We start from the raw sequence: 55,881 nt of genomic DNA on the forward strand, positions 1-55,881 counted from the left end.
AAAAACAAAAAATCGGGGCAGCGCCGTTCCGCTGCATGAATAGGGTGCCCTCTTAAATTCAATCTATTATTGTCTTGACTGCGGGGTCCACTTTAATCACATGAACTATTGACGTGATGTCGCAATATATCTTTTACTATTTTATTAGATGGCTTGCTATAACCAAATAAGCTAAACATACTGCGAAATCCATTTTGGATTATTCACGAGAACATTAGATGTTATAGGGTATCTATGAATCCAACAAATTTCTACCCCACGCTACTAGCGCATCCAATATCCGCCCAGCACTCCCATCCGCTTTAAGCGTCTCTCGCAATAACGAAATCTGCCCCGAAAATTCGGAAAAAGTAATGCTTCCGCCGCCATCGCCTTGTGTCAATCGCTGCAGGCGCATTTGTTCCCAGCGTTCAACTTCAACTGGTATCAAGGTTTCCGGCCAATTGCGGGCACGGTAGCGGAACAGCAGTTCGGGCAGTCGCTGATCATGCAAATCAAACCGCATTTTCGCCAGTTCTTTCGGTGAAGCACGCCGTATTTGCGCTAGTGATGCAGCATCCGCGTTGTCCAGAAAACCATCATACAGCGCCATATCCACATCGCCAGAAGGCTCGAACGCACGGCTGGTGTATGCGGTCGCCACACGTTGAAAAAAATCCGGTTGTGCGCATAGTTTCTGCCAATGCTGGTAACACGCATCCAAATCGAGCGCGATGCGCTCAGTAGCCTCATTATCCAACGTATTCCTTGGTGCCAACGCTGGGCATTTGTTAATCTTTATCGATTTGACCGGTAACCGTTGCATGCCTTCGGGCAATTCGTCGTTGCGGGTGAATAGCAATTGACTCAGCTCATCAGCATCCAGCGGCAGAAACAGCTCTGGATCTTGGCGCAAGTCATAAACCAGCACGCTGTTGTTGTTCCCCGGTTCGGTGATCAATGGCATTACCAGCGACGTGCAGCCGGTTTTGGCCGGGTACATGCGTGTTGTGTGCAAGACCGGATTGTGGGTGGCTAAATCAAGCTGGGCTGCGGCTTTACGTTTATCGCGCAGTTGAAAAAGCCAATCGTAGAGACGCGGTTGCTGCGTGCGTAGCAGTCGCGCCAAGGCAATGGTGGCACGCACATCGGACAAGGCATCATGCGCGGATTCATGCAGAATACCGTTGGCCGCCACCAGATCTCCCAGTTTGAAACTGGGCTGGCCTTCTTCATGCTGCGGCCAGACAATACCGGCGGGGCGCAAGGCGTAGGTCATGCGCACCAGATCAATGATGTCCCAGCGCGAATTGCCTTGTTGCCATTCGCGCGCATACGGATCGTAAAAATTACGATACAGCGTAAAACGCGTGACTTCATCGTCGAAACGCAACGAGTTGTAGCCGACACCGCAAGTGTTCGGTCGCACAAACTTTGCATGAATACGCGCAATAAATTCCGATTCAGGTAAGCCTTTCTCATCGGCTAGCTGCGGTGTAATTCCGGTCAGCAAGCAGGCTTCCGGATGCGGCAGGAAATCCCGAGCCGGTTTACAATAAATAACCAGCGGCTCGCCAATCTCGTTCAGCGCTTCATCAGTGCGTACCCCGGCAAATTGCGCAGGCCGGTCTCGCCGTGGATCGGCGCCGAAGGTTTCGTAGTCATGCCAATAAAGTGTGAGTGACATTGTTGTTTACAGATTTGGAAGCGCCGGTTAAAAACTTGCTTTGCAACTGACTCGTTGCGCAATTATAGTGATATCTTACGCAAAATTTTTTAAATCAAGTAGAGGGATAAAACAGTATGACACGTAAACTCATCAGCTCGGGCTCCACATTTGAACACGAAATCGGCTACTCGCGCGCAGTGGTTGAGGATAACTGGGTTCTGGTTTCCGGCACAACAGGCTTTGATTACAGCAAGATGACCATTTCTGATGATTTGTTAGAGCAGGCAGAACAGTGTTTTAAAAATATCGAGGCAGCATTACAACAAGCCGGCGCGAGCATGAAAGATGTGGTGCGTGTCACGTATGTGTTTCCCAAAGCCGAGGATTTCGAAAAATGCTGGCCGGTTATGCGCAAGTATCTGGGCGAGGTCCGGCCGTCGGCCATGATGCTGGCTGCGGGATTATCCGATCCACGCATGAAAATTGAAATTCAGGTGACGGCTTATCGCAGCGAAGTAGCGTAGCGGAGCAAGCAATCTTTCCCAATCAAAATAAAAGAAGCCCTGCCACATAACGCGGCTAATAGTATGTGAATTGAATGGGCAGTTTCCAGGGCTAATCGGCGCGGCTCATTAATGCTCTGCTGAGAGGGTCCGGATGACGGTGGCTATGGATTAGCCGGTGCTGATGATTGCGGTGCGAAGGGTGAAGCAGTTCCCGACGATGAAGTTTGCCCAGAAGAAGGCGAAGGATTTGTCTTCGATGAAGATTGGGGTGCAAAGGGCGATGCGGCTGGTGAAGCTGTATTGGGTTTTGCTGGAGTCGATGCTGGTTTTGTCGAGCCGCTGGTATCGCCCGGCTTATAAACAAACTTCCAATCCTGGTAGGTTAGTGCTTCCGAGAATTTCGCAATATGCTCAGGAAATTTATCTTTCTTAATCGGCTTTTTTTCAGAGAGGCTATATACCCCAATAATTCGCTTACTAATATTGGAGGTTGTTACCGAGCTACTATTTGGCACTGCACTGCTGGGTGCCGGGGTATTATTAGCTGTCGGATTATTACCGGATGCCGGATTATTAGGCACCAGGCTATTACTGGATGCCGGATTATTGTTGGGCGCTGCGCTAGTACCGGATGCTGGGTTCTTATTGGGTACCGGGCTATTACCAGGCGCTGCGTTCTTATTGGCAGCTGCGTTATTGCTGGGTGGCGGCTCCTCAACAATACCCCACTCAGCTACGTTCATTACCGGATCCGTATAGATTTTACGCAAATGGCGTTTCATAGCCGGTGTGCGTTTGTCCTGAAGCAAATCTTCTAGTGATTCCGGATATTGTTTAGTGCCTGTATTGTAATAAGACATGATTGCTTTACGGAATTCTTCGCCAATGTATAACAATTCAGCTTCTTTTTCCCGCTGCGATTTGGCTTGCCATACCTGTCCCGTTCCTGCCATTACAATCCCAGCTAAAGCAACTGCAAACAAAGCCCAAAGATAAACAAAACCATTTTCTAGTGGCAGCATGCTACTTCTGATATGAAAAGTCGAACAAATTTGGTATCGCTTACCATTCTTCATAAAACGTGCCGTCCGATGCGCGCCCTGAATAGCCGCTGTGAACATCATAGACGCCTGTTTCAGTAGGATTCTTGGGAGGTACTTCAATCCAGGTTTTGTTATTCTCAGTGAATGGATCTATAGGGACGCTGCGCATGTATCTCTTGTCGACCAACTCTTGCAGATCAATGGGATACTTCCCAAAGTCGGAATAAAACTGATCAATCGCGTTACGCATGATACCAAGATCCTGCCGTAGAACGGCTTCTTTGGCCTTATCGAGTGAATTGAAATAGCGCGGCGCGACAATACTCAATAAAGTGGCGATGATTGCCATGACCACCAGTAGTTCGATCAGTGTAAATCCTTTGTACTTCGACTTGCCAGACAGCATAACAATCACCAATCCCGATATGGAATGCCGTTAAGACCAATGCCTTCTGAACGTGAGTGAACATCAAAAACATCATCACCTTCTTTGGGACTATCCCATGGACTCTCATAACTACGCCTTCCCCAGGTGTCTACAGCTGGAGTTGCTGTTATCCCGGCGACATCCAGCTCAATAAACATAGGGTCCCTGGGTAAGCGGCGCAGAAAATAAATTATCTTCTTATCCGGACTCTTAATGTCTGGCACCCCCATGAATAATTCTTCTAGCCGGGGCGGATAACCGGATTCATCGGCTTTCTTAGCGACACGTCCTTCGTCAACTGCCTGTTTATAGGCATCAATCGCCGAGCGTATCTGTCGTAGTACAACGCGCAACTCCTGTTCTTTTTCGCGCTTTACCATGAGTTCGCGCAACGGCATTGCTGCTGTGGCCAGAATGGCCATGATCGCCACAACAATCATTAGCTCAATCAGCGTAAAACCCCTGTGTTTGTCAGAGATTCCGAGTAAATGCTTCATGCCCCGCTTATTTGACATTAATACTGGCGGGTGGTGGCAGCATTACTTCAACTGAGGTGCCATTTTCTAGGTCTTCTGCGACTGCATTCTGGATATTAATTTCTGTTGCGCCTGGGTTTGCAGCAATCACCTTAAAGCGTATTTGTGTCGCCAAACCAGACGTTTGATCTTTACCTAACTTGATTGTGCGTGTTCCGGATTTATCTCCGCCATCCAGCGCCTCCAACATACTGGCCTCGTAAGTTAATTGCAAGTCCGTATTAACCATAGCTTTTGCACCAACCAGCCGGACATTAACCGAAAATTCTTTATCCAAGCCAACATTGGCTGGTGCTTGCAGCGTAAGTGTCGGCGTAGTAGCCGATGCAGCATTGGCAAAAGGATTAGGGGGAGCTTGTTGATCATCCGATGGCGCGAAAGCATCAGCTATGCTTTTTGCACCTCCACGGCCCGATCCAGCCGGAGCAATGGACAGTGATTGCGCTGCAGTCTTTTTAATGGTGACCGGCAATTTACCCGCCTCGCTGGCAGTGCCAAAATGATATTCACTTTCCTGGTTGGTGGGTTTTGCTATATTCCGTACAATACGTGGCGTGATTAACAGCACAACTTCCGTTTTAGTGCGGACTATTTCCTGACTTGAGAACAATCTGTCCAGCCCGGGGATATTTAACAGTCCTGCAAGACCTTTTACTCCTCTCGTGTCCCTGTTATCAATGAGTCCGGCCAATACCTGCGTTTCTCCATCTTTCAATGTCAACAGGGTTTCAGCAGTCCGAGTTCCGACAATGGGAGCTGTCGCTCCACCCGGGCCTGTCGCAGTCCCCGTTTTATTACTCACTTCGAGCGTAATCTTCATCGTAACATCATCATTTAAACCAATACGTGGCTCAACATCCAGCTTGATCCCTAAATCGATAAAAGTCGGCGTGGACGTGATGATAGAGTTAATACCGGGTTGGACATTAGCTGAGAAGAAAGGCTCTTTGGTACCAATATGGATCTTTGCTTTTTCTTTATTACTCACCCGAATACGGGGATTCGCCAGTATGTCGGCATTCGAGAGGCCTTGTTTAAAATCTATTACGGCTTGACTATTCATGCCAAAACTTTTAAAACCATCAAAACCAATCTGATTGAGCAGAACCGCGCCTGGGCCAGCGGCAGCGGCAGCGGTTGCTGTAGCAGCCTTTGCGCCAAACCCGCTAAATGTAACTGACGTTGGAATTTTAGGACCCAGCAAGAAATCATTGTTACGCGCGATCTCAAGGATTGCAACATCCAACATCACTTCCGGCTCAGCCAAATCGTTCAGAGACACCAATCGTTCCGTTAGCCGGATGGCCTCAAGCGTATCGCGCATGATAAATAGATTGAGTTGCTCATTCACATAGATGTCTTTCGCTTTGACGATACCCCTGACCATGGCAACCATTTGTTTCACATCGGTATAGGCAACATGAAAGCTGCGCACGACCAATTCCTGATAATCTTTCTGTTTCGCCGGTGTACCCGGGTATATCAATAACGAGTTACTATTGAGCACCTTATAAGCCAGTTGATTGGTGATCAATAATAGTTTGAGAATATCTTCAATCGTATTATTGCGAACAAAAATAGAAATTTTTGTTTCTTGCCGGATATCCTTATCAAAAACAAAATTAATACCGGCTGTCCGCGACATGATTTCAAATACCGATTTCAAGTCGGTATCTTTAAACTCCATGGTCAAAGCCTTCTTAAAAGCAGACTCCAGCGCCAGATCAGTTACTTCAGGACGTGTCATGCGTGAATTAATTTGAGAAATCAATTCACGGGCATGTGATTGTTGAGGATTTTCCTGCAACACAGCGCGCACAACAATTTCTGCTCCAGTTACATTATTGCGTATCAGTAGCGCCTTCGCAGAATCGACGGCAGCAATATGACGGCGCTCTAATTTCAGTGCTTCGATACCTTCCTTAGCCCGTTCATGAAGTGGATATATGTTCAGAATGCGTTGATAACCTTGTTCAGCTTGTTCTAAATTACCTGAAAACCGCAAGCTATCCGCTTCGAAAAATAATTTGCCAAGAACTTCCTCACGCGACCGTATCAGTACAGTACGAATTTCTCTATTTTCGGGTTCTTCGCGTGCTGCTTGCTCGAGTTTTTGCAATCCACTTTCAAACTTACCTTCAGTAATGAGTTTCTGCCCATCATCAAATCCAATATTCCGGGTACCGAATGTTTTGTTATTGATGGCACATCCTGCTGTAATAACAAGCAGTATGCTAAGAATTAAAAGTCTCCAGCTTCTCATCGAAAATTTCCTGCTAATTTATTATTGATCGTGAGTGTCTGCTTTATATTCAGCGGCAAATAAGTCATTGTAATCGCATCATCATTGATTGAGTCCAATCGATATTTATCATTGATTTTCCCACCCAGTTTAGCAATAAGATTTTCCCCTGCCTGAGAGAGGAAAATCCATGTTTCATTATCTGCAACTGCTTTTCCAGCATATTTAAATTGTAAGGGCGGCGCTGTTGGTGCTGGCGGGGGGGCAGATGCTTTTGCTGTCTGTGCTGCGATTGCAGCTTGTTCTTGCAGATTAGCTTGTGGCTTCTTGGGTGCCCAGGTAGTGGATACAAACAGCTCTCCAGCCAAGGCGCTGAATTTTCTTTGGCCCAATTTACTAACATCCAGTTGCTCAACATTATTTTCCTGATTCTTTACTCGATCACCGGATGGTTTGACCGGTTGTATGGTATCTACTGTATCGACTACTGTTTTTTCCTCTTCAACCAGCACAGCAGCGATCAATGTTGCAACCAATGCACCGCCTACAATCAATTTTCGTTTTTTTTCAGATTGATCCATCTTGTTTATTTATTCAAGTAAAGATTAATTTCAAGACGTGCTTCGAGTTTTTCAGAGGTGGCGTTCTCACGTTTAATGGCGATAGCAGAAATCGCCATGGCAGGAACAGCTTCAAGCGTATCAGCCATAAAAGCGCGTATTTGAGGATACCTTCCTTTTATCGGCAATATCATCTCATAACGGGCTAAACGCGCGTCATTTTCATTAACCAGGCGATATTCACTGCTGCTGAGTTCCACGCCTTGTTTTTTAGCCAGCTGCACCAATTCACGAATCCAGAATGGTGATGAATCAATACGCGGGAAAAACTCATAAAATGCTTGCAGTGCTTGTTCACCGCTCATTGGTTTGCCGCTTTCCGTTTCGCCAGGAGTTTGTTTGGATAATGCCTGCATCTGAAGCAGATCAGCGCGTTCTTTCAGTTTCAGCAGAGTGGATTCTTGCGGCAAAACCGCTGAGAAAAAATAGATGCCGCTCGCTACAATTAAGCCTAGGCCGATCTTACCAATATTACCGAGGCGGCCTACCTGCCAACGCAGTAGCAATGCCAGTTGATTTATTTGTGTTTGGAGTGTTTCAGTTTTCAAGAGGCCTGAATCCATGCTGCAGTCAGAAGAAAAATAATCGGACGATGTGGATTATCTTGTTTAATCTTGTAATTTAACAAATGCACATTTTCAAAAGTCAATTCAAGTTCCAATGCTTCTACAAAATCAAGTAACTCAGACATATTCTTAGCTTCACCGCTGATACGTAATGTCCGGTTAGACACGGTCGGCTGCAAAGATAATAACGCGATTTCTTCAGTAGCCGCATTTTCGATTGAATCAAATAACGTTTCCCAGGGTAAATTAATTTGGTCCAAAATCGCATTGGCCTGGATGATTTCTTTGCGAATTTCCTGACTAAATTCTTTGACCCGCGGTGTTCCACGGGTACGCGGTGCAGTCTTTTTTTGTTGTTGCTGTTTTTCCAAACGTTCGACGCGATTAGTCCAGTAATTGACTTCTTCAGTAATTTTCTGGAATTGCAAAAGTACGCCGGTAAGAACCAACAATCCTATGAACAGTATTGAATAATCAATATGCGAAACGGATTGCCCATGATCGGGAAATTTTAATCTTAAGCGAGGCATTGATTTATCCCGGCATAGTCGGCCGGCACAGTTGGATAATGCGCCAGTACAGTTATTTGCCCAGTTTGTATCGGCACAATACGCCATCCACAGTTCTCAGGCAGCGTTAAATCCGGATGCTCTGGTGCAAACAAATGAACCAGCTCAACAGCTTCTTTATTTCCGGATAGCACTGCTTCCTGGTCCAGCGCAGCGAGAAGCTCATCCGCCACATTTTGCAGGATTCGCTGATTACGTATACTGTACCAAATTCCGTTTATCAATAGGGCAACACAAATTCGCCCAGTTTCTATCACAACAAAGTATATTTTATTGCCACGTAACAACTTTTGCCACCGATCATAAGTGGATGCCAAATAAGGCTCGATTTCTTTCAGTTTAAATTGATAGCGTACAGCCATTTCTTCCACCCGCGCCATCAATTCACGAGGTATTGCCGCACAAACAGCACCATTCACCGGATTCCATTCGCTAACACTGAGTATCCAAGAATCAACACGCTCAGCATAAACTTCTCGCATACGAAAAGTGGCGTAGGACATCACTTCCTCTGGTGATGTTATTTCTGCTTGCGGCGGCAGTGCAACATAGCGGACAAAGTGATTTGACAGCGTTATCCCCAGTTCCGTACTAGCCGCATCTCCCAGTTTTTCTTCCAATTGTCGCAAAGCGGATTCCCAAATAGGCGCACCTTGAACACGTTCGCATAATACCGTCACTTTAGCCGATTGCACCGGCTTAAGGCCCCGCGCTGAACGAACCAAATCTACTCGTTCAGGTGCCAGAAAAACTTCAATCTGATCACGCCACAATCGTGACACGGTTTGCCTCCTCTAAGCTGGTTAATCCTTGCTTGACCATATCTAAAGCACCTTCCCGGAGAAAATGTGTGCCATTATTTCGTGCCGCTTCTTTGATACGCCGTATCGGTTCTTGCGCAACAATGAGTTCGCGGATTTCATCATTCAGAATCAGAATCTCGGCAATCGCATTTCTCCCCCGATACCCACTTCCCCGGCATTGGCCGCAACCTTTTCCACTCCGAAACTTAAATTGACTCGCTTCGTCGGCAGAAATTCTGGATTCTGCAATCAGTATATCATCCGGACGTTCATCCACTGCGCAGTGTACACATAACAAACGTACTAATCTCTGCGCTACAATCCCATTTAAGGCCGACACAAAGCTGTAAGGATCCACACCCATATGAGAAAAGCGTCCAATGACATCAAACACATTATTGGCATGTACTGTTGTAAATACAAGATGCCCGGTCAGCGCAGCCTGTATGGCAATTTGCGCTGTTTCAGCGTCACGAATCTCGCCCACCATAATCTTGTCAGGATCATGCCTCAGGATTGAGCGAAGTCCCCGTGCGAAGGTCAATCCTTTTTTCTCATTAACCGGTATTTGCAAAACACCAGGTAACTGATATTCAATCGGATCTTCAATGGTAACGATCTTGTCATGACCATGATTCACTTCCGAAATTGCAGCATACAGCGAGGTTGTCTTACCACTGCCGGTTGGACCAGTCACCAGTAACATCCCATAGGGTTCCGAGCTAAGGCGGCGAATAATCGCAATGGCTGCTTGATTAAAACCCAGTTGGTTTAATGTCAATCCTTCAATATGATCGGACAGTGCCTGCCGGTCAAGAATACGCAAGACAGCGTCTTCGCCAAAAATACTCGGCATGATGGAAACACGAAAATCAATTTCCCGCCCCTGGATAGAAATCTTAAATCGGCCATCTTGCGGCACCCGGCGCTCAGCGATATCCAATTCTGACATCACTTTGATCCGGGAAATGACTTGCTCAGCCAAGTCTGCGCCCTGCATCACACCAATGGATGTTAATACACCATCGATGCGGTATTTGATAGAGAGCGCGCCGGTTGTCATTTCCAGATGAATATCACTGGCCTGGGATTTGTGCGCGTCATACAAAGTAGAATGCACTAGCCGAACAACCTGGCTGGTACCCGCATTGATACTCTTTAACGACAAATCTTCGATGCCGCTCTGTATATTGTCTAACTCAGTAGAAGGTAATACTTGATCCATAGCACGCATGGTTTTTTCCTGCTGAGCAAAAAAAGCCGTCAGGTCAGCCGGATGTACCAAATACCATTCAATCGCCATATCAAAACGTTCTTCTGCCCATGCGCGTAATTTGCTTGAAAATGGATTACTGACAGCGAGAAAATAGTTCTGGTCTCGCCGAAATAAAGCACATTCATGCATGATTGCTTCCGCGAAAGGTAGCCGGTCAAATGCCGGAATTAAGGCATGGATTGCTTTCATTTCCAGCACCGGCATATGCATTAGTTTTCCTAACTGTTGTACCAGCTCATCGGGCGTATAACCACCGGTTTCCTCCAATATCTGGATGACAGAAATACCTTGTTCGAACGCTCTTCGCCGGATATCAGCCAGACGATTGATATCAATCGGTTGCTTGTTCCCGGATTGTATTGATGCATCAATCAATTGATGCTTCCTGCCAATTCAAATATTGGCATATACATAAGAATAATAATACCGCCAATCACGATGCCGATGACCGCCATCAGTAGAGGCTCAATCAGTTTGGTTGTCCACTCAACCCAGCGGGCAATTTCCTCATCGTGAAAATTACCGATTCGCTCCATCATATCTCCCATCAAACCTGTTCTCTCGCCAACGCGAAGCATACGGTTCCCCACAGCGGTTGTTAGACCCTCGAGTTCCATAGCGCTGGAAATCGTTTTACCTTCACGAATATGCTTGGCCGCTGCCTGAACATTTGGCCGGAAATGCGGTTGCAGCAATCCACTGACCATTTCCAGCGCTTGTGTAATCGGAATTCCGCCACGTAACAGCATTCCCAGTGTTTTGTAGAAACGCGCCAGTTGATAAACACGCATGTGTTCTCCAATCGCGGGAATGCGCCACAATAATCGCATGACATTGGCGCGAAAGGCTGGCCGGCTTACTGTGTAAACTATCATGGCAAGCAGGATCACCGTTGCTATCGCCAATTCCAAACCACGTTCATGAACAAAATTCCCCCACTTAATCAATAATAAAGAAAGCCAGGGCAAATCACTGCCCATATCGTCATAAATGGCGCTGAATTTTGGAACAACAAATACCAGCAAGAAGATAGAAACCAGAAAACCGATAGCCAGTAACAGCACAGGATAGATTGACGCACCGACCAGTTTTTTGCGTACAAAATCCATCTGTGTTTGGTAAGTAATAAATCGTGTTAAAGCTTCCGCAAGATCCCCCGTTCGTTCACTGGCACGCACTGTTGCAATATACAAAGGCGGAAATGCTTGGGGATACTCTCCCAGTGCCTGCGAGAAGGTTACGCCTTCATAAAGTCTTGCAAGGATATTCTCGATAATTTTTCGATTACCGGTGTCTTGTTCTTTCTCGAGTAAGGTTTCAATACTTTCTACCAGACTGAGCCCTGCGGTTTGCAGTGAAAGCAATTCCTGGCTGAAATGTACTAATGGAAAATGGCTTTTCGATTTCAGTGAAAAACCGGAAAAGCTTCGCCGTATACTTAAAACCATTCCACCTTGCTCAACAACCTGGAGACGAGCTTCCTCCTCACTGTTAGCCTCCAGCTCAAGGTGTACAGTACCTTGCCCGGACAAAACTGCTTTCACTTCATATCGCATTACTCGGACTTACCAATTTGTTATATCAGCTGCCTCACCCTCACCGCCCTGTTGCCCATCCTTGCCGAAGGAGAGTAAATCGAATTCCGCGCGTTCGCCAGGATATTTGTAGACATAAGCGCGCCCCCAAGGATCCGCTGGCGGCAATTTTGCAAGATAAGGCCCTTGCCATCTTGGTTCATTATTGGGGCGCGCGACCAGTGCAGTTAATCCCAGCTCGGTTGCTGGATAACTTCCCACATCTAAACGATATTGATGCAATGCTTTTTCCAACGCATCGATTTGCGCTTGAGCCATTTTAATTTCCGATTTGCCGACTTGTGAAAAGTATTTTGGCCCGACATAAGCAGCCAGCAAGCCAATGATGACCATCACAACGAGCAATTCAAGAAGTGTAAACCCACGTACGGCTTTTGCCTTTTGTCGTTTAACCAGATGCATCATATTTGTCCTTTAACTTAAGTGATTGCCGATTATTTTACTTGTGTTTAAATAGATATTTACCATCAAATGCTCACATGGTAAGTCGCTTATATGACAGGGTCAAGACTGCATATGGCATAAAACACTGGATCTCTACAAATTCAAAACAGCTAGCGTCGAAGAATTGCCCACCACCGGCCGATATTGAGCAATGTCATGAGCGAGGCTGAAACATACGTCCAAGCTGCTGCGCGCAGGATTTTACGTGCATGTGGCTCATCCCCTTGAATCAGGTATTTACCGTGCTCCAGCATCGGCAGTGCGCGCGCAAAACTCGCGTGCATTTCCATCGGAAGGGTAACCAAATGCACGACTGTCACAGTACCCAGCGTTAACAAGCCACCGGCAAAAAACAATGCGCCCGCGACCGGTGCCCGGGTAATCACTGTAATGGCAGGGGCCATCATCAAAATAGCCGCACCCAGTTTCTCAGCCGGAGCAGCGATTTGTATCAACCGCGTACGTAATTTTAGCGGCAAATAACCATCCCGGTCTTGGATTGCATGCCCCACTTCATGGGCAGCCACGGTAATTGCTGTCAACGATTTGCCGTTAAATTTATCCGCTGTCAGACGAACCGCTTTCTCTAGTGGATCATAATGATCACCTTGCTCCGTCACTTCCACCTTGACTGCTTGTAAGTTGGCCCAATCCAATAAAATTCGCGCCAGCTCCCCACCAGTACCTGGATATCGATCTTCAGGATAACTGTACTTCTTAAGGGTATGTTTGACCCAGTAAGACGGCCCGACAATGAGTGCCGTCATTGCAATAACAAATATTAAGTACAGCATAATCTACTCGACTGCTTCATCAGTGCAAGAAGAAACCGCATAAAAATAGATATCCCGAAAAATTTCACTGTTAATTCAGATACAAACTCGAATTATTGGTTCCGCAAGAAAATCATATGCTATTAAGTATATAGTCCGGAAATATTTTTAGAGGCGGCCATTATTGAATCAATCATCAAAAACATCACAAAATGATGCCTTTCGATTCATATCTAAATAAGCCTGAAGCACGGCACTACACAGCACTAAAATTATATGATTACTCATAATACATCCGTTTGATTGATCGATCAGACCAATCAAATGGCACTATTTATCTACTCAATTGAGTATTTTACCTGTTGAGCTCGGATATAACTTGATAAAAAAGTACCTTGAAACAATTAACACCGGCACCCAATGAATACCGGAAAACACAAACCACAAATAATCATATAGATATCACCATTAGTCACACAGAAGCAGCAACCTTATAAAAGCGAGATGATCGCAGATTCGGAAGAAGACCAACTATTATCAACGAAATTCCTGTTTGATTTTGAGCACTCGCATATAACTATGCGGATAGAACATGAAATCATCTACAAATGAAAACACCCAGATACTGATCAGCTCTACCGAACATTTTGTTTTCATCATTGCCGTGATAATCTCTACCCCTACAGCTTTACTACTCAAATTATCCCACTCAAATCGGCTTTAACTGCTTATTCAATTACTTTAAGCCATTACTCATGTCAAGTAACGATCAACCAGCTTCATACCGTCATTATATATTTCAGTTGCTGGTATTAGCTGCTTTGTACTTTACCTTTGGGCATATTAGTTTCTTAATTACTGTCTCGCATTTCATTGCCATCCCGGTTTTCTTTGTGGCTGAAGGTCTTGCACTGGCCGCTATCATCCTGTTGGGGCGCAGGGTTTGGCCAGGTATTTTTTTGGGACAGCTCGCGCTCGCTTTAAGCGCCGGCCTTGAGTTTTTGCCATCCCTGACTATTTCTGCCATTAACAGCATTGAAGCAGTGATTGGGGCAACCTTGTTTAAACACTGGAAGCTTGATCCGGCGCTTAGCAGCGTACATGACTTCAGTCACCTGGCTACCTTGATTTTTTTAATTCTCCAGCCATTTAGCGCCACCTTTGGCACTGCAACACTGCTATTCTTTAATGTCATTCCAGAATCACAGAGCTACTTACAAGCCTGGGCTTACTGGTGGTTTGGGAACTGCTTGGGGCAACTCCTGGTTACCCCATTTTTACTGATTCTTTTTTCCTCGTTCGCCCGTATCAAAAGTATCCTGCTATCCACTCAAAGCGCGACCGTGCCGATTGTTCTGATGCTGCCTTCAACCTGGCTGGTTTTCGGCGACACTCCTATCGGCGGCATTGCCCTGGCGCTAGTCATCTATGTTCCCCTTTTGCTATGGGTTGCGATCAAAAGCGGACTAGCCATCGTATCCCTTATTTGCAGCGGAATTACCGTACTGGCATTGTTTGAGACATCACGCGGATTCGGCCCCTTTGTCGTGAATGAGAATCCGCAGATTTTCGACATGAATATCTTTGTCCTCGGCATCTCGCTCACAGCACAGTTTGTCAGTGTGCTATTTGCTGAGCGCAACCAGGTTGAAGCAGAGTTGCGAAAAAGTGAAGCCAAGCTTTACGCGATCATTGATTCATCCCCTATACCCAAGGCAGTTAATGATGAACACCAAAATATCATCTTTTTAAACAAATCATTTGTTCAATTATTTGGGTATACATTGAAAGATATACCCACATTGGCTGATTGGTGGCCGAAAGCTTACCCGGATAGCGCATATCGCCAATGGGTGGCGGAAGCATGGGCCAGGAATCTGGAAAAGGCATCAAGGGAAAATACGGATTTCGAGCCTATTGACGTCGTAATCCGCTGTAAAGATGGCTCGCTACGTAATGTCATTGCAATGGCCTCGCCGCTTGAATCTCCGGCATCCCCCAAAAATTATCTAGTCACCCTGATTGATATCACATTACGCAAGAATCTGGAAAACCAGCTCATCAAGAGTCATAAATTTCTCGAAGATTTATCCAATAATATTCCTGGCTTTATTTACCAGTTCCAGCTTTTCCCCGATGGGAGAAGTCGCTTACCTTATGTCAGCAGAGGAATAATCGACGTTCTGGGCATTCACCCTGAAAAAGTGATCTCAGATGCTTCTCCTGTATTTTCACTCATTCATTCCGAGGATTCTGAAACACTGAAGCTGTCGATCCAGGAATCTTCAAATACACTGAATGATTGGCACTCCGAGTTCCGGATCATTACCGCACAGAATGAAATCAGGTGGATACACGCACAATCAAAACCTGAAAAACAGACTGATGGAAGTATCATCTGGAATGGCTATGCTACAGATATCACGGAACAAAAAAATATATCCCTAAAATTTGGAGCTTTACTAGACATTGCCAGTGATGGCGTCCATATTCTGGATGAAGATGGAAATATTTTGGAATTTAGCCGTTCATTCGCCACGATGCTCGGATATACCAACGAAGAAACTGCCCGGCTCAATGTGATGGACTTGGATGCCATGATTCCGAAAGAAAAACTGATCAGCGCGGTGCGTGAAGTCTCGAAAACGCCGCGCGTTTTTGAAACGCTTCACCGGCGTAAGGACGGCACTATTTTTGATGTTGAAATCAACGCCAGAAGGCTGGAGATTTCAGGAAAAAACTGATTTATGCCTCTTCACGCGATATTACCAGTCGCAAACAACATAGTAAGGAGCTGGAATACCAGCGCCTACGCTTATCCAATATCATTGAAGGGACGCATATCGGCACCTGGGAATGGAATGTGCAAACCGGCAAGGTTATTTTCAATCAGCGCTGGGCCGAAATGATTGGTTACACCCTCGATGAACTTGCACCCGCATCCATTGAAACCTGGCTCAAGTTTGCTCACCCGGATGATTTAAAGCAATCCGAAGCGCTCCTTAACGATCATTTTTCCGGCAAGATTCCCTATTACGAATGTGAGGCCCGAATGCGTCATAAAGCGGGGCATTGGATCTGGGTACTGGATCGTGGCAGAGTATCGAGTTTGACAGATGACGGCAAACCGTTAATGATGTTTGGAACCCATCAGGACATTACTGAACTGAAAGATCGTGAAGCCATGCTGATACAAGCACGCCAGCAAGCAGAAGCAGCCAGCATTGCCAAAACCCGTTTCTTAGCTATGATGTCACATGAAATCCGCACACCGATGAATTCCGTACTGGGAATAGCATATTTATTAAGCAAAACTTCGCTTGACTCCCAGCAAAACGCCTATTTACGAAACATTAAAGGGTCTTCGAATATTCTGTTAGGCGTCATTAACGACATTTTGGATTATTCCAAAATCGAGGCAGAAAAAATCGAATTGGATAACATTCCCTTCGATTTGAATAGTATCCTGGAAAACCTGTCGGCAATGGCTTCAATAGCAGCAAAAGACAAAGCTGTCGATGTGCTTTTTTATGTAGCGCCCAATGTCCCCAGGAATTTTACCGGCGACCCGTTACGGCTGAGTCAGATATTCGTCAACCTCACTAACAATGCGATTAAGTTCACCGACCAAGGTGAAGTGATTATCCGCATCACGATTGAGAACACCAAAGATTCTGAAACGGTCACCCTTGCTTTCAGTGTAACTGACAGCGGCATCGGCATAACCAGTGAACAGATGGCGGATCTTTTCAAAGCTTTTTCGCAAGCCGATAGTTCCATTACACGCCGTTTCGGCGGTACCGGCTTAGGCTTGTCCATCTCACATCGGCTGGCTCAGCAAATGAACGGCGATATCGTGGCCGAAAGTCACTATGGCCAAGGCAGCCGGTTTCATTGTACGGTTAAACTGCATCAGATAGACCATCACCAGGAGCCATGGGTATCCCTCCCCGACCATCTTCGGTCGCTTAAGGTGATGATTATTGATGATCATGCAACCACCCGCGCAGTACTCTCGGAAATAGTGCAATCTCTGGGCTGGAACACTGTTGCTATCAGCAGTAATGCTGAAGCCATTAAACAGCTTGCTGAACCCGCTCCCATTCCATTCGACTTGCTGCTGCTCACCACACGTTTGGCCAATACAGAATATCTCGAAACCCTCCACGCGATTGAGGTTGCGCTACCTGATTCATATCGGCTTAGGATCATACTGATCACCAGCAATTTAGAGAATTCTCTATTTTCAAAAGAGATCGAAACTCAAGGGATGATCAGCGTCCTGATCAAACCGTTCACGCCATTAAGCCTGGTTGATACCGTCGTAGCGCTTTTTAGCGAAACCGCTGGCAAGGCCGGCCAAAAGCAAACAGCCGGCGTTGCTCAAAAGCAATTCGCCGGTGCGCATATCCTGGTTACCGAAGACAATGAAGTCAATCAATTATTGATGTCTGAGTTGTTAAGTGACTTGGGGGTAACCGTGAGTCTTGCGAAAAATGGCGTTGAATGCCTGGATTTACTCAAAACATCAGAATCTCACCCGTTCGATTTAATTTTTATGGATATACAGATGCCGGAAATGGATGGATTGGAAGCAACCCAGCACATTCGACAAGATTTACACCTGACTGATATGCCAATTATCGCGCTGACCGCTAACACTATGAAACATGACCAACAAGAATTCCTCAGAGTGGGAATGAACGCTTTCCTGCCTAAACCTTTTAACCCGGATCAACTCCATCAAATTCTTGATCGCTTCTTGAAGAAGGAAAGTAACAACGATCAGAAAGAGATTCTTTAGAATCTGATACCAGCCAATTTACTTTACCGGAAAATGCAGAAAATAGACAAAGAACTGGACGCGCGCGGCTTGGTTTGCCCATTACCCATCTTACGCACCAAACAATCGCTGGCCGGAATGACCAGCGGGCAAACCTTGAAAATTGTTGCCACTGATCCGGGTTCCGTGATTGATTTCCAGGTTTTTGCCGAGCAGACGGGGAATGAATTATTGTCTTTGTCGCAAACCGCGGATGAATTTATTTTTATACTCAAAAAACGCTAAGTGAAGGTGCGTATTGTTATGGACATTATGCATGACAATCTCCGATGCTCAGCCGTGCCGCGCCATCCGGTCGTCCCTCCCTGCTTGCTTGCACTGCTGTTGTTCTCTTCCCTCCGGGTTTTTTGCTCACGGGAAAGCCAGATGGCTATCCACTGACTGAAGAAGAAAAACACAACCGGAAATCGAGGGGGTTAAGGCGATTGTCCGGGTGATTCGCATTCCGGTACGCGACACGGCAGTTCAGCGGTTGATTGAAATAGCTGCCGCCGCGCAGCACGCGGAGGGCGTCTGTTTTTTCTCCTGCGCGGCACTGAACCTTATAAACAAACACTGTGGCACTGTGCTAAAACTTGATCCTTCCACTCAAATCAGCAAACAGACATTCAATACTTTCAACCACCGGCTATGGTCATGTGATCAATCAGAACTGATCCGCACTGTTTCGATCCGCGGACTATGACGTCGTCACCAATCGCCAGAATTCCCTGAAACATATTCATCAAATTACCAGCGATGGTGATTTCTTCTACCGGGTAACTGATTGCGCCGTTTTCAACCCAGAAGCCGGAAGCGCCGCGCGAATAATCACCCGTCACCGCATTGATGCCATGCCCCATTAATTCCGTTACCAGCAGGCCGGTACCCATTTTCTTTAATAGCGCATCAAAATGCATCGGCGCCGCATTCTGCATAATCAGATTATGCGTGCCACCGGCGTTTCCAGTTGTGCGCAACCCCAGTTTCCGGGCCGAATAACTACTCAGAAAATAACCCTGCACGATGCCATTTTCCACCACCTTGCGTTCGACTGTCGCCACGCCGTCATCGTCAAATGCGCCGCTGGCCAGCCCTTTGTGCAGATGCGGCAATTCAAGAATCTGAATATCGGGTGTAAAAACCTGTTGTCCGATGCTATCCAGCAAAAAGGAAGATTTCCGGTAAAGATTGCCGCCGCTCACCGCCGATGCGAAATGTCCGATCAGACCGGAAGCGATTGGCGCTTCAAACAATACCGGCACTTCACAGGTGGCGATTTTTCTTGCGCCCAGGCGTGCCGCGCTACGCATACCCGTTTTTTTCCCGATGCTTTCCACCGCTTCCAGATCAGCGGCATCACGCGCAACGCTATACCAGTAATCCCGCTGTTTGCTATCGCCTTGTTCAGCGATCATGGCGCAACTGATACTGTGGCGGGAAAGCGGATATCCCCCGATAAAGCCCAGGCTATTCGCATAGATAAATTGCGATTCACTGACTGAAATCGTGGCACCCTCGGAATTAGTAATGCGTTTATCCGCAGCGTAGGCCGCTTGTTCACACTCTTTTGCCAATTCGATGGCCCCCTCGACATTCAATTCCCAGGGGAAGTACAAATTCAGGTGCGGGTATATTTGCGCCAATAGCTCTGCATCCGCCAATCCGGCACAATCGTCGTTCGCGGTATAGCGGGCAATCGACAAAGCGGCAGAAACCGTATCGCTGATAGCTTGCGGCGAGAAATCGGAGGTGCTGGCATGGCCGCGCTTCTGCCCGATATAAACTGTCACCGACAGTCCTTTGTCACGATTGTATTCAATCGTTTCAACCGCACTTTGGCGCACTGTAACGTTTTGACCAAAACCATCGGAGACATTGGTTTCACAAGCAGTCGCACCACCTTTCTTGGCATGCGCCAAAATGTCTTGGGCAATCTGTTGCAGTGTGCTGAGCAGATAAGAGAATCGGGAATCTGAAACGGGTAAATTGTTCATAAATAGCGTTGTGACAGAGAATTTAAACTGGATTTTAGATAAAAAGCTTCAATCGTTAAAAACAAATCAAAGGCGAAAATATTCTTGTAAAGCGCTATGATAGCAGCTTCTTGACACCGCATTACACAGGTTACCGTGCAAAACACCCCGGAAAACGATATCGAACAAGACACAACGCCGAGCAAAACCCGGCGCAAGAAAGACATGCACGCATTGCAGGAAATTGGCGAGCAACTGGTAGAACTGGATCAAAAGAAATTGAGCGAATTTGATCTACCGGAAATTTTAGTCGACGCCATCAACCTTGCCCGCCCCATGAATAAACACGGCGCACGCCGCCGGCAAATGCAATACATAGGCCGCTTGATGCGAGAAATTGATGCGCTGCCGATCCAAGAAAAGCTCGATTCCTGGCATCAGGTATCGGTGCACCAAACCGCCCGGCTGCATCAGCTCGAACGCTGGCGCGAACGTCTTCTGGCCGATGAACACGCACTCACCGAGTTTGCGCAAAAATACCCGGCTGCCGACTTGCAGCATTTGAGATTATTGATCCGCAACGCCCATAAGGAAAAAGCGGCGGATAAACCGCCGAAAAGCTTCCGCTTATTGTTTCAGGAGTTACAAGAAATTATCGCCAAAACTTGAGAAAACAGGCCCTCGGGCATGCCTATCTGCAATAGCGCCAACTGTTCTAAACAGGCCATTGACGCATTATAGCTTTGCAATTGTGACAACAAACAAGCTGGCAATAATCGCCGAAACTTCAGGATAGATCAATATCAGCTATTTGCACTTATTTCCCGCTCCGATGAAATTTCTTTCTGGATACACATATATCCAGCTTAGCAGTAACAAAATCCAAAGTTTGTTCAATCAAATCGGCGATACCATGATAAATTATCAGTATCCTAAAAAAAGCTGTTACGTTTAATTACATTTTTTCGTCGTACGGGGAGTCATTGATGAACGAGTTTATTGCCAAAGTGTTGAAATTTGTTTCGATTGAAGCATTGATAGAAAGAGGCTGGCTAGAGATCGTGCAAATTTTAATGCCCGTTTTTATTTTAGCTTTAGTATTTCTTGGGTTGAGTTTTTTTATTCAAAACAAGCGATGGAAAACCGCGGCTTCCGTTGTATGCGCTGTCCTGGCACTGGTTTATTTGCCGTATGAGCTCTATCGCCAATCGATTGTATCAGCCAGAGCGGATGCGAATGTTAAAGAGATTCATGGCAACCTGCAGAACATATTAAGTTCCGCCAATCTAAGCCACATGGAAGCTATTGCGGATAAAGAAGTTGCTACCGACATGCTGGATCAACTGATTCTTGGTCTCGACCAGGAGAAGAAAAAAGATCTTCTGCTGATTGCGTGGTTGGTTGCAGAAAATGAGAAAGATGCGCTTAGCCAAATTGATGGTAAGCAAAAAGTGCTCACCGATGACATCAAATCCAGCTTGAGTGCGGCCAAAACAGAAATTATCGACTCACGCCCTCCTATAGAGAAAATCTCTGACACAATCGTGAAGAAGCTGGATGATGATGTCAAGCAATTAGTCGAAAAGAAGATGCAAGCATTTAAGCAGGAAATTGACAGCTCATTGGATGGCTTCAAAGAAGGCATCAATACCTTTGTCCAAGGTGAGCTCAACAACTATCAGGAGAAATTAGCTGGCATTACCCAACAAAACGTTGATGAATTAAAAAATTACTCCGGCAAAGCCAATCAGGCTTTTGCTGATCAGGCCAGAAAAATCAATCAAGAATCAATGAAGAAACTGGATGAAACAAAACAAAGTATTGATGGAATTGGCGTCACAATTTCGGATATCAATTTAAAGAATATTGCTCAGCAAGTTAAGCAACTTTCGGCTTCGTTAGAAATTGCTCAGAAAAAGAATGACGTTTTATTTGAATATAACGAATGTATGAGAACTGCTGGACTACTAGATTTGGGCGGCAAGGTAGAACACTGTAAAACTAAATTGAATCAGGATATGAGCACCCTGAAATAAACCGAATAACAAACTTGTATGGATAGTTTTGTATTCCACAAAATCGATCCATCCAAGTTTTGAATTGATTTATACGGTATTTTTCTACCCGATGAATCCAGAAATTTGTGAATTCATCGGGTTCTTAATTTTCAGTTAGCATCAACATCTCAAGATTACTATTTTTTGAAACGTCAAAATTAATGTTGTTTTAGTGGCTTCTATGCCTTAATTTTGCACAGCTCTCAAGAAAGAATCCTTCATTATTTGCTAATCTTCGGAATTGCGTTCCGATTGTGTCAATAGATGCGGCCATAAACGTTGCATCGCCAGAAAGGTAAAAGAAGCCGACCAAGTAATCATCGCTAACCCTGCCAAGCCTTCAGCAGCAGTCAATATGCGTATGGCTCCAATCGGCAATAAATCACCAAATCCGACCGTCGTATACACAACGGATGAAAAATAAATAAAATCAAACCAACTACCCTCAGTCATTCCGGTGATATGCCCCAATCCCACGCCATGCTGCATGACGATATAGCCCAAAGCAAATATAAGAATTTCCAGCACATGCGCTACCAGTAGTCCAAGCATCACAACCAGCACTCCAATGCGTTTATGCATATGTATTCCTACCGTGCGGCTTAAGAAACGCAATGCCTCGTAATGCAATACTACACAGACTGTCACAATAACCATGGAGATTGCTAATGCCATCAAATAGGAAGTATGTTCATTCATTATTAACAGGTAAATTCCCTATCACAAAACGCATCGTAGACACCTATAATAGAAGTTGCTTTCATTGAATAAAATTTTGATGTTTAAATTGTTCGATGCGTCGCTGTTCTACCTCACATTGCCATGTGAATAGCGAAAACAAGCCAATACTTATCGTCATAAGGAGAATTCATGGGCCAGGTAACTGAAATTGTAGGCCGTGGTCTGGCACGGTTCCTAACCAAGCCGGTGCGGCAAAGCACTCAAGTTGCTACGATCAGCCAGGAAAAACTCGCAGCAGCCTTGCAACCCGGAGATGTCCTATTGGTTGAAGGAAATACCCGTGTCAGTGTCGCTATCAAATATCTTACGCAATCCACTTGGTCACATGCAGCCCTGTACATCGGCGATGTATTGCCTTCCAGCACACCCTGGCAGCTACCTCAGGTACTGATTGAAGCCGATCTGAAGGAAGGAGTGCGCGCAATAACACTGGCACATTATGCGCAAATGCACACTCGGATTTGCCGTCCTGTCGGTTTGAACGATGAGGATCGCAAACGGGTTGTCGATTATGTCATTGCACGCATCGGCCAACACTATGACCTAAAACATATTTTCGATCTCTTACGCTATCTTCTTCCTACTCTACCCGTTCCCACGAGATTCCGCAGACGCCTCCTGGCACTTGGCAGCGGCGACCCGACACGCGCAATCTGTTCAACCCTGATCGCGCAAGCGTTCGAATCGGTGCGCTATCCGATCTTGCCGGAGATTCAACGCACTTGGTCAGATAATCCGATGCAAGCTGATTGCTATGCAGAGATCTACCACATACGCCATCATAGTCTGTACACACCGCGCGATTTCGACATATCGCCCTTCTTCGACATTATTAAACCAGTGATCGAAAATGGCTTTGACTACCGCTCGCTTGCCTGGAGTGACGCCACACACAAGCTCGAGCAGATTCCATGCAAATCAACCGAGTAAATAGCATTTAAATTTCTAACTGCTGAGTTCGTGATTCATGTGCGCTGCCTGCGATAACGGTTCAGCCACGCCATTGGAAAGTATAAACACACGATCTGCCGCATTGATGACAGCCGGTTGATGCGAAACAGCAATAACCGTCAAATCTTTGGCCAAATTCTGTAGTGTTTCGCAGATAGTTTTTTCGCTTTCCGGGTCCAGTGCGCTGGTAGGTTCATCCAGAATTAAGAAGGATGGGCTGTGAGCCAGCGCCCGCGCAATGGCGACACGCTGGCGTTGTCCGCCGGAAAGTAACCCGCCGCGCTCACCCACGACCGTTTGCAATCCTTCCGGTAAAGCACTGACAAAATCCCAAGCACCGGCCTGACGTAACGCTCGCTCTGCATCGACGGCAGTCAATGCGGGCTCTCCGACCAGAATGTTATTCATCACCGTATCATGTAACAAAATAGTGTCTTGCGAAACATAACCAATCATGTGGCGCCATTGGCGAAGATTGATGTCATGCAGCGATACGCCGTCAATCTGAACTTCGCCGGATTGCGGCTCGGCCAATCCACAGAGTAGATCCAGCAAAGTACTTTTGCCGGCGCCGGATGGCCCCATGACCGCAGTGAATGAGTTGATCGGTATTTCGATATTCAGATCTTTGAAAATAGTTTTCTGGCCATAATCAAATTTAACATGCTGCAATGTAATGCCTTTTTGCAGCGTAGGTTGCAGGGTTCCCGTTGCCCTCTCCGCCGCCGCGCGGGCGTCTTCGGCAGCCTTACGTAAAGCCCAGTAAGCACTTTCTTGCGCGGCCAGTTGCTGGTGTCTACGCTGTGTCTTATTCAATAACCCCAAAATACGCGTCAGCAAAAAAACCATCAACATGACTTCCGGCAAGGATAATTGCCAGACCACTAATGCGAGATATAAGCCGCTGGCTGTCAGAGCGGCTAGTATGGGCTCTTGTAACGCGGTTAGCGCAGCTCTATTCATCACTTCCCGGCGCGTAGCTTTTTCCAAGTGCTGCGTTTGTTCGTGCAGAATTGCGTCGGCAACATTGTCACGCGCCATGGCTTTCAGCGATTTCACCGAGCTGAGTACATCGGATAAGTACGTTAATAAATTACGTAGCAATAGGGTTTGCTTGTTACCTGCACGCCGGGTTGCACTGACTAAGCGGTTCAACGCAATTAATAGGAATAAGCCGATAATTAATGAGGCCAGTGTCGCTTCCCATGAAATAAATAATGCTACGATGGCGTATACCAGTACTTGAATAGCGAGCGCAAGCACGTTGACACTGTGCTCAAAACCGTTGGCTGCACGATAAGCTTCTGTCGCAACCGAGTTAGCAAGTGCTCCAACGGGTTGCCGTAAATAGTATTGCCACCGGCTAGCCAACAAAGCTTCAATAAGATCCAAACGTAAGGCCGTCGCCACATGCGCAACGGTGTAACCTACCTGACGATTGGCCAACAGCAACACCACACCTTTGAGAAACATACCACCAACGATAATGATCAAGATCGCATCCAGCGTGGGTTCAATGCCGATATCTTGCAGCGCTTTCTCCATGAATTTACCGATGCCCGAATCGCCCGATTCGCCTGAATCACCGACAGCGATCGATAATAAAGGCAGCAGCGCTGTTAAACTCAGCCCTTCAGCGATACCGGCAATCAGCAGCGCAACCAGAACAAAAGCGCTGCGCCGGGGAAAGACCATGATGTACGTAAATAAAGTACGCATAAACCGACTATAAAAATGGAGGAAAGATCGGTGGTTTGTTTACGTAGTCGTTATGCATTGGGGATATCGCATAAAACGCCGTCGATCAATTGCTTGATTTGTTGGGCCCGATTGGCAAGGCGAGAATCGTGCGTGACAATGACCAGGCTGGCATTAATTCTATGGTTTAACTCCAGCATCAAATCAAAGACGCTTTCAGCTGTCTGCCGGTCAAGATTTCCGGTAGGTTCATCAGCCAGAATGCAGACGGGTTGTGTAACCAATGCACGCGCAACCGCAGCACGCTGACGCTCACCGCCGGATAATTCACCGGGGGTATGCGTCAGGCGATGACTCAATCCGACTTGTTTCAAAATATCTTCTGCCCGGTCATACGCTTCCCGGTTCGGCAGGCGACGAATCAGCAGCGGCATAGCCACATTTTCCAGCGCGCTAAATTCCGGTAACAAATGATGAAACTGATAGATAAAGCCGAGCGAACCATTGCGTAACCGGCAGCGCTCTTCTTCATTGATTTGCGCGATATCTTGTCCGAGAATCCGGATATCCCCGCTTGTCGGCGCATCCAATCCGCCGAGTATATGCAGCAATGTGCTTTTACCGGAACCAGAAGCACCGACAATTGCTAACATTTCCCCTTTAATCACGTCCAGATTAACGCCCTTTAATACGGGAACTACCAGATCGCCCTGGGAAAACTGTTTGACCAGATTGCGGCAAGAGATAACGGCATCATTCATAGCGTAGCGCCTCCGCCGGATTAACTTTGGAAGCACGGTAACTGGGATAAATCGTTGCCAGCAGACTAAGGACAAATGAGGTCACAGCAACAGTGGTAATATCTGCCATCTGCGGATCGGTTGGAATCTTGCTGATGTAATAAATCTCCCGCGACAAGAACTGAACATGGAACAAACTTTCAATAAACGCCACCACCTCACCCACGTTGTAGGCTAACAGCATACCGCCCGCAACTCCCAGAATAGTGCCAAAAACGCCAATAAAAGTTCCCTGCACAATGAATATTTTCATAATGCTGCGTGGGCTTGCACCGAGGGTACGTAATATCGCGATATCCGATTCTTTGTCGGTCACCGCCATTACCAATGTGGAAACAATGTTGAATGCCGCCACCGCAATAATCAATGCAAGAATCAACGACAACATGCGTTTCTCGATCTGGATTGCACGAAAATAATTAGCATGCTGTTTTGTCCAGTCACTGATATAGTTGTCGATCGTCAGCATTGCGGGTAATTCTTGAACAACTTGGGGTGCCAGAAACAAATCCTTCAGTTTTAGACGCACACCGGAAACATCATCGTTATCCATACGATAAAGTTTTTGCGCATCGAACATGTGAATCAGAACCAATCCGGAGTCATATTCAAAATGCCCTGCTTCGAAGATGCCGACCACGGTGAATTGCTTCAGCCGAGGCAAGATGCCTGCTGGCGTGACTTGCCCTTGCGGCGAAATTAAAACAATTTTATCCCCGAGGAAAGTACCCATAGACCGCGCCAATTCCATGCCGATGACAATACCAAATTCGCCCGGCACCAGACTATCCAGCTTTCCGCTTGCCATCATCCTCCCAAAATCCGCCACCTTGTCCTCCATCGTTGGCAGAATACCGCGCACAACAACGCCCTGAACAACTTGGTTGTGCGATAGCATACCCTGCGCATTGACATACGGCGCGGCAGCTTCTACGAATGGGTGCTTAACGGCTTCTTCTGCGGTTTGCTGCCAGTGACCCAGATTGCCATGAATGCTGCCGATCTGCACATGCGAAGCGACGCCTAGAATCCGTGTACGCACTTCTTTCTGGAAACCGTTCATGACCGACATGACCGTAATGAGCGCCGTCATTCCCAGCGTGATGCCCATCAGAGAAATCAATGAAATAAACGAGATGAAATGGTTGCGTTTTTTGGCACGCGTATAGCGTAAACCAATGAAAAGTTCATAAGGGGACACGAATTTAATAGACCCGTAATAAGTTCAACTGCGAAGTTTGCCACATTTAAGCGCGGCATAACAAATAATCAAGAAATTGTAATCAGGAATTGTTACTGCAGGATTTCCGTTAGAAATCGCCGCGTACCGCATTAACCATTTCTGTCAGCTTGGCTACGTCCAGTACATGTAAATCATGCCCTTGACGCATAATAAGCTTACTTTTTACCAGCTTATTCAGTTCTCGCGATACGGCTTCACGATGCGTGCTGACCAAATTGGCGATTTCAGTCTGGATTGGCGCCGGAGAGATGATTGCAGCATTCGCAGATATCATGTGATTCCTTGCCAGACGCAGCAATTCCGACTGAATGCGATTACGCACAGCCAACGTGCTGTAATCATAAACGCGTTCGGTCAAGCGGCGAACTTGCCCGGTCAAGCGCTTCAGAATGGTTTCGGCTATCTGTCGATTGGAATAAATCAGATTCTGAAAATCCAGCGCATGCATCGACGCCAGCAATACACTGGTTCTGGCAATCACGGTTGCTGAGCGTGGATAGCCATCAATCGCCGTCAATTCACCAAACATTTCACCGGTAGACAAATCACATAAAATAACTTCCTGCCCCAACAAACCATGATACATGACACGAATTTCACCCTGCACAATGAAGAAAGCACTGTTGGCGTGATCGTGATAGCGCACAATCTCATTCCTGGCTTCATAACGATGCCACTGACAAGCAGCCGCAACCATTTCAATATCGGTAGGTGACAGGCATTGAAATTCCTTGATAACAGACAGCATAGCATGAGCTCGCTCAGCCGGTATATTTCGTGTGGTCATCTCGCTCATATCCAATGCTCAAGAAAATTTCTTCCCCAATCAGCCCGGTAATTTTAAACACCTCTGCTTTCCCCTGAAAAGGGTAATGATATATCAATCCGAAAGGATACTCTGTTTAGTGGAGCTAATTAACAAAACCGATTGTCTGGGAGTTCCTTCGTAGCAATGAGGATAAGACGAGTATTTAAAGATTTAATCAACAGTCGTTTTATGCTGTCATTGACGTAATAAGCTTTATGTTTTAATTTGCAATCGGTCTAATTTTAGTTAAGCATACAACTCGTACCCACCATTTACATTTCAGAGAGGAAGAACATGGCCGTCTATTCCCAAGAAGGTCACCGAGCGCTTAGTCGCCGGAATCAAGAAATATCAACCTATCCTTGCTGCTGCTAAAATACGAGATGTCGGTGAGGCAGACACCGTCACAATCATTAAGGATATGCTGAGCGATGTTTTTGGATACGACAAGTACTCTGATCTTACATCTGAATATGCGATTCGCGGGACTTATTGCGACCTTGCAACTAAGATAGATGATGTCCTGCAAACGCTTATTGAAGTGAGTTCTCCAACAGTGACTTTGTCGGCTTCTTGTCTGTTGATGAATACGCCTCTATCCATTTCAGATTCAATGAGTCTTGCCCATTTCTGAGCATCCGCTTTGGTTTTATAGGTTTTTGTAATTGCAGGGATTCCGACCTTTCTTATTTGTACTTTGAAAGTGCCCGACTGTGTTTTTGTAATTGTTGCCATTTTCGCCTCTCTGCACATAGATTGTGCTGAATTTGTGACGAAATAGACATTCAGTGGATAGAAATCAGGATCTAAGTTGTTGTTTTTATTGGCGCCCTGAACACGAATCGAACGTGCGACCTACCCCTTAGGAGGGGGTTGCTCTATCCACTGAGCTACCAAGGCGAACTGGGTATTTTACGCTAATATCACACGATGAATAAACCTTATCAGCTGAATCCTTTAGATCCAGTCGTTTCAAGACGACTACCTAGAACAGTGATTGTTCTCGGGTTGGTCAGTTTTTTCAACGACTTTGCTTCGGATATCGTTGTGCCGCTGATCCCGATCTTGTTGGCGACTGTGCTGTCGGCAGGTCCCATTGTGCTGGGGTTGATTGAAGGGGTTGCGGATGCACTGGCTTGTTTTCTGAAATTATGGGCGGGACGGCATTCCGATGTAATGAGCGGGCGGCGTAAAGGGCTGGCGATGTCGGGTTATATGCTTTCTAATCTGGTGCGCCCGTTGCTTGGATTGGCGGGCTCCTGGGTCACCGTATTGCTGCTGCGCAGTGTTGATCGTATCGGTAAAGGGTTGCGCAGCGCACCGCGCGATGCGATGGTGGCCGATGCGACACCGCCGTATATCCTCGGGGCTATGCGTTTGGTTTTCATCGCGCGTTGGATAATGCTGGTGCGGTTGCCGGTGCATTGACTGCGGCGGCAATACTGGCGTGGTCGGATTTAAGTTTAAGTGAGGTGATTCTGTGGTCAGCGGTTCCCGGTTTTGTCGCAGTCGCGCTGTTGGGCGCAGGTGTGAAAGATGAGAAAACCAATCAAGTTCAGCGAACAGAATTGCCGCGTACACTGCCGCCGCTGCGCTGGTCTGCTTTGTCTGTGCCGATGCAGCGCTATTTATGGGTACTGATGCTGTTCACGTTTGCGCGCGCTTCTGAAACTTTTATTTTGTTATTCGGTCATGAATTAGGTATTGGCGTTGTTGAATTGCTGCTGCTATGGGCGGCGCTGAATTTTGCCAAGGCCATCACTTCCACGCAAGGGGGGCAATTGGCGGATCATTTCGGACGCGGCGTTTTGATTCTGATTGGCTGGTCAGCGCTTGCGGTATCGTTTCTGGCATTAGGCCAGGTAACTACCAGCAGCGGATTGTGGATGGTGAGTATTTTCTACGGCTTGTTGATAGGATTGAGCGAAGGCGCGGAGCGTGCCTTGATCAGTGATTATGCATCGCCCGATGAGCGTGGCACGGCTTTTGGCTGGTATCATCTGGTCAGCGGCATTGCCGCCATCCCGGCGGGATTGTTATTTGGGATAATTTGGCATGTATTCGGCTCGGCAGTGGCATTTTTGTTTGCCAGCCTGTTAGCGCTGCTGGCAATCGTATTATTACGGCTATGGGCCTGGCCGATGCGGCATTACTATAACGAATAAGGACGAATAAGTATCATGGAATGGTTAACTATTATCTTGTCGGTGTTTGCGTTGGCATTCATGTTCTGGTTTTTTTCCACAAATAAGAAATCACTTGAAGTGGGACAATCCGCGCCTGCTTTTAAATTGGCGGATCAGCATGGAAAAATGCATTCGCTGTCTGATTTTCACGGGAAATGGCTGGCGTTGTATTTTTATCCGAAAGACGATACGCCCGGATGCACCAAACAAGCTTGCACCTTTCGTGATGGCCTTCAGGAGCTGACGGATTTAGGTGCTGAAGTGATCGGAGTCAGTGTGGATGACACGAACAGTCACGCTGATTTTGCTAAAAAATATCATCTGCAATTCCCGCTTCTGGCGGATATCGCAGCAGAAACTACAGCACGCTACAATTCCCTGATTCACCTGGGCGTTGTCAAATTTGCCAGACGCAATACATTCCTGATCGATCCGCAGGGGAAGATTGCCCGTGTTTATCTGTCGGCAAGCGCGGCACGAAATTCTGCAGAAGTGATCAAAGATTTAAAGCAATTGCAAGCGGTATAACCGACGGCAGGATTTCAATGGATTGATGTTCTGTTGACTTCCATCAAAGATTGAATTTTCCACTTCATACAACATGTATGAGATTTCACTAAAGAGGTACAGGATGGCAAATTTTACTGAAGATCAATTGACACAACTTAAATCTGCATTACACAAACGCTATTTGGATTTGCAGGAAGATATTCGCAACGAGCTGGCACATACCCAAGATATTCGTGATTTTGATCTGATGGAGTATTTAAACAATATTCCCGATGACGTCGATACTGCGCTGGTTGACCGGCAGATTAACGAAATGCGCGAATTGGAAATATCCCTCAAGTACTTGAGCGAGCTGGAGTTCGGTGATTGTATTGATTGCGGCGATGAAATCGGGTTTGAGCGGTTGCTGGCGTATCCATCTGCCCAGCGTTGCATTGAGTGCCAGAGCCAATATGAAAAGTCTTTTCCGCAAGAATCCAACCCTTCGTTATAAACACGGACTATTGCCAAAGTTTATGTACTGACTTTGAGCAAAATCAGAATAGCGCCGCCACCGCCGTCTTCTAGTTTGGCCTGGCAAAAAGCCAGAACATCAGCACGCTGCATCAACCAATTCCCAATTCGGATTTTCAAAACCGGCTCGCGGTTTTTTGAACTCAATCCTTTGCCATGAATGACACGGACGCAGCGATATTTTCTTTGCGCACACATACCCAGAAAAGCGCTTAACTCCTGCCTGGCTTCGTCACGCGTGAAACCGTGTAAATCCAGATTATCCTGGATTCCCCAGTAACCACGCCGTAAACGCCGCAGTGTCTGATGTGACATGCCCGGCCGCAGATACGACCATTCATCTCCCGCTTCAATTTCCATGGCGATATGATCTGAAAGGGTATCTTCAGTGACAGCCTGTTCAGGGTACTTTTCTTTCCGGGGAATCGGAGGGACTTTTGAACTGCTAGGGGCGAGCTTGTCTGTGGCAGGTAATGGCACAACATCCCGCATTGCTGCGTGAAATAACGCCATTTCGTCTTCATCCTTGGCAGAATCTTTTTTAGCCATTTAATTACATCGTTGACTCGCTGTGGCTTGGTCTCCGATTTATGATCTACTTCAGATTGTCGAGATATTTTTCCGCATCCAATGCCGCCATACAACCACTGGCAGCGCTGGTTACAGCCTGACGATAGATGTGATCCTGTACGTCGCCCGCGGCAAATACGCCAGGGATGCTGGTCGCCGTCGCATTACCCTGACCGCCGCTACGCGTAACAATATAGCCATTTTCCATTTGCAATTGTCCAGTAAAAATATCGGTATTGGGTTTATGACCGATGGCGATGAAAACACCCTGCAAATCTATCGTTTGCGTGGAATCATCCTTCGTGCTTTTAATGCGCATGCCGGTAACGCCGGATTGATCGCCCAGCACTTCATCGAGCACGTGGTTCAGCGCCAGTTTAATGTTGCCGCTGCGGGTTTTTTCCATCAATTTATCAATCAGAATTTTTTCCGAGCGGAATTGTTCGCGCCGGTGAACTACCGTCACACTGCGTGCGATATTGGCCAGATAGAACGCTTCTTCCACTGCGGTATTGCCGCCACCAATCACGGCGACATCTTGCCCTTTATAAAAGAAGCCGTCACAGGTCGCGCAACCGGAAACGCCTCGCCCCATAAATGCTTCTTCTGAAGGTAAACCGAGATATTGCGCGGAAGCACCGGTGGCGATGATCAGTGCATCACAGGTATAGGTGCCTTGATCACCGATTAACGTAATCGGTTTTTCAGTCAGTTTTGCAGTATGAATATGATCGAAAATGATTTCTGTATGAAAACGTTCGGCATGTTTCTGAAACCGCTCCATTAATTCCGGGCCTTGCACGCCCATCGCATCCGCCGGCCAGTTGTCCACATCGGTCGTTGTCATCAATTGCCCGCCCTGAGCCAGCCCGGTGATCACGACCGGATTCAGATTGGCGCGTGCGGCATAGACCGCAGCGGTATAGCCGGCAGGGCCGGAACCCAGAATAAGCAATGCACTGTGTTTGGTTGTCATAATTTATTTGCGAAGTAAATCGAGAACGATATTGTACTCGTAAATGGGCAAGTTTCCTTGCTGGCCGATATTCTTGGCAATCATCGCGGATTTCTCCGCAGCGGATTTCGCGTTCAGCAATAAATCGATTTTATTAAGTTTCTCATCGGGAAAATACATTTGTGTCGTCAATGCGCGATAACCTGGTTTTGAGATTTTTAAGTGAATATGCGGCGGCCTAATCCAAGTCCCGCTGGCTGGATAAGCGCCGGGCATCACAGTTTTAAAGCGGAAGAAACCCTTGTCATCAGTTTGAATGATCGCCCATCCCTGGAAGCTTTCATCCAATTTAGCTTTGTTGGGATCGCGTGGATGACGGTAACGGCCGTTGGCATCCGCTTGCCATATGTCCAGCATTACATTTTCAACCGGGCATCCAGTAACATCCGTAACTTGGCCACTGACGATAATGTATTGGCCCTGAGCAACACCCGTATGCCCCTCAATTTGCGTTAAATCGGCATCTTTGTCATTTTGATCTTTTACCGGATAGAACGGCCCTTCTGTTTCATCGGGTGTCGGTATCAGCGCTAATGCTTTAGCAAAGCTATAGCTACCAAGTACACTGACCACGCTGCCTAGCAGGCTTAATTGGATCAATTTTCTTCTGGAAATTTTTTTCATGGAGCTTTCAGCACGATTAGTTCATAACTATTAATTACTTAATTAATGAGCAATATACTCACGTTGTTTAGAATCAACAATTGATCCCAGTTTTTCTGATCCATCATTTTTTTTGATGACTTTACTTGATGTTCGTTCAGATTAATTAATCCAAATTGTGCTGCGCATTCCGTAATCCTGGCTTCTTCAAACATCCCTCAATGGAAATGTACTGCGAAAAGTGAATGGTATCCGGTAGCATCCAACTATTTACTGGCTTTTGGTTGTAGAATAAGACAAAAATTAAATCTTGTAAGCTGCTGATGAAACATGTGAATTCTGCCAATAACCGCTTAACCAAAAAAAGTATTAGATAAATCCCGAGTTGTGCCTGATATGGAATAGAAAAAACAAAATGAAGCAATTTACCGATCAAGAGCTTGAAGCACTACTCAATGAGATTGAGTCTGATCTAACGGAAAGAAAGAGATCCTTTGGTAAGGATGTGTCTAAAAAAGCGCGGCAAGCGGTGTGTGCTTTTGCTAACGATTTGCCAAATCATAATAAACCCGGCGTTCTTTTTATAGGTGCTGAAGATGATGGTTTGCCCTCAGGTGAACCTATTACGGATGAATTGCTTCGTAATCTGGCAGATATGAAAACCGACGGCAATATTCTCCCATTACCGGTGCTTTTTGTTGAAAAGCGAGTACTTAAGGATGCGGAGATGGCGGTGGTTACCGTAATGCCATCCGACATGCCACCTGTAAAATATGAAGGGCGCATTTGGGTTCGAACTGGGCCTAGGCGCTCTATTGCCAATGCTCAAGAAGAACGTATTTTAAATGAGAAAAGAAGGTATAAGAATCTTCCATTTGATATTTATCCCGTTCCTTCAGCAAAGTTGACAGACCTTTCAAAAGTTATTTTTGAAAATGAATATTTGCCTGTAGCGTTTGCTTCCGATGTACTGGAAGAGAATAACCGGAGCTATGAAGAGCGCATGTCATCTTGCAAGATGATTGTTTCGCCGGATGATACGACGCCAACCGTGCTGGGCTTACTGGCAATTGGTAAAAGCTCGCAGGATTTTCTACCGGGTGCATATATTCAATTTTTGCGTATCGATGGTACGGAACTTGAAGATACTGTAATTGATGAAGAGAACATAGGCGGCGCAATGGTTGAGATGCTTCGTCGCGCTGAAGAAAAGCTTAAAGCGCATAACCGTTCAGCAGTAGATATCACCTCCGCGCCAACACACCAAATCGCACTGACCTATCCGCCAGCGGCGTTGCAGCAAATTCTGTATAACGCAGCGCTCCATCGAACTTATGAAAGTACCCATGCACCTGTGCGTATTTACTGGTTTAACGACCGTATCGAAATCAACAGCCCAGGTGGTCCTTATGGCAATGTGACCGTAGAAAATTTCGGTAAACCCGGCATCACAGATTATCGCAATCCGAACATTGGTGATGTGCTGAAAACTTTTGGTTTTATACAGGCTTTTGGAAGAGGAATCGCTACTGCCAGAAAGGAAATGGAGAAAAATGGTAATCCGGCGCTTGAGTTTGAAACCAATCAAAGTGCTGTTGTATGCACATTAAGGGGAAAGCAATGACGCCACCGGTGCTGACATTTTTTAACAACAAAGGCGGAGTCGGAAAAACTTCTCTCATTTATCACCTGGCCTGGATGTATGCCAGCCTTCGTAAGCGAGTTGTGATTGTAGATATCGATCCGCAAGCAAACCTGACTGCGGCATTTTTGACTGAAGATAAAATCGAGGAAATCTGGAACAACAAAACTCAAGGCTCTACAATTTATCAGTGCGTAAAACCCTTGACCAGTGTTGGTGATATCGCGGACCCGGTGTTGCAAAATATCGCAACAGATCTCTACCTTCTGCCAGGCGATGTCAATTTGTCAGGTTATGAAGATGCATTATCTAACGAGTGGCCTCATAGCATGGGTGATAATAATTTGTATCGCCCTATGCGAATTTTGAGTTCTTTCTGGCAAGTTATGCAAAAGGCTGCATCCAAAGTACAAGCGGACATCATTCTCGTCGATATTGGACCAAATTTGGGAGCCATAAATCGTTCCGTACTTGTAGCAACTGATTATGTTGTGATACCGCTGGGAGCCGACTTATTTTCGTTGCAAGGTCTTAAAAACCTGGGGCCCACATTAAAGAGCTGGAAAAGTTTATGGCAAAAAAGATTGGATAACTGGAAAAACAATGCCGAACATCAAGCTTATCCAGAATTTCAGCTACCCCAAGGAAAAATGCAACCCATCGGCTACCTCTGCCAACAACACAGTGTGCGTTTGGATCGGCCTGTCCAAGCCTATGACAAATGGGTTAACCGTATTCCCAATGTATACCGGGAGTCGGTGCTGGGTGAAGAGTGTGACGAAACAATTACACAAGAGCATGATCCTTATTGTCTGGCCACCATTAAGCATTATCGCAGCCTGATCCCTATGGCACAGGAGCATCGCAAACCCATTTTTAACCTAACATCCGCCGATGGCGCCATCGGGAGTCATGCACAAGCCGCTCAAGCTGCGAAAAAGGATTTTAAAGATTTGGCGGAGAAAATTGCCGCTCAAATTGGAATGGCACTTTGAGAATGGTTGGTATATCCGTGAATCTTTTTCTGGCGTAGTAATGATCATGTTGTTCTGCAGAATTCTAAGTGAAAGTGCAGTTCTGTCAGTAAATATTCGGATTTATTGAGAACATTTTTCTCTTTCTTGCTCTTTGTTATGAAATTTAACAGCGCAACCACTACCACTATTTGGGGGTATCGAATCAAGAATCCAATACCGACAACACGTAACCACAAGGTTACAAAACAAAAGTTATACTTAATCTACCAGCTATATTCTCAATTCACGAACAGTCTCCATGCTTTCTCGAAGCAGAATTTTTTTCAATAAATGCTCTTTAGTATAAAATGAACACCATATAAATTGACATGGGGTATCTGGATAATGGCTAATATGATAGAAGTCGTTTTTTATTCTGTAATTGCATTATTTGCAGGATTAAAAGTTGCGCAGATAATAAAGGAAAAATTCTTAAAATAAGTACGCCAGGTATCCCCATGAATAGGCGCATTCGAGGCGGCCGATGCAAGTCAAAACATCTAAAAATGCAAACTTTAGAGTCTGAGTTTTAGCGCACCATTGCATCGCTGAGATCTAGTACCGAATCACGAATCAAATACCCTCAACGCACACACCGCAAAGTCACAAAACAAAAAATCATGCTTATTTCATCGGCTATATTCTCAATTCGCGACCTGTCCCCTATGCTTTTCGAGATTCTTACATGCCACATTCAATAATTATTTATGGTGATTTGGCAGTCCACACAACTGTATAAATATGTTCCAGAAATACATATCTCTTATTTTTATACAGCGAGGAAAGGGGTTACGCAACACCATTTTTTGTAAGGAAACTTTATTATGCCAATTGTAACTGACTACACCGCACTGCTGACCGGTTCATACTGGGGTGGTATTGAAGTGACTAGTCGTCCGACCTTGATCACTTATTCCTTTGCGACCAGTGCGCCTGTCACCGATGAAGCAGTGATCGGTGCATCCGCCTTTGCCACCTTTCAGGCATTTACCGCCACACAGAAGACCCAAACGCGCGCAGCGCTGGCTGAGTGGGGCAACGCCAGTGGCCTCACCTTTATCGAAGTACCAGCAGGTGCAAGCGAAATCATATTTTCTGCCTATGACTTCACGGGTTCCCCTTATGATGGTGTCGGCGGTGTTGGCTTTTATCCCTTCGGTAATTGGAATTTTTTTTCTTTCCCCAATTACCTCGACGGTTGGAGCGGTGCTGGCAATATATTACTTAACAGTGATTTTGTGACCGCTGGGCAATTTGACTATGGTCTTATTTTGCACGAGATCGGACATGCTCTTGGATTGAAACATCCTACTGAGACTTGGACGAGTGCTGCCAATATTGTGCACGACCAGGTATTGGCGGTGGATGATCCAGCCCTGACGATCATGAGCCAGCTCGGCGGGCCGCTCGTTCATCTTGCAGCCCTTGATATTGCTGCTATCCAGAATATTTATGGACTTAACATTGCTGATCTGACCAACTGGTCTTATGACAGTTTTAACAATATTCTGACTCAGACTGCCGGTATTAGCGACGCCACACTGCGCGGCACCAATATCGGTGACATACTCAATGGCGGTAGCGGCAGCAATGTCCTTACAGGCTTGTTTGGAGATGATTCGATATTCGGAAACGCCGGCAACGATCTGATGTTTGGTGGTTCGGGTAACGACTCACTGAACGGCGGCCCCGGCAATGACACCATGCATGGTGGTATTGGTAATGACAAATATACCGTTAATGCTGTGTTTGATCAGATCATTGAATTCGCTGGAGAAGGCATCGACACCGCGACTTCGAGCGTTACCTACACGTTGCCAGCGGAAGTCGAAAATTTGAAGCTCTCGGGATTTGTGGCGCTTAATGGTACGGGTAATAACCTGAATAACCTGATTACCGGCAATGATGCTGCGAATACTTTGCTGGGTGGCGATGGTAACGACACTCTGGACGGCAAGCTTGGTAACGATAATCTGATAGGAGGCTTGGGCAGCGATAGCTACGTTCTGGATAACGGTAGCGATCAAGTGACTGAGCTTCCAGCTGAGGGCACCGATACCATCAAAACAGGATTTACCTTTAATTTGGTGCCGATTGCCAATGTCGAGAACCTGACACTCATCGGCACATTGGCGATTAATGGTGATGGCAACGGTCTGGCTAATACGCTTACGGGTAATTCCGCTGCCAATACGCTGAACGGCGGTGGTGGTGTCGATAAACTCTTCGGCGCCGCTGGCGAGGATAATCTGAATGGAGGTCTTGGTGCTGATATGCTGACAGGCGGATCCGGTCGCGATACCTTGTCTGGTGGTAGTACGGATGCCGATACCTTTGTCTACACTATACTTACGGATAGCGGTATCGGTGTGGCAAACCGCGACATTATCACCGATTTTGATACCGCTGATCGTATCAGTTTCAAATCGATTGACACCAATCCGATACTCGCAGGTGATCAAGCGTTTACTTTCGTTGGTAGCGGGCTGATCACAGGTAATTGGCAGGTGGGGTATCAGATTATTGGTGCCGATACGCTAGTGCTGATTAACACGACAGGAACCGTAATGCCGGAGATGGAAGTACTGCTGGTCGGGTACAACATTGGATTGACAGCATCGGATTTCATGCTTTAGCACACGGGCGTTTACCGCCTGACAGAATCGCTAGTTAGTTATGGTGAGATTAGTACCACTTCATTGGAAAGCACAACGAGGGTGGTACCGAATCACGAATTCAGAGTGCAAAACAAAAATTTGAAGTGGCTGTGATGGGTTTTGAGCTAACCATCGGTGTCGAAACTGCGTGTGTACATCTGGCCATTTTCTCCCACATCAAGCTTTCAAAGTTTGAATCAAATCAATTCCCGGGTGACGCAAGCTTATTCGGGCTACTTGGCTGTCCCCATGCGTGAGTCAATAATAATCCAGATGTTAAAACCGGTTTGATCGACATCCGGAGAATTAAAACTACTCATCTAGGTTACAGCGGTAAGCAGGAAACATTGCTTTTGTTGCTGTTTGAATTGCTATATTCTCAAGTATTCGAAGCAAACCTGATAACACCTGAATAAAACCTCATGACACCTGAAGAATTCATTAAAACCTGGACTCAAAACGATTTAACCGAAAAATCGGGAGCGCAGTCGTATATCGAGGATTTGTGCGACTTGTTGCAAATCGACAAGCCGCGTAACTCGGAGGATTTTTGTTACGAAAAAGGTGCGATCAAAGATGGCGGTGGGCAAGGCTGGGCTGATGTCTGGAAGCGTGACTGTTTTGCCTGGGAAAACAAAAAGCCCGGTCGCGATCTCAAGGCTGCTTTAGCGCAATTGCGTGAATACTCGGGCAATCTTGGTAATCCACCGCTGCTGATTGTGTGCGACCGCGAGCGCATCGAAATCCACACCGTGTTTCGCGGTTACCCGGATGAGCCGCGCAGTATCCTGCTTAAAGATATTAGTGATCCGATCAATCTGCAAATTCTGCGCTGGGTATTTACTGATCCGGATAAACTCAAACCGTTGAAATCCAATGCGGCAATTACTGCCGAAGCCGCCGGACAATTTGCTGAATTGGCGGAAGCGATGCGCGAACGCGACATCGAACCGCAGCAAGTGGCACATTTTTTGACTCAATGCATTTTCTGCATGTTTGCCGAAGACGAAGGTTTGCTGCACACCAGTCCTACTGGGGACAATGAAATTTTTACCGGTATTCTCAAATCCGCTCACGCTGACCCCAATAAAGCTGCTGTCCGGATTAAAAACCTGTTTACCGCGATGCAGAAAAAAGGCGGCATATATGGTAATGACGATATTGCTTGGTTCAACGGCGGTCTGTTCAAAACCATATCCGTTCCGTCGCTTATCGAAACCGACCTAAGTATTTTGTATCGCGCCGCCAAAAACAGAGATTGGCGAGCGATTGATCCCACTATTTTTGGCACCATGTTCGAGCGTGGCCTTGATCCGAATTGCCGGGTGCAACTGGGCGCGCACTACACCGATGTCGCCACCATCAACAAACTGATCGAGCCACTGATTACCCGGCCATTGAGCGTCGAATGGCAAGCCGTTAAAACAGGAATCATTGCCGCGCTGGCAAATGCCGATAAAGTGAAATCGGCAACCGCTAAAAAACAGCACCGCAAAGCTGCGGCGGATCTGTATCACGGTTATCTGGAACGTTTACGCAACTTTCGGGTATTGGACGCAGCCTGTGGTTCGGGTAATTTCCTTTATCTGGCTTTACATGCGCTGAAAGATTTGGAACATATCGCCCAATTAGATGCCGAGGTGCTCGGCCTGGGCAAACAACTCACCATCGAAACCGGAACCAGCAATGTACTTGGACTGGAAATCAACGAATATGCCGCCGAACTGGCGCGGGTGACAGTGTGGATCGGCGACATCCAATGGTGTCAGCGCAACGGCAGATTGATTAATAAAAACCCAATTCTCAGTAGCTTGGACAGTATCCAGCACCGCGACGCGTTGCTCAACGCCGATGGCACGGAAGCGCAGTGGCCGCAAGCTGACGTGATTGTCGGCAATCCGCCATTTCTAGGGGATAAAATCATGCGTGGCGAGCTTGGCGACGATTATGTGACCACTTTGCGTAACTGCTACAAAGGCAGAGTTCCAGGTGGCGCAGATTTGGTTTGCTATTGGTTCGACAAGGCGCGACAGCAAATTGAGAACGGTTACGCAAAAGCGGCAGGATTGGTTTCCACAAATTCGATACGGCAGAAGCGCAATCGCATTGTGTTGGAAAATATCCTGCTAACAATGCCCATATTTGAAGCTTGGCCTGACGAAGATTGGTTCGATGCCGGTACTGCGGTGCGCGTATCGCTGGTGTGTTTTGGCGATGCCGGATTGGCTTTCACTCGATTGGCAGGCGAACCAGTAGCTGTTATTCATGCCGATTTGGCAGCCAGCAACGATGCCGATGATGTGCTGGATCTGACGCAGGCCAAGCCTTTGATTACCAACAAAGATAAATCTTTCTTCGGTTTGTGCTTAGCCGGACCGTTCAAAGTGGATACCGCTAACGCGCTCGCATGGCTGAAAGATACCGGTAATCCGAACAGTCGACCGAACAGCGATGTAGTGCGGCCCATATACAATGGTTCCGACATCACCCGGCGCTGGGCGGGCAACTGGGTGGTGGATTTTTCCGGCTTGGAACAAGAAAAAGCCAGTGATTACTTGGTCCCTTTTGCTTATGTCGAGAGCAACGTGAAACCATTGCGTATTAATAACAATCGCGCGGCACGAGCGGAAAGATGGTGGCAACACGGTGAGAAGCGTCCCGGAATGCGAGCTGCTCTTGCAGGACTCTCTTACTATATCGCTACCCCGGAAACTGCCAAGCACCGCTTCTTCGTTAAATTCCCAGTGCAAGTGGCCCCAGAGCACAGATTGATCGTAATTCCTCGGCAAGATGATACACTTTAGGAATTCTTTCTTCTCGCTTCCATTGCGTTTGGGCACTGGCTGCGGGTGGGACTTTGGAAGACAGGCCCGTCTATAACTCAACTCTATGCTTTGAAAGTTTCCCTTTCCCACCTGGTTTCGATCTCAGCACCAGACTCGTATCAGATAGCGAGCCATTCCAGACCATCGCTATTGCTGCCGCCGATCTCAATGATTGGCGCGAGAAATGGCTCAACCCGAAAGACTGGCTGGATTGGGTGCAAACCGACGAAGAGCGCATCGCTGGTTTTCCGCCCCGGCCAAACCCTAAACCTGAACATGCCGTCGAATGGAAGAAACGTACGCTGACGAACCTTTACAACGAGATGCCCGCCGGGCTGAAACTGCGCTATGAAAAGCTCGACACCGCTGTTGCCAAAGCGTATGGCTGGAACGATTACACGACGGACATGGATGAGGCGGAAATTTTGCAGCGTTTGCTAAAATTAAATTTGCAGCGAGCCAGTGGCAAAAGCCCGTCAATAGTTTCAGGGAAAACCGGTGGAGACATTGAACTTAAACACGGCGAATGATCGCGCATTTTGCAACACTTTGGCTTCGTCCAACGAACCTGCTCTGCAGGATTTCTAGTATAAAATCGTGCCCCAATAAGCAAAAAAATGACTTTAATTAAATTACATTGGTAAAAATCCTATCTTTTAATAAAAATACAGTGCAGCCTGTACATTAATTTGGCAGAATTAGGCTATTTGAAATAACCTTTCACTAACCGGGAAAATGAAATGAAATATAAGAGCCTTCAAGAGTTCAGCGCTTATGTGGCTGAGCGTAATCCTAATCAACCAGAGTACATGCAAGCGGTTACTGAGGTCGTGGAGAGTTTGTGGCCTTTTATTATGGAACATCCACGTTATGCGGAGCATGGCTTGCTGGATCGCTTGGTCGAGCCGGAGCGGGTGATTATATTTCGTGTGTCCTGGGTTGATGATCATGGTGAAGTCAAAGTTAATCGCGGTTACCGGATACAACACAGTTCTTCCATCGGGCCTTATAAAGGCGGTGTCCGGTTTCATCCTTCGGTGAATTTATCGATCCTTAAATTCCTGGCGTTTGAACAGACCTTCAAGAATGCATTGACGACGCTGCCGATGGGCGGCGGTAAAGGCGGTTCCGATTTTGATCCGAAAGGGAAAAGCCCCGGTGAAGTTATGCGGTTCTGTCAGGCTTTTATCTGTGAATTGTTCCGTCATATCGGCTCCGATACCGACGTTCCCGCCGGCGATATCGGCGTGGGCGGGCGTGAAGTCGGATTCATGGCGGGCATGATGAAAAAATTATCCAATCGCGCGGATTGTGTGTTTACCGGGAAAGGATTGAGTTTTGGCGGATCACTGATACGTCCGGAAGCGACGGGTTACGGCACGGTGTATTTTGCCCAGGAAGTGTTGAAACATGCCGGGCGTTATCTGGAAGGCATGCGCGTTTCTGTTTCCGGTTCGGGCAATGTGGCGCAATTTGCCGTGGAAAAGGCAATGGCAAATGGCGCCAAGGTGGTTACCGTATCCGATTCGAGCGGCACGATTGTGGATGAAGCTGGCTTTACCCCGGAAAAACTGGCGATTCTGGCCGAAGTGAAGAATCATTTGTATGCGCGCCTGGATGAATATGCCAAACGTGTCAATGTAACTTACTTGCCGGGTGTAAAACCTTGGCATGTGCCAGTGCAAGTGGCATTGCCGTGCGCGACACAAAATGAAATCAATGGCGAGGACGCGCAAACCCTGGTTAAAAATGGCGTTATTTGTGTTGCCGAAGGCGCCAACATGCCATCGACTGCGGAAGCCGTTGAGTGTTTTATCCATAACAAGGTACTGTATGCGCCGGGTAAAGCGAGTAACGCAGGCGGTGTGGCAACGTCCGGGCTGGAAATGAGCCAAAATGCAATGCGTATGTCCTGGACACGCGAAGAAGTGGACGCGCGCTTGCAGGAAATTATGCAGGCCATTCACAAATCCTGCCTGAAGTACGGCACTAAACCCGATGGCAGTGTTAATTATGTGGATGGCGCCAATATTGCCGGATTTGTTAAAGTAGCTGAAGCCATGCTGGGTCAGGGCGTTATCTGATTGTTATTGCCGGTTTATAGACTGGCCGTTAAAATTTCACATAACTTGAAGCATGACACTGGATTATCGCGGCGCTGCTGCGATAATCCGGGTTGATTGTAGAGTGATCGTTTCCGTCTCTTTATTGAAGTCTCCATTCGTTGTACCTTATTAGCTATGAGAAATTACCTTTTTGGATTAATCCTTTTAGCTTATGCTGGAACACTATCAGCAAATCAGGACAGCGATTTTCTTGATGCCCGGCAAGCATTTCAGGCTAGTGATTCGAAGCGCTTGGACGATTACGCCAGACGGCTGCAACGCCACGCGCTATGGCCTTATGTGGAATATTATCAATTCCGCATGGTGTTGCAATCGACCGATATCGCAACAATCAGAAATTTTTTGCAGCGGCACGAAGGCAGTCTGGTTGCAGATCGATTAAGGGCTGACTGGCTCAAGATGCTGGGAAAAAATCAACAGTGGAACCTTTTTGACGCTGAATACCCACTGTTGGTTAATAAGGATACCGAGCTATTGTGCTATTACTATCAGCGCCGCCTAAGTGCGCATGATAAAACGGCGCTGACGGATGCGCGGTCATTGTGGTCTACGCCTACCAGCATGCCGGACAGCTGCACACCTATTTTTCAGGCACTCATTTCCAGCGGGCAGATTTCTCAGCAAGATATTTGGACACGGATCCGGGCTGCGCTAGAAGAAGGTCAAACCGGAGTGGCCACACATGTTAATCGTTATTTAACTGGCAACGATGCGCTGAACAGTGCCGATTTGAATAATGCCGCCAAGAATCCGCAGCGTTACCTGGAGACGCTGAAAAGCAGAATTAAAACGCGAAGTGATCGTGAAATTGTGCTGTTTGCATTACTGCGCCTGCTGCGCAATGATACGAACCAAGCGTATGTGCAGTGGCTAAAAATAAAAGATCAGTTCACCGCATCGGATCGGTCTTATTTCCTCGGAAGACTGGGGTATCGGGCTGCAATGCGGCATGATTCCCGCGCACTGGATTGGTTCAAGGAGGCGCAAAATACCGCGCAACCTTACCCGCCCTCGGATACCGTGCTCGCCTGGCAGGTACGTGCCGCATTGCGGGTTACCAACTGGGATGAAGTCCTGAAAACCATCAACAGAATGTCGCCAGCGGAGCAGCAGGTCGATACATGGCGTTACTGGAAAGCGCGCGCATTAAAAGCAAAAGGGGAAACGCTGGAAGCGCATAACATTCTTATTCCACTCAGCGATGAGCACAGTTTTTACGGCCAATTGGCAAGAGAAGAACTGGGAACCATGCTCAGCATTGCGGACAAAACATATCGCGTCAGCAATAGCGAAGTGATCGCAATGGATCGCAAACCCGGCATTCAACGTGCCCTGGCTTTCTCCCGTATGAATTTACGTACCGAAGCGTACCGTGAATGGAGCTGGACCGTCCGCAATTTTAGCGACCCGGAGTTACTGGCCGCAGCGGAAGTGGCCCGCCGTCATGGTATGTATGATCGCGCGATTAACACGGCAAACCGGACCGTGTCGCAGCATGATTTTAGTCTGCGCTTTTTATCACCGCACCGAGAAACACTCAAAAAGGTTTTGCGGCAACACGAACTGGATGAAGCCTGGGTTTATGGTCTAATCCGGCAGGAAAGCCGCTTCATTGCGGATATCAAATCCCATGCCGGGGCAGCAGGTCTGATGCAACTGATGCCCGCTACCGCCGAGTGGGTTGCCAAGCAATTAGGAATACAGAATTTTCGCCAGAATATCGTGGTGGATGTGAATACCAATCTGCAACTGGGCACGTATTATCTCAAGCATGTGCTCGGTACGCTGGATAATCAGCCACTACTGGCTTCAGCCGCCTATAATGCCGGGCCAGGACGAGCCAGGCGCTGGCGCGATAATACCGTGCCGCTGGAAGGCGCGATTTATGCTGAGACGATTCCTTTTAATGAGACGCGGGATTACGTCAAAAAGGTTTTGAAGAACTCGATGTATTACGCCAAAGTTCTGGATCACGGGAACGATTCGCCAACGCTTAAGCAGCGGCTGGGCGTTGTGCGGGCGGCGAAATAACGGTTGGTTAAATTTTTATTCATTCAGCGTTAGAGTCGACATTGAAAACTTATCTGGTAGGCGGTTCCGTGCGCGATGAACTGCTGGGATTGCCCGTCAAAGATCATGATTATGTGGTTGTGGGCGCTTCGCCGGAGGAAATGGAGCGGCTGGGCTATCGTCCGGTCGGCAAGGATTTTCCGGTTTTTTTGCATCCGCAAACGCATGAACAGTATGCATTGGCGCGTACGGAACGAAAAATTTCGCGTGGATATAAAGGATTTGAGGTGTTTGCCTCACCGCAAGTCACCTTGCAGGAAGATTTGGCGCGGCGTGACTTAACCATCAACTCGATTGCCAAAGACGAAGCAGGCAATATCATTGACCCGTTTAACGGCGTTGCGGATCTGGAAGCCGGCATACTGCGCCATGTGAGTCCTGCGTTTTCCGAAGATCCGGTGCGTATTCTCAGAGCTGCACGCTTTGCGGCGCGTTTCAGTTTCCGCATTGCACCGGAAACGCTGGCGCTGATGAGTGACATGGTGCATAACGGCGAAGTGGATGCGCTGGTGCCGGAGCGTGTCTGGCAAGAGCTCGCGCGCGGATTGATGGAAGAAAATCCCTCAAGAATGTTCTATGTGCTGCGTGAATGTGGTGCCCTGTCGCGTATCCTGCCCGAAGTCGACGTGTTGTTTGGTGTTCCGCAGCCGGCGCATGCACACCCTGAAATCGATACCGGACTGCACATCATGCTGGCCATCGATTACGCTGCTGCAAAAAATTATTCGTTGCCGGTGCGTTTTGCAACGCTGACGCATGATTTAGGCAAAGGCACGACACCGCCAGAGGAATGGCCGCGCCATATCGGGCATGAAGCGCGCAGCATTGATTTGACGCGGAATTTATGCGAACGCATCAGAATCCCCAAAGATGTGCGTGATCTGGCGTTACTGGTGGCTCGCTATCACGGTAATGTGCATCGGGCGGAAGAACTCAAGCCATCTACGCTAACGGATATACTGCAAGCGGTTGACGCCTACCGGAAACCCGGGAGATTCGAAGAATTTTTGCAAGCGTGTGCGTGTGATTTTCATGGACGGCCCGGTTACGCAGCGAGACCTTATGTTCAGGCTGAACGATTCCAAAGGGCCTATGCTGCAGCGAAAAGTGTTGATGCCGGTGCAATTGCGGGGGAATTGAGCCAGAGTCTTGCGGATCCCACAAAATTACCCCTGGCAATTAACACGAAGGTACGCGAGGCGAGAATCACCAGAATAAAAGCTGAATTAATCTGAGAACGGCTTCAGAAAAATCACGCCCCGCGTAGTACGCGATGCTGAGAATGAAAGCCTATGCTCCTAAGCGAACACTACACCGCTTTGCTGAAGTCCGACTAGATCGATATTCGTTGCGTTGACTTCAGAATTAGCGGCAATTTCCAGCAATTCCGCTTGAGTCAATGATCCGCCACTGCCCTGTAGCAATCCAACATAAAAATCATGTTCCGCAGATGATGGCGCCGCGCCCACTACGTTCTGGAAGACATTATCCACAAAATCCCCATTGCTAGGATTACCCAACACGCCGATCACGAGTTGTGCTACTTGCAACATACTTTGGTCGGAATCGAACAGATTGAGTCCGATACCGACATAATCAGGGTGTTCCTGAATAGTCGGCGCATCGAACGCCGCACCGATGAGTAAAGCTGTGTTGCTGGCTGCTTGTCCGGCATTGAGATCAATCGCGATATTTTTGTCGGCAAAATGTAAGCGCTCGATACCGGTGAGTATATCGTTGCCATTCGGCCCAGAAACATTGAGACCGGAGATTGAGCCGAGGATCGAGTAGTCCGCACGATTGCTGGTGTAGATTGCAGTATCAACACCCAGGCCGCCATTCAATGTGTCATTACCCTCCGCACCTTCCAGCGTATCTTGCCCGCCGGCGCCCAGGATAAAATCATCTCCTGATGTGCCCACCAAATTGTCCAGATTATCTGTCCCTGAGATCACACCGCTCGGTACAGTGCTGATGTTACCCGCAAAATTTGCGGGTGAATTGACTCCAGTGGAACCATCCTGGTTAAGTGACAATGTTCCATCAACCGGTAATGCGGCGTAAGTAATCGTGCCTCCAATCATTCCGGGGAAGCTCACGGTGCCATTGGTAGTAAACAAGAATCCATTCGGAATGATGTAGTCAGGCGTCACAATACCCAAGTCTGAAAATCCTTGCGTTGCAACCAGTACCGACTTGCCGTTGGTCACTTCGCTGGGTAGATTGGTGGGGATATTGAAAGTATTGGTGGTGACGCCGTCGCTCGAGGTAATAGTATGCCCCGCCCATTCGTCTTCGCCGTCAACATCTCCTACAAACTCGATGAATTGAACAGTTCCGTCAGCATTTGAATAGACTTCGTTAATGTGGAATACGTGGAATGTCATTTTTTGCTCCAGTAATGTTTAATTTAAGTAATGATCAGAACAGTGAATAATGCTCCCAATCGCTATTTATAAATTTATATGCGGAGGCACGGACAGTCTGTTCGGTAACGAACATTGATAAAGAACTTTGCACGGGCAGAGTCAGTTTCAGATGCGATTAATGGCATAATAATGTTTATAATCATATGATTGATATCATTGATATGAGTTTATCGGAGTTTGATGTCACCCGCCGCACTCGTAAAGGAAACTTCCTCAATCAAATCGATCAACTGATTGATTGTGGGCACCGATAGAAAAAGCAATTGCCCCGCATTATGCCCCTGTATCAGATGCCGCAGGCCGTCCGGCCTGGTGGTCTCAGCGATGAAGTGGTAGAAGACATGGCTAATTCGAATCTGCACGTCATGCGCTTTTGGGGTTTATATCTGGAAGACGATGTGCCGGATCATTCGGTATTATCCCGTTTCAGAACCCGATTGACCGCAGCTGGCGCATGATTTAGGCAAAGGCACGACGCCGCCGGAGGAGCGGCCGCGCCATATCGGACATGAAGCGCGCAGCATTGATTTGACGCGGAATTTATGCGAACGCATCAGAATTCCCAAGGATTCGCGCGACCTTGCGTTACTGGTGGCTCGCTATCACGGTAATGTGCATCGGGCGGAAGAACTCAAGCCATCTACGCTGGCGGATATACTGCAGGCGGTTGATGTTTACCGGAAACCCGGGAGATTCGAAGAATTTTTGCATGCCTGTGCGTGTGATTTTCATGGGCGTCCCGGTTACGCAGCGAGACCTTATGTTCAGGCTGAACGATTCCAAAGGGCCTATGCTGCAGCGAAAAGTGTAGATGCTGGCAAGATTGCAACTGAACTTAGTTAGAAAATTCTCGATTCTAACGAATTACCCGCTGCAATCCATCCTCAAGTCCGCGCAATGCGTATAGCAACCATAAAATCTAAGTTGAATTAAGTTCGCGTTAACAGGCCGCTGAAAAACTATCTGCGTTATCGCTGCGGTGTTAGAAACAAGCTAAAAATGCTCATTTATTAAGCATAAACTGCGCTTTTTCGCCTGTCTTTTCCTTGCAACGACTGTGCCTCTCTCTCGAATACGTTTTTCAACAGCCTGTTAGATCTCTACTTCGCTCGCTTAGGAAATGTTCGTACCTGCGGCGGAGAAGTCAGATCAGTTTTGTTAAAGCTGATTAGGAATAATACTGTGTATGAGTTATAAAACGTGTCAGCAATAAACGGTGAAGAGGATGCTATAAAACGGCCAGATGGCATATCAAAAACATCTAAATGGAATCTGATGTAACCACTCTGTAGATCTGCCTTAAAGAATGCTAATTCAGGCAATGAAATAGGTATCAACGAAGCTTGTATGGGAGGAATTCCAAAGAACGTATTACCTACTTCGGAACCCAGAGAATCAATTACAAGATTAACCCGATGAGTCGCATTTTCTGGACCATCCTGAACCGTATATCCCAAAAATCCTAGCCATCCTGCCACTATCCCTTTTGCCATATCTTTATCGGGCGTCAATCCAGTAACATCTAGTTTAACGACTGCCCCTTTGGGTATCGGTAATGGCAAATCAATCTGTTTAGGCAGACTGCGCGTGATTGCTTCACTAATAAGTAGTTGCTCAGTTGCTGTTCTTGCCGAATTTGTTACTTTTTGTGTTGTTGAGCAGGCGGATAAAAATCCAATGAGCAGACTTAAAAAAAGCAGATGGATTGTTTTTTTCATGACAAATATCCTTATTAATATTTTTTAGATTTAATTCCTCGCCGTTTGTGGCGGGAGTGTTTTATTTTCATAGTTTGATGACTTCTTTTTTGCGGCCCCGTGATCTGTAGCAAAGCATATTGGGATTGTCAAACTAAATTGATTATGTGTACTCCTCTGTTACAGATAGAGGCAGTGATAACATAACCGGGGGCTATCATGGCACAGATTGCGGGAAAAGAGCCGTGTCTTCGATTGTTTGGATGCGCTTGAAACATATCTGAAAAGCGTACTAAGCGCCTTGAGTCAAATCAGGAAATCATGCACGGCATTTCCAGATCTTTTTCCGGGTTACTTCTTTTTCCACTGCCCATCGATCTGAATCCAGGTTCCTGCTGGAACTTTCTGGATAATCTCTGCTGCATACACTTTTCCTACCTGCTCAATGTCTATGCCCTGTGCGGCGGCTTTTTCCTGGTAAATGGCTTTGCGCTTGGTGTTAATCGCATCGGCTTCCGCCTGGGCACTCGCGTCTCTTGCCACGACGTAGCCTTCATACGTTTCACCAATCGCACCCGATGCGCGCAGGTTATCGAGCGCATCAGCCCATGCCGGTATTGCGCAGAGTGCTAGAGCTAGCAAAATAGCACCGCTGATTCCCGCTAGCGGTTTTTTAACTGTCAATTTTGGAATACGCTGCATAGTGTTCTCCTTTCTCATTTAATATCAGAAAATACCGGGGTTGGCCGCGATATCTTTCTTGGCTTCTTCTTCAAGCTTTACCCGAATATCAGCATCCAGCTTGATATTGAGATTAATCGTAATCGGCTCCTTCGGAGTTTCCAGCTTGACTGTCGGTGCGCACGCGGTGATCACCAGGCAGCAAAGGATCAGGATCACTGTGGCGCGTATTATGTTTGTTATTCGATCAATTTTGCGCATGATTGCACTCCTTTTCTAGTGGATTCCAAAGCCGTTTTTTCTGGCCGAGAACCGGTAATGAGCATAACTGTGCTCTATGGCTATAATATGGTGCAGCCTAACTTAATGACGCCTGAATGCATTGCGCAGAACTTCATGGGATAAATTGTAGCCCTGATTAATCGTCTGCAGAATTTTGTCGATATCACTTTCCAAATTGATATTCAAGCGGAAAACCTGCCCATCTTTAACCGCAGGATTATTTCCCAGCAACGAAAGTTTGGCGATCAAGCCATGTGTTGCCGATTTATCCAGATCCAGTGACAGCTCGGTGTAATGGAAATCCTGCACGGCTTGCAGCAACAGGTTCATCTCTTCACCCGCGGTGGCTAACAGTTGTGAAGCTTTTGCGGATTGGAAGCGCAAAACACCCGGTGCCTTTGCTGCTAAATGGCCTTTTCTTATCATAACCTGATTATCTTCCAAGCGGATCGGAATCTGACCATCCAGATGCCCGCTTCCGGTAAGCCCATCGATTTGAATCAGGTTAAAAAAGGCTTTCAGATCGATGTTGTTCACGTGGACCAGGACATCAGTGTGTGCAGCGGCAGGATTAATGATCGTGGGCGCCAATGACAGGATGCCATCCATCATGGAAAATTGCGCTTTCTCAAGCACGATACGCGGTGGATCCGCGCTTTCGATCTGATAGGAAACCAGCAGATTTTCTACCGGAATGCCGAAATCAATGCGCCGGATCGTGATGGTCTGCTGCGGTAGGCTGCTGGGCGATAATAAGTTCTCTAAATTGAGCGATGCATTAAGATCGTCTATTTTGGCGGTTTCATGGGCAAACGATACATGGCGCAATTCAAACGCGCCGCGACTGCTATGCACGCCCTGATTGGACCACTTGAATTGCGCGCTCGCGCTGATCTGACCACTCACCGCTTCCAACCGGGATAAAGCAGGGGAAAGTGCGCTGGGCTGCAAACGGTCTGGCGAGGAATTGAGCGGAACAATTTCTGCTTTTAACATCCCATTACCGCTATCGGGCGAATGCTTTCCAGTGATTTTTAAATAGTGTAAATCCGGTACGCCGCCCACAACGTTTAATGCATACACCGCTGGTTCCCCATCAGCAGCTTCATTCCGGATGCCGCCGGAAATAGACAACGTTGCGAACAGCGGCTCGGGTGCCAGATGTTGCAGTTGGCCGATGGCAAAATCAGCGGCAGTGCCGGTTTCTGGGTCATTCAGATGTAGCGTGGCGGAGATAGCCTTCAATTGCAATTGAGATTGCGGTAATAATACCGCCGCATCGCTGAGGGTAAACCGTGCCTGATACTTTTCTGTGGCGTCGAACGCTCCGGTCAAGACTATTTTCCCGGGGTGAATCTGTGCCTCAATGGCCGGAGATTTGTCTTGATCAACTAGCAAGGAGAAATCTGCCGGTATCACAGCAATATCATGTTTGAGTGCCAAGCCCTGCGAATTCTTGACCAGCTCCAGATCGGCTTGGGAAATTGAAAGCTTCAGAGGATTCTGGAAATGCAAAGCAGTGCCGGAGTCAATCTTGCCCAAGGTAACCTGCCCCGGATTGCGGAGTCCAATGCGCCAGCTATCCTGATCGAGATTAATCTGCATCGGTAATGAAACAGAAATCTTCTGGATATTCATAGGGCCAACCATTGATTGGCCGCCATCAATTTCCAAATCGAGCTGCCCTGACCAGGAATCCGACAATCCGCGGATATCTCCTGTGATGCTGATTTGATCAATAGCCATGTCATGCAATGGGAATGCTGCCGGGTTTTTATCAGCCTGTTCAGAAACCGGCTTCGCGGACTTTTTTCCTGACAATTGAACTTTGGATAACGCAAACTCGGTGACAATATGTTGCAGCCGCATCGCCGCAACTGTGAAAGTTGCATCGCCTACAAAACTGGAAATTTTTGCTTCGGGCAAGTTCAGCATGCCTTCTGCAACAGTGACTTTACCCCGCATATTCCCCTGCTTATCCAGAGTCGCAGCCAATGTGCCTTTGGTTTGACCGAGTGAACCGGAGACCACGGCGATGAAACGTATCGCCTGAGTACCCGGCTGGTCTTGCTGGATGTCGCCAGATAGCGCAATCGTGGCATTGCCAGCCGTTGCGTGAAGGTGAATTGCCGAGTCATTCAGAGAAAAGTTAGGCAACCAGGGTATGCTGATATCGCTTCCAGCAGTCGATGTCATGGCTTGCACCGAATCCGAAGGGGAGTGCTCTTTACTCAAGTCGAGCACCCATTGCAAACCGCTGATCTCAACCGATGCCGGTTTTCCGGCGAGCAGATCCTGCAGTTGCCAAGCGACCAGAATTTTTCCAACACGCAATTCCTTGTTATTCCCTGCTGTCAGATCCTGCAAGTGTAAGGAATTGAGTGAAATATCGAGAACCGAAATGGATTGCAATGGCATTCCCTGTTTTTCCAATTGGTGGCTGATCAGTGCTTCCAACAGGGGATTGCGGAATGCATAGAGACTAACGCTAGCAAAAATAATCAGACTGACTAGAGCCAGTAACCCGGATTTTAACCGTTTGCCCATTTGATGAATTGGTAATGGTTGTAATAGCGCATTGATTTCTCGATTAGACTTTACTGATAGGCTCTTATGTGCCGCGACAAGATAGTATAACCTGCCAGTTTTATTTATATCCTTTATGTTTGGGCAATGCCCGGCAAGAATAAATCGCGATCGGACCATTTATCCTTTTATACTATGTCTCTTTTATAATTTTTTATTTCAGACCCTTAACAAATATGGATTTATTGACCCAGGGATTGCTCGGCGCCACGATGGCGCAATCAGGTGCCAAGCAACAGGAAACGCGCATTGCAACCGGCATTGGTTTTTTTGCCGGAATCGCTGCGGATGCGGATATTTTGATTCAGTCGTCGAATGATCCGTTATTGAATATCGAGTTTCATCGTCATTTCACGCATTCGCTGTTTTTTGTGCCGTTCGGCGCCTTGATTGCAGCGCTGCTGCTGTGGCCATTTCTGCGCAAGCGCCTGCCCTTTGCCCGTCTGTATTTATTTGCTTTGCTGGGTTATTGTTTGAGCGGCGTGCTGGATGCGTTTACCAGTTATGGCACGAATCTGCTCTGGCCAGTGAGCGATGCCCGAGTGGCGTTTAATATCATTTCAGTGCTGGATCCGGTTTTCACGCTGATCTTGCTGGTTGCCGGGGTGATTGCTTTCAGGAAATACAATCACACGGCAGCCCGGATTGGATTACTGCTCGCGGCGGTTTACCTATCATTCGGCTGGATGCAACTGCACCGTGCCGAAACCGTCGCGGAAACATTGATTGCGGAAAGAGGGCATCGTGCGGAACAATTGCTAGTGAAACCGACACTCGCCAATCTAGTACTCTGGCGTTCCATCTACGAATTTGAAGGCAGGCTCTATGTGAATGCGATCCGGGTCGGTTTATTCTCCGAGCCGCGCATTTATCCGGGAGAATCCGTTGAAAAATTTGTCTTGGAACGCGACTTGAGCACATTGCCGCCGTCGTCGGTTCTGGCAAACGATATTGCACGCTTCAGCCATTTCTCGGCAGGATTGCTCGCGATCCGACCGGAACAACCGAATGTGCTCGTGGATGTGCGTTATTCCAATTTACCGATGACGCTGGCGCCGCTCTGGGGCATTGAAATCAACCCGGAACAACCCGATCAGCATGCAAAATATACGCTTTACCGGGATTCATCGAGTGCAACACGTGAGAAATTTTTGAAGTTGCTGCTGGGTGAGCATATTTTGGATTAATACCAATTGATTTCACACCTATCTATTTTGAGAAATTTTCAGGCGACTTTCGCCTATGACCCGATTACCTTTTTCTTTTCTGATTGATCATAAGAGTCTATCTTTCTTCCACATTGAACGACCTGGGGCCTGAGCGCGAAGCAGTCCGGAAAGCACTGGGTGGTCATTGCACGGTTGTTGAAAGTTATACGGCTGATGAGCGCAGTCTTCGCAAGAGTTGCCTGGAAGATGTTGCGGGGTGCGATGTCTATATCGGTATTATTGGTCGTCGTTACGGATTTATCCCTCCCGGTCAGTCATTTTCCATTACTGAGCTTGAATATCAGCGGGCGCGTGAATATGAGCTGCCGACATTTATCTTCATCAAGGACGATGGCGCGATCTTAAGTCTATTTCACGACGGCATCAATAATGAGAATCCGCCCGATCGGATCGAGTCATTCCGACAACGCGTTAATAATGGTACTGAAGAAGCTGTACGCTCTAAAATCTTCAAGACTACAGAAGATCTCACGACAGAAGTCATGAGTGCCCTCTTGCGTTATTCCAATCGGCACGGCGTTATCCCGCCGAAACGCATTACGGGTCGTCCATATCCGGGTTTGCGCGCTTTTTTGACCACCGAGTCAGATCGATTCTTCGGCCGGGATGCGGAAATCGAAGCGTTGACTGAACGTCTCATTGCCCGCAGCGAACGCTTTCTTGCGGTGATCGGGCCTTCGGGTTCGGGTAAATCCTCGCTGGTGTACGCAGGATTAATTCCAGCCCTTGAGGAGAACGCGATAACAGGAAATGTTCGCTGGATTCCAGTCAGTTTTTCCCCGCGCGAACTGGGCGATGATCCGTTCCAACCCCTGGCGGCTGCCTTGAGAAAATCATTTCCAGACCAAAACTGGCGCGTGCCGGATCTGACGGAGCGGCTACAGACGCATCCGGCCGATATTGCCGCTGTGGTGAGCGATGCGTTGGGGCAAGCTGGCGCAGCCGCCCAGCTTCTGCTGTTCGTCGATCAATTTGAGGAAGTATTTGCCAGTAAGGTTGCTGAAGGGGTTCTGTCGCATTAAGCGCAAAAATGCATATTTTGGATGAGCTGGCATGCCATCCCTTTAAACTAGACGGATTTATTCTGCCAGCGCATAAAA

Annotated in this window: 51 protein-coding genes and 1 tRNA gene; 23 read left to right on the plus strand and 29 right to left on the minus strand. The window is 47.2% G+C overall.

Translation table 11 applies throughout. The features are described 5' to 3' along the window. Nucleotides 1-232 precede the first annotated feature (232 nt). Nucleotides 233-1,666 carry an exodeoxyribonuclease I gene (gene sbcB, locus ACH10T_RS02615; protein ID WP_394807775.1) on the minus strand — a complete coding sequence of 478 codons (1,434 nt, stop codon included), beginning with the start codon at nt 1,664-1,666 and terminating at the stop codon, nt 233-235. A gap of 116 nt (nt 1,667-1,782) precedes the next feature. Here sbcB and ACH10T_RS02620 point away from each other — a divergent pair, with 116 nt between their 5' ends. Further along, nucleotides 1,783-2,172, plus strand: coding sequence for a RidA family protein (locus tag ACH10T_RS02620; protein WP_394807776.1), 390 nt, complete (start codon nt 1,783-1,785; stop codon nt 2,170-2,172). A gap of 143 nt (nt 2,173-2,315) precedes the next feature. Here the strand turns inward: ACH10T_RS02620 and ACH10T_RS02625 are convergent, their stop codons facing one another. The 12 genes from ACH10T_RS02625 to ACH10T_RS02680 all read right to left on the minus strand — a co-directional run bounded on the left by ACH10T_RS02625 (nt 2,316) and on the right by ACH10T_RS02680 (nt 13,069). Continuing rightward, nucleotides 2,316-3,176 (minus strand): hypothetical protein, encoded by an 861-nt coding sequence (locus tag ACH10T_RS02625; protein ID WP_394807777.1) that lies wholly within the window; start codon nt 3,174-3,176, stop codon nt 2,316-2,318. A gap of 40 nt (nt 3,177-3,216) precedes the next feature. Beyond that, nucleotides 3,217-3,603, minus strand: a complete 387-nt coding sequence (locus ACH10T_RS02630) for a type II secretion system protein (protein WP_394807778.1) — start codon at nt 3,601-3,603, stop codon at nt 3,217-3,219. Between the two features lie 5 nt (nt 3,604-3,608). Further along, nucleotides 3,609-4,139: a type II secretion system protein gene (locus ACH10T_RS02635; RefSeq protein ID WP_394807779.1), complete on the minus strand. Its 531-nt coding sequence runs from the start codon at nt 4,137-4,139 to the stop codon at nt 3,609-3,611. Continuing rightward, a complete protein-coding gene (locus ACH10T_RS02640) occupies nt 4,129-6,423 on the minus strand; it encodes a secretin and TonB N-terminal domain-containing protein (RefSeq protein WP_394807780.1) in 2,295 nt (764 codons plus the stop codon). The genes ACH10T_RS02635 and ACH10T_RS02640 overlap by 11 nt, the downstream gene beginning before the upstream one ends. Beyond that, a complete protein-coding gene (locus ACH10T_RS02645; RefSeq protein WP_394807781.1) occupies nt 6,420-6,983 on the minus strand; it encodes a hypothetical protein in 564 nt (187 codons plus the stop codon). Before ACH10T_RS02645 ends, ACH10T_RS02640 begins: the two co-directional genes overlap by 4 nt. Before the next feature lie 5 nt (nt 6,984-6,988). Then, on the minus strand, nt 6,989-7,570 hold the full coding sequence (locus tag ACH10T_RS02650; protein WP_394807782.1) for a GspMb/PilO family protein: 582 nt from the start codon (nt 7,568-7,570) through the stop codon (nt 6,989-6,991). Beyond that, complete coding sequence (locus ACH10T_RS02655; protein WP_394807783.1) at nt 7,567-8,118, minus strand: PilN domain-containing protein; 552 nt, start codon at nt 8,116-8,118, stop codon at nt 7,567-7,569. The genes ACH10T_RS02650 and ACH10T_RS02655 overlap by 4 nt, the downstream gene beginning before the upstream one ends. Further along, nucleotides 8,106-8,939 (minus strand): hypothetical protein, encoded by an 834-nt coding sequence (locus ACH10T_RS02660; RefSeq protein WP_394807784.1) that lies wholly within the window; start codon nt 8,937-8,939, stop codon nt 8,106-8,108. The genes ACH10T_RS02655 and ACH10T_RS02660 overlap by 13 nt, the downstream gene beginning before the upstream one ends. Further along, nucleotides 8,920-10,611: a GspE/PulE family protein gene (locus ACH10T_RS02665; protein ID WP_394807785.1), complete on the minus strand. Its 1,692-nt coding sequence runs from the start codon at nt 10,609-10,611 to the stop codon at nt 8,920-8,922. Before ACH10T_RS02665 ends, ACH10T_RS02660 begins: the two co-directional genes overlap by 20 nt. Further along, nucleotides 10,608-11,792 (minus strand): type II secretion system F family protein, encoded by a 1,185-nt coding sequence (locus ACH10T_RS02670; RefSeq protein ID WP_394807786.1) that lies wholly within the window; start codon nt 11,790-11,792, stop codon nt 10,608-10,610. Before ACH10T_RS02670 ends, ACH10T_RS02665 begins: the two co-directional genes overlap by 4 nt. 9 nt (nt 11,793-11,801) lie before the next feature. Further along, nucleotides 11,802-12,236: a type II secretion system major pseudopilin GspG gene (gene gspG / locus ACH10T_RS02675; protein WP_394807787.1), complete on the minus strand. Its 435-nt coding sequence runs from the start codon at nt 12,234-12,236 to the stop codon at nt 11,802-11,804. A gap of 149 nt (nt 12,237-12,385) precedes the next feature. Further along, complete coding sequence (locus ACH10T_RS02680; protein ID WP_394807788.1) at nt 12,386-13,069, minus strand: zinc metallopeptidase; 684 nt, start codon at nt 13,067-13,069, stop codon at nt 12,386-12,388. A gap of 734 nt (nt 13,070-13,803) precedes the next feature. Between ACH10T_RS02680 and ACH10T_RS02685 the strand changes: the two genes are divergently transcribed. From ACH10T_RS02685 to ACH10T_RS02695, 3 genes are all read left to right on the plus strand, one after another. After that, entirely contained in the window at nt 13,804-15,792 is a 1,989-nt protein-coding gene (locus tag ACH10T_RS02685; RefSeq protein WP_394807789.1) for a PAS domain S-box protein, read from the plus strand. A gap of 80 nt (nt 15,793-15,872) precedes the next feature. Continuing rightward, on the plus strand, nt 15,873-17,852 hold the full coding sequence (locus ACH10T_RS02690; protein WP_394807824.1) for a response regulator: 1,980 nt from the start codon (nt 15,873-15,875) through the stop codon (nt 17,850-17,852). A gap of 33 nt (nt 17,853-17,885) precedes the next feature. Beyond that, nucleotides 17,886-18,116 (plus strand): sulfurtransferase TusA family protein, encoded by a 231-nt coding sequence (locus tag ACH10T_RS02695; protein WP_305264207.1) that lies wholly within the window; start codon nt 17,886-17,888, stop codon nt 18,114-18,116. Nucleotides 18,117-18,508: 392 nt separating this feature from the next. On the opposite strand, the gene pmbA is transcribed toward ACH10T_RS02695, so the two are convergent. Further along, entirely contained in the window at nt 18,509-19,867 is a 1,359-nt protein-coding gene (pmbA, locus tag ACH10T_RS02700; protein ID WP_394807790.1) for a metalloprotease PmbA, read from the minus strand. Nucleotides 19,868-20,002: 135 nt separating this feature from the next. Here pmbA and yjgA point away from each other — a divergent pair, with 135 nt between their 5' ends. Both yjgA and ACH10T_RS02710 read left to right on the plus strand, forming a co-directional pair. Then, nucleotides 20,003-20,515 carry a ribosome biogenesis factor YjgA gene (yjgA, locus tag ACH10T_RS02705; RefSeq protein ID WP_394807791.1) on the plus strand — a complete coding sequence of 171 codons (513 nt, stop codon included), beginning with the start codon at nt 20,003-20,005 and terminating at the stop codon, nt 20,513-20,515. A 317-nt stretch (nt 20,516-20,832) separates the two neighbouring features. Then, nucleotides 20,833-21,882, plus strand: a complete 1,050-nt coding sequence (locus ACH10T_RS02710; RefSeq protein WP_394807792.1) for a hypothetical protein — start codon at nt 20,833-20,835, stop codon at nt 21,880-21,882. 249 nt (nt 21,883-22,131) lie between these two features. Here ACH10T_RS02710 and ACH10T_RS02715 read toward each other — a convergent pair whose 3' ends face one another. After that, a complete protein-coding gene (locus ACH10T_RS02715) occupies nt 22,132-22,602 on the minus strand; it encodes a potassium channel family protein (RefSeq protein ID WP_394807793.1) in 471 nt (156 codons plus the stop codon). Between the two features lie 171 nt (nt 22,603-22,773). Here ACH10T_RS02715 and ACH10T_RS02720 point away from each other — a divergent pair, with 171 nt between their 5' ends. Beyond that, entirely contained in the window at nt 22,774-23,574 is an 801-nt protein-coding gene (locus ACH10T_RS02720) for a YiiX/YebB-like N1pC/P60 family cysteine hydrolase (RefSeq protein WP_394807794.1), read from the plus strand. A 15-nt stretch (nt 23,575-23,589) separates the two neighbouring features. On the opposite strand, the gene ACH10T_RS02725 is transcribed toward ACH10T_RS02720, so the two are convergent. From ACH10T_RS02725 to ACH10T_RS02750, 6 genes are all read right to left on the minus strand, one after another. After that, on the minus strand, nt 23,590-25,314 hold the full coding sequence (locus ACH10T_RS02725; protein ID WP_394807795.1) for an ABC transporter ATP-binding protein: 1,725 nt from the start codon (nt 25,312-25,314) through the stop codon (nt 23,590-23,592). Between the two features lie 50 nt (nt 25,315-25,364). Continuing rightward, a complete protein-coding gene (gene lolD / locus ACH10T_RS02730; protein ID WP_394807796.1) occupies nt 25,365-26,054 on the minus strand; it encodes a lipoprotein-releasing ABC transporter ATP-binding protein LolD in 690 nt (229 codons plus the stop codon). Further along, nucleotides 26,047-27,294: a lipoprotein-releasing ABC transporter permease subunit gene (locus ACH10T_RS02735; RefSeq protein WP_394807797.1), complete on the minus strand. Its 1,248-nt coding sequence runs from the start codon at nt 27,292-27,294 to the stop codon at nt 26,047-26,049. Before ACH10T_RS02735 ends, lolD begins: the two co-directional genes overlap by 8 nt. 109 nt (nt 27,295-27,403) lie before the next feature. After that, entirely contained in the window at nt 27,404-28,132 is a 729-nt protein-coding gene (locus ACH10T_RS02740) for a Crp/Fnr family transcriptional regulator (RefSeq protein WP_394807798.1), read from the minus strand. A gap of 501 nt (nt 28,133-28,633) precedes the next feature. Continuing rightward, the gene (locus tag ACH10T_RS02745; protein WP_394807799.1) at nt 28,634-28,879 is read right to left on the minus strand and encodes a hypothetical protein; all 246 of its coding nucleotides are present in this window, start codon (nt 28,877-28,879) and stop codon (nt 28,634-28,636) included. Between the two features lie 89 nt (nt 28,880-28,968). Beyond that, nucleotides 28,969-29,044 (minus strand) — tRNA-Arg (locus tag ACH10T_RS02750). A 30-nt stretch (nt 29,045-29,074) separates the two neighbouring features. Between ACH10T_RS02750 and ACH10T_RS02755 the strand changes: the two genes are divergently transcribed. The 4 genes from ACH10T_RS02755 to ACH10T_RS02770 all read left to right on the plus strand — a co-directional run bounded on the left by ACH10T_RS02755 (nt 29,075) and on the right by ACH10T_RS02770 (nt 31,333). Further along, complete coding sequence (locus ACH10T_RS02755) at nt 29,075-29,572, plus strand: MFS transporter (RefSeq protein WP_394807800.1); 498 nt, start codon at nt 29,075-29,077, stop codon at nt 29,570-29,572. Continuing rightward, nucleotides 29,539-30,309 (plus strand): MFS transporter, encoded by a 771-nt coding sequence (locus tag ACH10T_RS02760; protein ID WP_394807801.1) that lies wholly within the window; start codon nt 29,539-29,541, stop codon nt 30,307-30,309. The genes ACH10T_RS02755 and ACH10T_RS02760 overlap by 34 nt, the downstream gene beginning before the upstream one ends. Before the next feature lie 15 nt (nt 30,310-30,324). Further along, a complete protein-coding gene (locus ACH10T_RS02765; RefSeq protein WP_394807802.1) occupies nt 30,325-30,858 on the plus strand; it encodes a peroxiredoxin in 534 nt (177 codons plus the stop codon). 103 nt (nt 30,859-30,961) lie between these two features. Beyond that, nucleotides 30,962-31,333 carry a TraR/DksA family transcriptional regulator gene (locus ACH10T_RS02770; RefSeq protein WP_394807803.1) on the plus strand — a complete coding sequence of 124 codons (372 nt, stop codon included), beginning with the start codon at nt 30,962-30,964 and terminating at the stop codon, nt 31,331-31,333. Nucleotides 31,334-31,353: 20 nt separating this feature from the next. On the opposite strand, the gene ACH10T_RS02775 is transcribed toward ACH10T_RS02770, so the two are convergent. Genes ACH10T_RS02775 through ACH10T_RS02785 form a run of 3 tightly spaced genes read right to left on the minus strand, consistent with a single transcriptional unit; the run spans nt 31,354 to nt 33,562 of the window. Beyond that, nucleotides 31,354-31,902 carry a Smr/MutS family protein gene (locus tag ACH10T_RS02775; RefSeq protein WP_394807804.1) on the minus strand — a complete coding sequence of 183 codons (549 nt, stop codon included), beginning with the start codon at nt 31,900-31,902 and terminating at the stop codon, nt 31,354-31,356. Between the two features lie 46 nt (nt 31,903-31,948). Further along, nucleotides 31,949-32,899, minus strand: a complete 951-nt coding sequence (gene trxB, locus ACH10T_RS02780) for a thioredoxin-disulfide reductase (RefSeq protein ID WP_394807805.1) — start codon at nt 32,897-32,899, stop codon at nt 31,949-31,951. A 3-nt stretch (nt 32,900-32,902) separates the two neighbouring features. Next, on the minus strand, nt 32,903-33,562 hold the full coding sequence (locus ACH10T_RS02785) for a protocatechuate 3,4-dioxygenase (RefSeq protein ID WP_394807806.1): 660 nt from the start codon (nt 33,560-33,562) through the stop codon (nt 32,903-32,905). Nucleotides 33,563-33,956: 394 nt separating this feature from the next. Here ACH10T_RS02785 and ACH10T_RS02790 point away from each other — a divergent pair, with 394 nt between their 5' ends. The 8 genes from ACH10T_RS02790 (at nt 33,957) to ACH10T_RS02825 (ending at nt 47,112) form a co-directional block, all read left to right on the plus strand. Continuing rightward, complete coding sequence (locus tag ACH10T_RS02790; RefSeq protein WP_394807807.1) at nt 33,957-35,165, plus strand: ATP-binding protein; 1,209 nt, start codon at nt 33,957-33,959, stop codon at nt 35,163-35,165. Continuing rightward, complete coding sequence (locus ACH10T_RS02795; protein ID WP_394807808.1) at nt 35,162-36,178, plus strand: ParA family protein; 1,017 nt, start codon at nt 35,162-35,164, stop codon at nt 36,176-36,178. Before ACH10T_RS02790 ends, ACH10T_RS02795 begins: the two co-directional genes overlap by 4 nt. A gap of 845 nt (nt 36,179-37,023) precedes the next feature. Beyond that, entirely contained in the window at nt 37,024-38,835 is a 1,812-nt protein-coding gene (locus ACH10T_RS02800) for a hypothetical protein (RefSeq protein WP_394807809.1), read from the plus strand. Nucleotides 38,836-39,278: 443 nt separating this feature from the next. Next, on the plus strand, nt 39,279-41,660 hold the full coding sequence (locus tag ACH10T_RS02805) for a class I SAM-dependent DNA methyltransferase (RefSeq protein ID WP_394807810.1): 2,382 nt from the start codon (nt 39,279-39,281) through the stop codon (nt 41,658-41,660). A 53-nt stretch (nt 41,661-41,713) separates the two neighbouring features. Next, the gene (locus ACH10T_RS02810; RefSeq protein ID WP_394807811.1) at nt 41,714-42,211 is read left to right on the plus strand and encodes a hypothetical protein; all 498 of its coding nucleotides are present in this window, start codon (nt 41,714-41,716) and stop codon (nt 42,209-42,211) included. 210 nt (nt 42,212-42,421) lie between these two features. Beyond that, on the plus strand, nt 42,422-43,765 hold the full coding sequence (gene gdhA, locus ACH10T_RS02815; protein WP_394807812.1) for an NADP-specific glutamate dehydrogenase: 1,344 nt from the start codon (nt 42,422-42,424) through the stop codon (nt 43,763-43,765). Between the two features lie 156 nt (nt 43,766-43,921). Continuing rightward, complete coding sequence (locus ACH10T_RS02820; protein WP_394807813.1) at nt 43,922-45,838, plus strand: transglycosylase SLT domain-containing protein; 1,917 nt, start codon at nt 43,922-43,924, stop codon at nt 45,836-45,838. Between the two features lie 41 nt (nt 45,839-45,879). Next, nucleotides 45,880-47,112: a multifunctional CCA addition/repair protein gene (locus ACH10T_RS02825; protein WP_394807814.1), complete on the plus strand. Its 1,233-nt coding sequence runs from the start codon at nt 45,880-45,882 to the stop codon at nt 47,110-47,112. A gap of 63 nt (nt 47,113-47,175) precedes the next feature. Here ACH10T_RS02825 and ACH10T_RS02830 read toward each other — a convergent pair whose 3' ends face one another. Next, nucleotides 47,176-48,264 carry a calcium-binding protein gene (locus tag ACH10T_RS02830; RefSeq protein ID WP_394807815.1) on the minus strand — a complete coding sequence of 363 codons (1,089 nt, stop codon included), beginning with the start codon at nt 48,262-48,264 and terminating at the stop codon, nt 47,176-47,178. A 317-nt stretch (nt 48,265-48,581) separates the two neighbouring features. On the opposite strand from ACH10T_RS02830, the gene ACH10T_RS02835 reads away from it, so the two are divergent. Then, a complete protein-coding gene (locus ACH10T_RS02835; protein ID WP_394807816.1) occupies nt 48,582-48,764 on the plus strand; it encodes a transposase in 183 nt (60 codons plus the stop codon). A gap of 70 nt (nt 48,765-48,834) precedes the next feature. Beyond that, on the plus strand, nt 48,835-49,149 hold the full coding sequence (locus tag ACH10T_RS02840) for a hypothetical protein (RefSeq protein WP_394807817.1): 315 nt from the start codon (nt 48,835-48,837) through the stop codon (nt 49,147-49,149). Between the two features lie 257 nt (nt 49,150-49,406). On the opposite strand, the gene ACH10T_RS02845 is transcribed toward ACH10T_RS02840, so the two are convergent. The 4 genes from ACH10T_RS02845 to ACH10T_RS02860 all read right to left on the minus strand — a co-directional run bounded on the left by ACH10T_RS02845 (nt 49,407) and on the right by ACH10T_RS02860 (nt 53,513). Next, nucleotides 49,407-50,024, minus strand: coding sequence for a hypothetical protein (locus ACH10T_RS02845; protein WP_394807818.1), 618 nt, complete (start codon nt 50,022-50,024; stop codon nt 49,407-49,409). Nucleotides 50,025-50,354: 330 nt separating this feature from the next. Next, the gene (locus tag ACH10T_RS02850) at nt 50,355-50,705 is read right to left on the minus strand and encodes a YdbL family protein (RefSeq protein ID WP_394807819.1); all 351 of its coding nucleotides are present in this window, start codon (nt 50,703-50,705) and stop codon (nt 50,355-50,357) included. A gap of 24 nt (nt 50,706-50,729) precedes the next feature. After that, complete coding sequence (locus ACH10T_RS02855) at nt 50,730-50,945, minus strand: YnbE family lipoprotein (protein ID WP_394807820.1); 216 nt, start codon at nt 50,943-50,945, stop codon at nt 50,730-50,732. Nucleotides 50,946-51,047: 102 nt separating this feature from the next. Further along, nucleotides 51,048-53,513, minus strand: coding sequence for a YdbH domain-containing protein (locus tag ACH10T_RS02860; RefSeq protein ID WP_394807821.1), 2,466 nt, complete (start codon nt 53,511-53,513; stop codon nt 51,048-51,050). A gap of 215 nt (nt 53,514-53,728) precedes the next feature. Here ACH10T_RS02860 and ACH10T_RS02865 point away from each other — a divergent pair, with 215 nt between their 5' ends. Next, nucleotides 53,729-54,739, plus strand: coding sequence for a metal-dependent hydrolase (locus ACH10T_RS02865; protein WP_394807822.1), 1,011 nt, complete (start codon nt 53,729-53,731; stop codon nt 54,737-54,739). A gap of 83 nt (nt 54,740-54,822) precedes the next feature. Next, nucleotides 54,823-55,803, plus strand: a complete 981-nt coding sequence (locus ACH10T_RS02870) for a DUF4062 domain-containing protein (protein WP_394807823.1) — start codon at nt 54,823-54,825, stop codon at nt 55,801-55,803. Nucleotides 55,804-55,881: the final 78 nt, after the last annotated feature.

Source organism: Nitrosomonas sp. (assembly GCF_043753625.1).
Classification (GTDB): Bacteria; Pseudomonadota; Gammaproteobacteria; order Burkholderiales; family Nitrosomonadaceae; genus Nitrosomonas.

Bases quoted from the DNA above. Each gene is read 5' to 3' on its own strand.
- ACH10T_RS02670 (WP_394807786.1), bottom strand. From the start codon at position 11,792: ATGCGATATGAAGTGAAAGCAGTTTTGTCCGGGCAAGGTACTGTACAC.
- ACH10T_RS02850 (WP_394807819.1), bottom strand. From the start codon at position 50,705: ATGCAGCGTATTCCAAAATTGACAGTTAAAAAACCGCTAGCGGGAATC.
- ACH10T_RS02765 (WP_394807802.1), top strand. From the start codon at position 30,325: ATGGAATGGTTAACTATTATCTTGTCGGTGTTTGCGTTGGCATTCATG.
- ACH10T_RS02680 (WP_394807788.1), bottom strand. From the start codon at position 13,069: ATGCTGTACTTAATATTTGTTATTGCAATGACGGCACTCATTGTCGGG.
- lolD (WP_394807796.1), bottom strand. From the start codon at position 26,054: ATGAATGATGCCGTTATCTCTTGCCGCAATCTGGTCAAACAGTTTTCC.
- ACH10T_RS02710 (WP_394807792.1), top strand. From the start codon at position 20,833: ATGAACGAGTTTATTGCCAAAGTGTTGAAATTTGTTTCGATTGAAGCA.
- ACH10T_RS02795 (WP_394807808.1), top strand. From the start codon at position 35,162: ATGACGCCACCGGTGCTGACATTTTTTAACAACAAAGGCGGAGTCGGA.
- ACH10T_RS02830 (WP_394807815.1), bottom strand. From the start codon at position 48,264: ATGACATTCCACGTATTCCACATTAACGAAGTCTATTCAAATGCTGAC.
- ACH10T_RS02720 (WP_394807794.1), top strand. From the start codon at position 22,774: ATGGGCCAGGTAACTGAAATTGTAGGCCGTGGTCTGGCACGGTTCCTA.
- ACH10T_RS02655 (WP_394807783.1), bottom strand. From the start codon at position 8,118: ATGCCTCGCTTAAGATTAAAATTTCCCGATCATGGGCAATCCGTTTCG.
- ACH10T_RS02630 (WP_394807778.1), bottom strand. From the start codon at position 3,603: ATGCTGTCTGGCAAGTCGAAGTACAAAGGATTTACACTGATCGAACTA.
- ACH10T_RS02775 (WP_394807804.1), bottom strand. From the start codon at position 31,902: ATGGCTAAAAAAGATTCTGCCAAGGATGAAGACGAAATGGCGTTATTT.
- ACH10T_RS02625 (WP_394807777.1), bottom strand. From the start codon at position 3,176: ATGCTGCCACTAGAAAATGGTTTTGTTTATCTTTGGGCTTTGTTTGCA.
- ACH10T_RS02645 (WP_394807781.1), bottom strand. From the start codon at position 6,983: ATGGATCAATCTGAAAAAAAACGAAAATTGATTGTAGGCGGTGCATTG.
- ACH10T_RS02855 (WP_394807820.1), bottom strand. From the start codon at position 50,945: ATGCGCAAAATTGATCGAATAACAAACATAATACGCGCCACAGTGATC.
- ACH10T_RS02785 (WP_394807806.1), bottom strand. From the start codon at position 33,562: ATGAAAAAAATTTCCAGAAGAAAATTGATCCAATTAAGCCTGCTAGGC.
- ACH10T_RS02790 (WP_394807807.1), top strand. From the start codon at position 33,957: ATGAAGCAATTTACCGATCAAGAGCTTGAAGCACTACTCAATGAGATT.
- ACH10T_RS02805 (WP_394807810.1), top strand. From the start codon at position 39,279: ATGACACCTGAAGAATTCATTAAAACCTGGACTCAAAACGATTTAACC.
- ACH10T_RS02725 (WP_394807795.1), bottom strand. From the start codon at position 25,314: ATGCGTACTTTATTTACGTACATCATGGTCTTTCCCCGGCGCAGCGCT.
- ACH10T_RS02770 (WP_394807803.1), top strand. From the start codon at position 30,962: ATGGCAAATTTTACTGAAGATCAATTGACACAACTTAAATCTGCATTA.
- trxB (WP_394807805.1), bottom strand. From the start codon at position 32,899: ATGACAACCAAACACAGTGCATTGCTTATTCTGGGTTCCGGCCCTGCC.
- sbcB (WP_394807775.1), bottom strand. From the start codon at position 1,666: ATGTCACTCACACTTTATTGGCATGACTACGAAACCTTCGGCGCCGAT.
- ACH10T_RS02640 (WP_394807780.1), bottom strand. From the start codon at position 6,423: ATGAGAAGCTGGAGACTTTTAATTCTTAGCATACTGCTTGTTATTACA.
- ACH10T_RS02820 (WP_394807813.1), top strand. From the start codon at position 43,922: ATGAGAAATTACCTTTTTGGATTAATCCTTTTAGCTTATGCTGGAACA.
- ACH10T_RS02860 (WP_394807821.1), bottom strand. From the start codon at position 53,513: ATGGGCAAACGGTTAAAATCCGGGTTACTGGCTCTAGTCAGTCTGATT.
- ACH10T_RS02800 (WP_394807809.1), top strand. From the start codon at position 37,024: ATGCCAATTGTAACTGACTACACCGCACTGCTGACCGGTTCATACTGG.
- ACH10T_RS02745 (WP_394807799.1), bottom strand. From the start codon at position 28,879: ATGGCAACAATTACAAAAACACAGTCGGGCACTTTCAAAGTACAAATA.
- gdhA (WP_394807812.1), top strand. From the start codon at position 42,422: ATGAAATATAAGAGCCTTCAAGAGTTCAGCGCTTATGTGGCTGAGCGT.
- ACH10T_RS02685 (WP_394807789.1), top strand. From the start codon at position 13,804: ATGTCAAGTAACGATCAACCAGCTTCATACCGTCATTATATATTTCAG.
- ACH10T_RS02865 (WP_394807822.1), top strand. From the start codon at position 53,729: ATGGATTTATTGACCCAGGGATTGCTCGGCGCCACGATGGCGCAATCA.
- ACH10T_RS02620 (WP_394807776.1), top strand. From the start codon at position 1,783: ATGACACGTAAACTCATCAGCTCGGGCTCCACATTTGAACACGAAATC.
- gspG (WP_394807787.1), bottom strand. From the start codon at position 12,236: ATGATGCATCTGGTTAAACGACAAAAGGCAAAAGCCGTACGTGGGTTT.
- ACH10T_RS02715 (WP_394807793.1), bottom strand. From the start codon at position 22,602: ATGAATGAACATACTTCCTATTTGATGGCATTAGCAATCTCCATGGTT.
- ACH10T_RS02755 (WP_394807800.1), top strand. From the start codon at position 29,075: ATGAATAAACCTTATCAGCTGAATCCTTTAGATCCAGTCGTTTCAAGA.
- ACH10T_RS02845 (WP_394807818.1), bottom strand. From the start codon at position 50,024: ATGAAAAAAACAATCCATCTGCTTTTTTTAAGTCTGCTCATTGGATTT.
- pmbA (WP_394807790.1), bottom strand. From the start codon at position 19,867: ATGAACAATTTACCCGTTTCAGATTCCCGATTCTCTTATCTGCTCAGC.
- ACH10T_RS02695 (WP_305264207.1), top strand. From the start codon at position 17,886: ATGCAGAAAATAGACAAAGAACTGGACGCGCGCGGCTTGGTTTGCCCA.
- ACH10T_RS02740 (WP_394807798.1), bottom strand. From the start codon at position 28,132: ATGAGCGAGATGACCACACGAAATATACCGGCTGAGCGAGCTCATGCT.
- ACH10T_RS02835 (WP_394807816.1), top strand. From the start codon at position 48,582: ATGCCCCTGTATCAGATGCCGCAGGCCGTCCGGCCTGGTGGTCTCAGC.
- ACH10T_RS02635 (WP_394807779.1), bottom strand. From the start codon at position 4,139: ATGTCAAATAAGCGGGGCATGAAGCATTTACTCGGAATCTCTGACAAA.